This is a genomic window from Flavobacterium psychrotolerans (assembly GCF_003097635.1).
Classification (GTDB): Bacteria; Bacteroidota; Bacteroidia; order Flavobacteriales; family Flavobacteriaceae; genus Flavobacterium; species Flavobacterium psychrotolerans.
Genome location: NZ_QCZI01000011.1, coordinates 57,672 through 115,342 on the forward strand (window position 1 = coordinate 57,672; position 57,671 = coordinate 115,342).

Sequence of the window (57,671 nt, forward strand, 5' to 3'; positions counted from 1 at the left end):
ACTTACTCATAAAGCCCAATATCAAACATAAAAAAAGGAACCCAAATAAGTTCCTCTGTTATCAATCTATTAAACAGATTGATTTTTCTTTGCTTTTCTTTCTTTATACATTTCATAAAAAGCACCTCCAACCCAATACTGGACAAAAGCCACTAAAAAAAACATTAACCAAAATCCTATTGTAAGAACGGTCAAGAAGAGTAAAAAGCCTAAATACTGTGAAAAGTCAAACATGTTTCCCGGAGTTTTTTTGAATTACATGCAAATGTATGTTTATTATTTTTTCTTGGCAATAAAAACCAAATCATTTTTTTATAAAATGGTATTTTTTCGTATTTTTAGTGTAAATTTTCAAGAAACAATCCTGTTATTCTTTACAAATAAAACGCACTGAAACTCAATTAAAATTAGGAATAAACCAAGTAATCTAGGCTAAATATAAATGAATAACCATATCCACAAATAAACATAAAAAAATGGAGTATCGAATTGAGAAAGACACCATGGGTGAGGTTCAAGTTCCTGCCAACAAATATTGGGGAGCACAAACAGAACGATCTAGAAATAATTTCAAGATTGGCCCAGTAGCATCAATGCCAATTGAAATAATAAAAGGATTTGCCTATCTTAAAAAAGCAGCTGCATATGCCAATTATGATTTGGGCATTCTATCTGTTGAAAAAAGGGATGCTATTGCACAAGTTTGCGAAGAAATCCTCGAGGGTAAATTAGACGACCAATTCCCATTGGTCATTTGGCAAACCGGATCAGGGACACAAAGTAATATGAACGTAAATGAAGTTATAGCAAACAGAGCCCAAGTTTTAGCTGGTTTAAAAATTGGAGAGGGTGAACCCATACTAAAACCGAATGACGACGCCAATAAATCACAATCTTCTAACGATACTTTCCCAACAGCGATGCACATCGCAGCATATAAAACCGTTATTGAAAATACTATTCCTGGAGTTAAAAAATTAAGTGACACCCTTCACTCCAAAGCATTAGAATTTAAAAACGTAGTGAAAATTGGCCGGACGCACTTAATGGACGCTACTCCATTAACATTAGGGCAAGAAATTTCAGGTTATGCAGCGCAATTAGATTACGGAATAAAAGCATTAAAAAATACCCTATTACACCTTTCAGAAGTCGCCCTTGGTGGAACGGCTGTTGGAACTGGATTAAACACTCCCGAAGGTTATGATGTAAAAGTAGCCGAATATATTGCAAAATTCACAGGGTACCCTTTCGTTACGGCACCCAACAAATTTGAGGCTTTGGCTTCTCATGATGCCATTGTAGAAAGCCACGGAGCGTTAAAACAATTAGCCGTTTCTTTAAACAAAATCTCTAACGATATTCGTATGTTGGCTTCCGGACCGCGTTCTGGCATTGGGGAAATCCACATTCCGGAAAATGAACCTGGTTCCTCCATTATGCCAGGAAAAGTGAATCCCACACAGTGTGAAGCTTTGACCATGGTTTGCGCTCAGGTGATAGGTAATGATGTTGCCATTTCAATTGGGGGCATGCAGGGCCATTATGAATTGAACGTTTTTAAACCGCTTATGGCAGCTAACTTTTTGCATTCGGCGCATTTATTGGGTGATGCCTGTCTGTCTTTTGAAAAACATTGTGCCAGCGGCATTGAACCTAATTACAAGCGTATTCAAGAATTGGTAAACAACTCCTTGATGTTGGTTACAGCTTTAAACACTAAAATTGGATACTACAAATCGGCTGAAATTGCGCAAACAGCTCACAAAAACGGAACTACTTTAAAAGAAGAAGCAGTTCGCTTGGGCTATGTTTCCGCAGAAGATTTCGATGCTTGGGTAAAACCAGAAGAAATGGTAGGACGTTTGAAATAATGAAACTTTTTTAATTTTTATCTTCTAATAAAGGTACGAATCGAAACTCCCCAGACTCGTGTTTCTCAAATTGAGTTTCATTTTTTCTAATTAATAAGGTCATAATTTGCACCTCTTCGCCTAAAGGAATAACCAACCTTCCTCCTATTTTTAATTGTGCCATCAATGGTTCCGGAATAATTGGCGCGCCAGCAGTAACAATAATACTGTCAAAAGGCGCAAAATTGGGTAAGCCTTTATAGCCATCACCAAAAGACAAATATTTTGGTTTGGGATTAATAATATCTAACTTAGGCAATAAATTAAGCGTCTTTTTAAATAATTCTTTTTGACGTTCAACGCTATAAACAATTGCTCCCATAGCACATAGAACTGCCGTTTGGTAACCAGAACCAGTGCCGATTTCCAATACCTTATGTCCTTTCTTTACTTCCAATAATTGAGACTGGAAAGCCACCGTGTAAGGTTGGGAAATAGTTTGTTCCGCTCCAATAGGAAACGCTTTATCTTGGTAAGCATAATCGGCAAAACTGGAATCTAAGAATAGGTGTCTCGGAATTTTTTTTATCGCTTCCAACACATTCTTGTCGGTAATGCCTTTTTCTTTTAAAACAGTTACTAATTGATTACGAAGTCCTTCGTGTTTGGCGGTATCTTTCAAAACTTGGGTAAATTTATTTTGGTAAAAATAGAAAACAAATTACCAATTAACAATTATCAATTATCAATTAATTCCTATTTTTGTTCAAAATCATTTTTATGCTAAAAGTTGGCGTTTTAGGTGCTGGGCATCTTGGAAAAATACATTTACGTTTATTACAACAATCCGAAAAATACGAATTGGTCGGTTTTTATGATGAAAATCAGGAAAACGGAGCCAAGATTGCCGCTGAATTCGGCTACAAACAATTCCACACTATTGCTACTTTAATTCATGCCGTTGATGTGATTGATATTGTGACTCCTACCCTCTCTCATTACAAGTGTGCTAAAGTATCTATCAAATCTGGAAAACATGTTTTTATTGAAAAACCCATTTCTAATACCGTGGCCGAAGCCGAAGAAATCATTGCTTTAGCCAATGAATATAAGGTAAAAGGACAAGTTGGCCATGTAGAACGATTCAATCCCGCTTTCATTGCCACAAAAAATATGATTGAAAACCCGATGTTTATCGAAACGCATCGATTGGCGGAATTCAATCCGAGAGGAACCGATGTTCCTGTAGTTCTAGATTTGATGATTCACGATATTGATGCCATTTTGAGCGTCGTAAATTCAAAAGTTAAAAACATTAATGCAAGCGGAGTTTCCGTAATTAGTGATACTCCAGATATTGCCAATGCCCGAATTGAATTTGAAAATGGCTGTGTTGCTAATTTAACGGCAAGCCGAATTTCGATGAAAAACATGCGTAAATCTCGTTTTTTTCAAAAGGATGCTTACATCTCCGTTGATTTTCTGGATAAAGTATGTGAAGTGGTGAGAATGAAAGATGCCCCTGAAGTTCCAGGCGATTTTGATATGATTCTGCAAAATGCTGAAGGCGTAAAAAAACAAATCTATTTTGCCAATCCTGAAGTAGAACAGAACAATGCAATTCTGGATGAATTGGAATCGTTTGCCGATGCCATTAATAACAATACGACCCCAGTTGTAACATTGGAACAAGGTACAAATGCTTTGAGAGTGGCCTATCAAATTATTGATTGTTTTAAAAAATAAAGTTCAAATATGAAAACAATAGCCATAATCGGAGCAGGAACCATGGGTAACGGGATTGCGCATACCTTTGCGCAAAGCGGATTTACCGTAAAACTAATTGATGTTTCCGAAAAAGCGTTGGATAAAGGCATGGTAACTATTGCTGCCAACCTCGATAGAATGTTGGCCAAAGGAACCATTACTCAAGAAGATATTGTTAAAACTATTACCAATATAGTCACTTACACCGATATCAAAGACGGAGTTGTTGGCGTTGATTTAGTCATTGAAGCTGCTACAGAAAATGTAGAATTAAAGCTAAACATCTTCAAACAATTAAATGAAGCTTGTGCTCACAATACCATTTTGGCTACCAATACTTCTTCAATTTCCATTACTCAAATTGGAGCTGTCGTGTCGCATCCTGAACGTGTCATAGGAATGCACTTTATGAATCCAGTTCCCATAATGAAATTGGTAGAAATCATTCGTGGTTACAACACCAGTGACGAAGTGACGAAAATCATCATGGATTTATCCGAAAAACTAGGAAAAACTCCCGTTGAAGTCAACGATTATCCCGGTTTTGTTGCTAACAGAATTTTAATGCCCATGATTAATGAAGCTATTGAAAGCTTGTACAACAAAGTGGCAGGGGTTTATGAAATAGACACGGTTATGAAACTCGGAATGGGACATCCTATGGGGCCATTACAACTAGCTGATTTTATCGGTCTTGACGTATGCTTGGCGATATTAAACGTAATGTATGACGGTTTCAAAAACCCAAAATACGCACCCTGTCCTTTATTGGTAAATATGGTTCGAGCTAGTAAATTGGGCGTGAAATCCGGGGAAGGTTTTTACGATTATTTTGAAAGCAAAAAAGCAGAGAAAGTTTCGAAGCAGTTTTTAATAATTAAAAATTAAAAAATGTTTTTAAAAGAAAATTTAATTTCAATAAAATCCACTTTACCTGAACATGTAACCCTTTTAGCGGTATCCAAAACCAAACCCGTTTCTGATTTGATGGAAGCTTACGATGCTGGTCAACGTATTTTTGGAGAAAACAAAATCCAAGAAATGGTCGAGAAATGGGAACAAATGCCCAAAGACATTCAATGGCACATGATTGGTCACGTTCAAACAAATAAAGTCAAATTTATGGCACAATTTGTGAGCTTGATTCATGGGGTAGATAGTTTGAAATTATTGGAAGAAATCAACAAACAAGCGCAAAAAAACAATAGAATTATAAATTGTTTACTTCAGGTTCACATTGCCGAAGAGGAAACGAAATTTGGGTTGAATGAAGACGAATTGAACGATTTATTGCAATCTGAAAACTTCAAAAAACTTCAAAACATTAGAATTGTAGGATTAATGGGAATGGCTACTTTTACTGATAATCAAACCCAAATCAAAAAAGAATTCAGCCATTTAAAATCTATTTTTGACAATATAAAGGTATTACCAATTGTTAATTGTCAATTATCAATTCTTTCCATGGGAATGTCCGGCGATTACAAACTTGCAATTGAATGCGGAAGCACGATGGTTCGGATTGGAAGTAGTATCTTTGGAAATCGCTAATATAAAGTTTGAATGTGAATAACGAATTTTGAAGTTTCGCAACTTTAAACAAAAAATTTAAACAAAAAATTTGTACGCAATACTCGACATAGAAACCACTGGTGGACAATTTAACGAAGAAGGAATCACGGAGATTGCCATTTATAAATATGATGGTCACGAAATCGTAGATCAATTCATTAGTTTGGTCAATCCAGAAATCCCAATTCAGCCATTTGTAGTCAAACTGACTGGGATAAATAATGCTATGTTGCGTTCTGCTCCAAAGTTTTTTGAAGTAGCAAAGCGCATTATCGAAATCACCCAAGATTGTGTCATTGTTGCCCATAATTCCAGTTTTGATTTCCGAATTCTACGTACTGAGTTTCGTCGTTTGGGTTATGACTTTGAGGCCCAAACACTTTGCACAGTCGAATTGGCGAAAGTTTTAATTCCAGAACAACCTTCTTATAGCTTAGGAAAATTGGTTCGCGCTTTGGGAATTCCAATGGCCGACAGACATCGTGCCAGTGGCGACGCAATGGCCACGGTAAAATTATTCAAAATGCTTTTGGATAAAGATTTGGAAAAAGTGATTCTAAAGGAACTTATCAAAACCGAGGTGGTTAAGGGAATCGCTCCAAAATTATTGGACATCGTCGACAGTTTACCTTCAAAAACGGGAACCTATTACATTCACAATGAAAAAGGTGATCTGATTTACATTGGCAAAAGCCGAAACATCAAAAAGCGAATCAACCAGCATTTTACAGGAACCACAACGAAATGTAAAAAAATCCAATCCGAAGTTTTTAGGGTAACCTATGATGAAACCGGAAGCGAACTGATAGCCTTATTGAAAGAAAGCGAAGAAATAAAAATCAACAAACCCATACACAACCGTGCACAACGCAAAAGTATTTTTCAATGGGCTTTATATGTTGAAAAAGATAAAAACGGCTATCTGAATTTGAAATTACAAAAAGCAGACGGTAGGAAAAAGGAAATCACCTCATTCACTACGCTTCAAGAAGGAAAAAATACCTTATTCCGAATTGCTACAGATTATCATTTGTGCCAAAAACTAACTGGCCTGTACGAAACTAAAGCCGAATGTTTTCAATATAAGATAAAAGAATGTGATGGTGCTTGTATTGGCAAAATTTCGACAGTAGAATATAATGCAAGAGTTCAGGAGTTTATTAACAAAAACAGCTTCGAAAATCAGAATATGGTTTTGATAGACCGGGGACGAACTATCAATGAACGCAGTGCCATTTTAATTGAAAACGGAATCTATAAAGGATATGCTTTTTATGATTTGAACTATCAAATCAACAACATTGAAATCCTAAGAAACATCATCATTCCGATGCAAAACAATAGAGATACCAGAAATATTATTCAAAGTCATATTAGAAAAAGTAAGAGTTTGAAAATTAAAAAATTCTAGTCATGGCTAAATTTCTCATCACCATTGTTGGTCCTACCGCTATAGGAAAAACGGCTTTGAGTATTGCCTTGGCTCAACATTTTAAATGCGAAATTCTTTCTTGCGACAGTCGCCAGTTTTTTAAGGAAATGAGCATTGGCACTGCTGTTCCGAGTCTTGAAGAATTAGCATCGGCAAAACATCATTTTATTCAAAACAAATCCATTTTTGACAACTATACCGTTGGCGATTTTGAAAAAGAAGCCATCGCAAAACTTGATGAATTGTTTTTGGTCAATGATTATGTAATTCTCGTAGGTGGCTCTGGATTGTATGTTGATGCAATTTTAAAAGGGTTTGATGATTTTCCGGAAATTGATGCTGAAGTTCGTTCGGCAATAAATGCTGATTACGAAAAATTAGGAATTGAATATTTACAAGATAAATTGCAGGAATTAGACCGTGATTATTTTGATAAAATAACAGCCGAAAATCCGCAAACCTTACAAAACCCACAACGTATGATGCGTTTTGTTGAAGTTTGTATTGGTACAGCGAAACCTTATTCCTCTTTTATAAACCAAAAGAAAAATTCGAGAAGCTTCACTCCTATCCTCATTGGTTTAGAAGCCGAAAGAGCCATTATTTATGACCGAATCAATCAGCGTGTTGATAGCATGATGAACGAAGGTTTATTGGCCGAAGCCAAAGAATTATTTCAGAATAAAGAATTAAATGCTTTGCAAACAGTGGGTTACAGAGAATTATTTAGATTTTTTGATGGAGAATATACTCTTGATTTTGCCATTGAAGAAATAAAAAAAAATACCCGAAGATTCTCAAAACGGCAACTGACTTGGTTTAAAAGAGATCGAGACACCAAATGGTTTGATTACCTAGAAAAAAAAGAAAATATCATTAATTATATGCACCAATTTACAAACTCCAAATTATAATATCCGATTGCGTAAGTGCCTTGCTCTTACACACAAACCACAACTTTTATAACGGAATTGCAAAGTAATTTTAAATAAAACTAATACTGATACAAAATAACAGCACTTCTTGCCGGAATTGTTATGGATCCTGATGTTATGGATTGGATTCCTTTCTCGTCTATCAATTCTCCGTTGCAAATTAGGTTCCAAGTTCCTTCTATTTTTTGTGTAACAGCAGTTGCATCTCCGTTAAAATATACTCTGATGTTTTTCCATAGGTCTCCGTTTGCATGATTTTTAAGGGTGTAGCCCACCAACAACGGCGATTCCAAATTTAAAAACTCCAAATGATCCTGTATCATTTTTTCAGTTGGCATTTTAAAAGCGGGATGGTTTTTCCTGAGTTGAATTAGTTTTTCATAATAGTTGACCAATGTTACATTCTGATGTTTCCAGTTCCAATCTATTTTGTTGATGCTATCGGGTGCATTGTACGAATTCTCAACACCCATTTTGGTACGTTTCATTTCCTCTCCCATGTGTAAAAACGGAATACTTTGGGAAGTAAGAATAATTGTATTTGCCAAACGATCCATTTGTGTCAATTCTTGCTCGGTGGCTTTAGGGTTTGCAATTTTTAGTTTGTCATATAAGGTGTTGTTATCATGGCAGGAAACATAGCCTATCACTTTAGTCGGGCTGTCCGAATACGGAAACTGGGCATAACCGCGCTTCAAATCATATTTAATTTGCGGATGGTTTGTAGATGCCACAATCCCAAAATGAATCACCTCTTTTAAATCTGGGTTTCCGCTTACAAATCCTTTTTCAGTTACTTTAGACCAATGTCCCTTTACTCCATCCCGAATGTCATCTGAAAAAACAGCAACTTGATGTAATTTTTTGGCATTGTTTTTTAAGGCTCTTTTTTCCATTGGCAAAGGCGAATCTCCTGCTGTCCATCCCTCTCCGTATAAAAAGATGGTAGAGTCAATTTGTCTCAATTCTTTAGAAATCAAATTCATGGTTTCGATGTCATGAACCGCCATTAAGTCAAATCGAAATCCGTCCACGTGGTATTCCGTTGCCCAATATTTAAGCGTTTCCACCATGAATTGACGTCCCATAATCCTATCGGAAGCAAATTCGTTTCCGCAGGCAGTAGCATCAGAACGTTTCCCGTTGGGCCAAGTCCTGTAATAATATCCTGGAACCAATTGGTCAAAAACATCGGTAGAACTGGTATGGTTATACACCACGTCCATCACCAGTCGGATTCCCGATTCATGGAGGGATTGCACCATTTGTTTGTATTCCTTTATCCGTACCAAACCATCAAACGGATTGGTAGAATACGACCCTTCAGGCGCGTTGTAATTTTTTGGGTCATAGCCCCAGTTGTATTGGGGCTGATCGAGTTTTGTTTCGTCAATCGTCCTAAAATCAAAAATAGGAAGCAAATGCAAATGGGTGATTCCCATTTCTTTAAGATGGTCCAAACCTGTCGATTGTCCGAAATCATTTTTAGTATTAGTTTCTGTCAATCCTAAAAATTTGCCTTTGTTTTTTATTCCCGAAGAAGCATCAATGGATAGATCTCTAACATGGGCTTCATAAATAATAATGTCAGAAAAGGATTTTAATAGTGGCTTTTTATCTGAATGCCATTGCAGCGGATTGGTCTTGGTTGCATCAAAAATCAATCCTTTGTTGCCGTTTACCCCCACCCCTTTTGCGTAAGGATCCGGCATTTCCTTAGACCAGTTCCCGTTATTTTTAACCTGCAAAGTATAATAGGTATTGTGATAATCCCCGTTTAGTACGATTTGCCAAACGCCTGTTTTTGGGTCATATAAAAGATTTTCCGTTGTTGTGGGCACGCCTCCATCTCCTTTTTTATATAAGTTAATTTTTGTCTCTTCAACATTGGGACTCCATAATTTTACAATCGTTTTATTTGAGCAGTAGGTAACTCCCAAATCTCCTTTGAGATAGACCGGATAATCATCATAAGACTGAAATTTAACCATATTGATTTTGGAATGTTGCGCTAAAACGGCATTGGTAACCAGAAAAAAACAAATAAAAAGTACTTTTTTTAGGACTAAATTGGACATCTTTTTTTATTTAATTAAAAATATTGACTAACATTTCTTTCAACAAATCGGCTGTAGGCATGGCGTTAGCACCAACTCCTTTGCTTTTTACATCAATATCTCGAAGCGTGGCCACAATTTGGCTTACCTTTTTCATCGGATAGTTTTTTAAAGCGACATCATAATCTTTCAGAAAAAAGGGATTGACTCCCAAAACTGCAGCCACATTTTTAGAATTTCGATCTTTCAACCCGTGGTATTTGAGTAATTGAATAAAAAAACTAAAAACCAGACTGGTAGTAACCACCATCGGGTTGTCTTTCGGATTATCGGCAAAATACTGGGCTATTTGGTAGGCTTTAAGTTGGTTGCGCTCTCCAATGGCTTTTCGCAATTCAAACACATTAAAATCTTTGCTGAAACCAATATTTTCTTCAATATGTTTGGGCGTAATGGTGCTCTCTTTCGGCAAAATAATCTGTAATTTTTCCAGCTCATTATTGATTTTGCTCAAATCGGTTCCTAGAAACTCTACTAGCATGGCAGATGCTTTGGGTTCTATAGAATAATTTTTTCCTTGCAAAACCCGTTTTATCCAATCTCCTACTTGGTTTTCATACAGCTTTTTACTCTCGTAAACCAAGCCCGATTTAGCCAATTCTTTTACTAATTTCTTGCGTTTGTCCAACGTTTTATATTTGTAACATAGTACCAAAACCGTTGATGCCATTGGGTTTGCGGCATAATTTTCCAGTTTGTCAATCGTTTTGATTAAATCCTGTGCTTCCTTTACAATCACCACCTGACGTTCGGCCATCATCGGATAGCGTTTTGATGTCGAAACAATGTCTTCTATAGAAACATCCCGACCGTACAAAACCGTCTGATTGAAGCCTTTTTCCTCTTCAGAAAGCACGTTTTTCTCAATGTAATCTGACAATTTATCTATATAATACGGCTCCTCCCCCATCAAAAAATAAATGGGTTTGATGTTTCCGCTTTTTATGTCATTTACAATTTTTACAACCTCATCCATATTCTTTTGGTTTAAAGTTTAAGGTTTAAGGTTAATTGCCTCGGGTGAAACTTTAAACCTTAAACTTTAAACTTATTTTATACTTTTGCCCCATGCAAAAATTAAATTTTCCATCCTATAACTTTCGATTCAAAAATAGTGAAAATAAAGTGGCTATTTTTGATACAATCAGGAAAAAATTTATCATTCTCACGCCAGAAGAATGGGTACGTCAGCATGTGGTTCAGTACTTATTACAGGAAAAAAAATATCCAAAATCCCATATAAACGTAGAAAAGTTACTCAAAATCAACGATTTAAAAAAACGGTACGATGTGGTGGTTTTTAATCCTGACGGTTCTATTTTTATTTTGGTAGAATGTAAAGCCCCCGAAATTAAAATTTCGCAACATACTTTCGACCAAATTGCGCGCTACAATATGACGTTGAAAGCGCAGTTTTTGATGGTGACCAATGGACATAATCATTACTTTTGCCAAATGGATTTTGAGAATGAAAAGTATGAGTTTCTAAAAGAGCTTCCCAATTTTTAATCCAACTATTTTAAGATTTCAATCTAAGAATCAAACTATCTAATAATCTGAATGAAAATAGCGGTTGTCATACTCAATTGGAATGGACAAAAATTGTTAGAGCAGTTTTTGCCTTCGGTAATCCAATATTCCCCGGAAGCGGTGATTTACGTTGCCGACAATGCTTCGACAGACCATTCCATTGCATTTGTGAAAGCGAACTTTCCATCGGTACAAATTGTAAAAAACGATAGCAATTTTGGCTTTGCCCAAGGGTATAACGAAGCATTAAAACACATTGATGCCGAAATTTACGCTTTGGTCAATTCGGACATTGAAGTGACGGAACATTGGCTGCAGCCGATACTTGAAAATTTCGACAACGAACCGAAAACGGCCATAATCCAACCTAAAATAGTAGATTTCAAGAACAAGGAATACTTTGAATATGCTGGTGCCGCTGGAGGTTTTATAGATAAATTCGGTTATCCATTTTGCAGGGGCCGCATTTTTGAAACCATTGAAAAAGACCTTGGGCAATATGATGACAATTGCGAGATTTTTTGGGCTTCGGGTGCCTGTTTTTTCATCCGTAGTTCGGTTTACAAATCCTTAAATGGTTTTGATGAAGACTTTTTTGCCCATCAGGAAGAAATTGATTTGTGTTGGCGTGCTTTCAATAAAGGGTATCAAATAAAATACAATTCGAAATCGGTGGTGTTCCATGTTGGCGGCGCTACTTTGCAACAGGGAAATCCAAGAAAGACCTTTTTGAATTTCAGGAACTCGCTACTTATGTTAGTTAAAAACCTCCCGAAATCCTCTTTGTACAAAATACTGTTCCTGCGAATGCTTCTGGATGGACTGGCTGGAATTCAATTTTTATTAAAGGGGAAATTTTCACATTTCTTGGCTATTTTAGAAGCGCATTATTCCTTTTATTGTCTTTTTTCAAAGAATTACCGAAAACGAGATAGTTTTCAATCGGACCAATACTATAAGACAAAAAGTATCGTTTTTACCTATTTCATTAAACATGGCACCATTTTTGAAAAGCTATTTTAACAGTTCTTTAAGTACAATTTGAATTGGTATTAAATCATATAAACACTAACTTTGTAAAATAATCAAAAAACCCTTTATTTATGAGAAAAGTCATTTTAGCACTATCATTAGTTGCCTTGCTAACAACTTCCTGTGGTACGAAAAAGAAAATCGCAGCTTTAGAAAGCAAGAACAAAGAAATTCAGGATTTATTGAACACATGTACCGTGAAACTCAATACGTGTTTGACTGAAAAAGAATCGATGTCGAGCCAAATGGAATTTTTGAAGAAAAACAATTCTGATTTGATTAACAATATGGGTAACATGACTACTTTATCTACTAAAGGAGCCCAAAACATTGAAAAAGCTCTGGAAACCATTAAGGAAAAAGACTTGAAAATAACCAGAATGCAAGATGCGCTTACCAAAAAAGACAGTGTAACATTAGCTTTGGTAACCAGTCTTAAGAGTTCTGTGGGGATTTCTGATCCAGACATTGAAGTGAATGTAGAAAAAGGAGTGGTTTTTATCTCCATTGCCGATAAATTATTGTTTAAAAGCGGAAGTTACAACGTAAGCGACAGAGCTAAAGAAGTATTGGCTAAAGTGGCTAAAGTAATCAATGACAAACCAACATTTGAATGTATGGTTGAAGGTCATACTGATAATGTTCCTTATGTTGGAAATGGCGTTTTGATTGACAACTGGGATTTGAGCGTAAAACGTTCTACTGCCATCATTAGAGTTTTGACAAAGGATTTAGGTGTTAAGCCTTCGCAATTAATAGCTGCGGGAAGAGGAGAATACATTCCTTTAGTTGAAAATAATTCAGCAGAGAACAGAGGCAGAAATAGAAGAACACGAATTGTGGTTTTGCCAAAAATTGATGAATTCTATGATATGATTGAAAAAGAAATGAAAAAACCTGCTAAACAGTAATTTACGAATTAATAATACAAAAAACGTCTTGAGTAATCAGGACGTTTTTTTATATTCCTAATACCAACACATAATTACCCAAAAGTCTTGGTTTAAAAACTATTTTCTTAGCATAACTAACTTCAAATTAATATCCCTAACAATAAAAATGATGAAAAAAACTATCAAAAATACCTTAATAATAATCTTAATACTCTTGTCCCAATTCAAAACTGTGGCTCAAGCAAAAGAAAATGCCAACATAAGGACAAAAATTGAAATTGGAATCAAACCAACATCCACCGTAGAGGAACTGACTGAAAAAAGAAAAATTTTTAAAGATATGTTTGATGTATCATTTGATTTCTCAATTTTAAAAATAAATGAAAGTAAAAAAATTATTGCTTTAAAAATTATTTGCAATGATAATAAAGGAAATATAAAAACCTATGAAGTTGAAGGATTGAAACCTATAAAATCATTTTCAGTTTATGTTGAAAAAGATGAAATGGGGTATTTGGAAACTGGATTTAATACCAATCCTATAGAAAATGGTAAGAAAAACTAACTCTCCTTTTTAGTTTATTATAAAAATGCAAATTGTTTAAATGAGCAAAAAAAAAACACTTTTAAGTGTTTTTTTTTGCTATAAAACATCCAAACTCCCTTTGCCCTCCCTCACCACAATGGGTTCATTTCCAGACAAGTCAATAATTGTTGACCCCATATTATTACCATACCCCCCATCAATTACCATATCGACTAGATTTTGCCATTTCTCAAAAATGAGTTCCGGGTCAGTGGAATATTCCAGTACCTCATCTTCGTCCCTAATAGATGTGGAAACAATTGGATTACCTAACATTTTTACAATCTCTAATGCAATCGCATTATCCGGAATACGAATCCCAACGGTGGTTTTTTTCTTGAATTCCTTTGGGAGATTATTGTTTCCGGGTAAAATAAAGGTATAAGGTCCCGGTAATGCTCTTTTTAATAGTTTAAAAGTCGCCGTGTCGATTTGTTTTACATAATCAGACAAATTACTCAAATCATGGCAAATAAAGGAGAAATTGGCTTTCTCTAATTTCACCCCTTTAATTTTTGCAATGCGCTCTAATGCTTTGGAATTCGTAATATCGCAACCCAAACCATAAACGGTATCGGTGGGATAAATAACTAGTCCTCCATTTTTTAAAACCTCCACTACTTTTTTAATAGCAGCCTCATTTGGTTTATCTTCGTATATTTTTATGAATTGTGACATTTGTTTTTTTTATAGTTTGGGTGTAAGCTAACTTGAAATATTTTCTCAACCTATCACATCCAATTTCGCAAATCGCAACAACAACTTCTTGATTCCGCCAACTTCAAATTTGATTTCCGCTTTTTTGTCGGCTCCAACTCCTTCAAGATTAATGACTTCGCCTTTCCCAAAACGTTCGTGCATCACCACATTTCCTAAGGTGAGTTTGTTGTCAAATAAATTCGCCGTTCCCGAAGCCGCATTGCTGGAAACCGGTTTCAGTTTCCGAACATTAATATCCGATTTTGGTTCGTTATCAGTAATATATTTTGGAGGAGTCCCTCCTATTGGTTTTGCCAATCGCAGTTTCGATTTATCGACATCACCAAAAATATCATTATCGATCATGGGCTTATACCGATAATTTGTTTCCTCTGCCGTAAGATATTCCAGATATTCGCCATTAATTTCTTCAATAAAACGGGAAGGTTCACTATCCGTTAATTTTCCCCAGCGGTAACGCGATTGTGCATAGGTCAAATAGGCTTGCTTTTCGGCACGAGTCAAGGCAACATAAAACAATCGACGCTCTTCTTCCAGTTCGCTACGAGTGCTCATACTCATGGCGCTCGGAAACAAATCCTCTTCCATTCCCACCACAAAAACATACGGAAACTCCAACCCCTTGGCCAAATGTATCGTCATTAAAGCAACACGATCTTCATCAGAAGTATCTTTATCTAAATCGGTTGCTAAGGCTACATCTTCCATAAACTCAGACAAGGCTCCACGAGCGCCATCAATTTCTTTTTGGCCTTCGGTAAAATCTTTAATACCGTTTAGAAGCTCTTCAATATTCTGAATTTTAGCAATTCCTTCAGGTGTAGCATCTTTCTTTAATTCCTGAACCAATCCTGTTTTTTTAGAAACATGATCGGCCAAATAAAAAGCATCTTGATTCTCATTAATTACCTGAAAACTCTGAATCATCGTCACAAAATCCTGCAATCTTTGTTTTGTTCCCGAATTCAATTTCAAATCTATTTTATCGATGTTTTGCATCACTTCAAAAATAGACCGCTTATAATGATTGGCTGCAATAGTCAACTTCTCGACGGTAGTATCTCCAATTCCCCTTGCTGGATAATTGATTACGCGAATCAGTGCTTCTTCGTCTTTCGGGTTAATCACCAATCGCAAATAACATAAAACATCTTTAATTTCCTTACGTTGATAAAACGACAAACCACCGTAAATTCGATACGGAATGTCACGTTTTCTCAGCGCATCTTCCATCGCACGGGATTGGGCATTGGTACGATACAAAATAGCAAAATGACCATTCATCATTTGATTTTGCATTTTTTGTTCCCAAATCGTGCTGGCTACAAATCGCCCTTCTTCGCTATCGGTGACGCTTCGATGCACTTTTATTTTGTTTCCAAAATCATTTGCCGTCCAAACGACTTTATCTAATTTGGTTTTATTTTTGTCGATAATCGAATTCGCCGCTTCCACAATATTTTTAGTTGAACGGTAATTTTGTTCCAATCGATAAGTTTTTACTCCTTCGTAATCTTTCTGAAAATTCAAGATATTATTGATATTCGCCCCTCGAAAAGCATAAATACTTTGGGCATCATCACCAACGACACATATGTTTTGGAACCTGTCGGACAAGGCGCGAACAATCAAATATTGGGAATGGTTGGTATCTTGGTACTCATCAACCAAAATGTATCTGAAACGGTCCTGGTATTTCGCCAAAACATCAGGAAAACGATTCAACAACTCATTGGTTTTTAGCAACAAATCATCAAAATCCATAGCGCCTGCTTTGAAACAACGCTCTACATAATTTTGATAAATTTCTCCCATACGAGGTTTTTTAGCCATGGCGTCGGCTTCTTGCAATTCGGGATTATTGAAATAGGCTTTTACCGTTATCAGGCTGTTTTTATAAGAAGAAATTCGGCTTAAAATTTGTTTTGGTTTATAAATATCTTTGTCTAATTGCATTTCCTTTATGACAGCAGAAATCAATCGAACGCTATCCTGCGTATCATAAATTGTAAAATTAGAAGGGTACCCTAATTTGTCTGCTTCCGAACGAAGAATACGGGCAAAAACAGAGTGAAAAGTTCCCATCCAAAGGTTTTTAGCTTCACTGGCACCCACAATATCGGAGATACGCTTTTTCATTTCACGAGCCGCCTTGTTGGTAAATGTCAGTGCCAAAATACTGAACGCGTCCACACCTAAACTCATCAAATAGGCAATTCTAATGGTTAGTACCCGCGTTTTTCCCGAACCAGCGCCAGCTATAATAATCATGGGTCCGTCTTTTTGGAGTACGGGTTCCTGCTGTGCTTCGTTAAGTTGGCTAATGTATTTTTGCATTTTCAGTAGTATCAAATTTATATGCAAAAATAGGCATTTAATGGCAGAATATTTGACCCGAATTTATGTGAATTATTAACACCTAAAATGAAAATTTTGACCTTGCAGTACATTAGAAAATAGCCTACTTTTGACAAAATAATTTTTTAATTGACAACCATGGATACCACAAAATTGATTGAATTACTTGCCTATACTTTACCGTCTTTGATTACAGGAGCAGTTGCTTACTATTTTTTTGATTTACATACCAAAAATGAAGAAGGAAGACGCCGTTATTTATTGAATAAAGAAGCCCAGAAAAATGCCTTACCTTTGCGTTTGCAAGCTTTTGAACGCATGGCCTTATTTTTAGAACGCATTAGTCCTACTAAATTATTGACTCGTATTTCCCCAATTTCATCCAATAAAAACGATTATGAGAATTACATTATTGCCCAAATTGAACAGGAATTTGAACACAATTTAACCCAACAAATTTACATGTCTGATGAATGTTGGACCATTATTGTTACAGCAAAAAATGCCACAATTCAAATGATCCGAAAAGCCAACATGAGCGAGCGTGTGGAGGATGCAGATAAATTGCGCGAAGTTATTTTAAGTGATTTGATGGAAAAACAAACTCCTAGTAGTGCCGCTTTAAGCTATTTAAAAAATGAAGTTGGAATGCTATTTTAGAAATGCATGTATTTATTAAAAAATGGAAACGCGCCTTTATAAAAAAAATCAAACTCTTACCATAATTCCAAAATTAATATCAATTTCACTTTTATTCCCAACCATTCATGAAAAATACCAACATGAATTAAGACTATTTCCAGAATCGATTGCCTTGTTTATTCCTCTAATAACCTTTGCAGTTGCGTTTTCTCCCGAAGGGGCAATTCTGCACGGATTCTAATAAAAACATCCCTGTGCTTTTGCTCTTTCAAAAGCTTTCTAATGGTGTCTTTAGAAAATTTGACAAATTGCCAACGGTGACTTCCCATTCCATAAATCAGACTTCTAAACATGTCTTCATTATAGATTTTTAAACTCAGTAATTTTTCCAAGGCGCTTTGTTGTAAGCCAGAATCATAATTTGTTCCTGTGTATGCCAACAATTCATGATAGGCTTCCAGTTTTTCTTCCTTATCTCGAGTTGTCAAAAAAGCCAAAGAAAGATGTTGCAGTTTTAAATTTTTATCCTGAAAGCCCACCCAATCCTTTGATAACTCAACATATCTTTTTTGATGTTCCGGAAAGAGTTTCCACAAATTGAATAACGCAATTTCCTGTGTTTCATATGATTTGTCATTCAGCAACGATTCATATTCTAATCTAAAACTTTCTGGAATGGTTGTTAGACTTAAAGCCACCGCTCTCCTTACATTCCAATCTTTTGTATTCAAAGCCGCCCACAATATTGATTCTTTAGACTCAAAAGGAAATGATACCGTTTGGTAAACCAACAATTCCTTTATAGGATAATAGGCATCACTCTTCATGATGTTAATGATTTGTTCTTTATCTTTTACAATGTCTAAAGGCGTATCCCGAAGTACAATGTATTGCTTGATAAAATCATTTTTTTGTAAGATAGCATTTACTTCTGCTTCAGGGAATGCCGTTTGCTCTAACCATCTTTCACGAAAAGATTTAGTGTCATAATCGGAAACCAAACTGATTTCTAACAAGAAAGTATCGGTAGTTACATTTTGATAGGCATATTTTGTCAAATAATTTTTTATCGCCAAATTGAATTTTTCCTGCCCCAAAGCCTCATGCAAAACATGCAAAGCCCAAGCCCCCTTTTGGTAAAACGATAATGAACTCGCCTTTTCGTTTAATATTGGAATTAAATCTTTCTTAGAAGCTTCCTTGATTTGTTGCGAAGTGGTATATAATTTATTGTAAAAATAATCCTCCCCAAAAACTTCCCTTTCAGCCAATAATGCGTAGTATGTAGCAAACCCTTCCTGCAACCAATGTTCTTTCCCGGATTGAGCCGTAACCAAATTACCAAACCACTGATGCGCCAGTTCGTGGGCATTAATATTGAGATAATTGCGGTCGTTATACCCTACGCTATCCACCACAAAATCTCTGGTAAATAATGTAGAAGTCGTGTTTTCCATTCCTGCATACAGAAAATCCCGAACCGGAATTTGACGGTATATCCCCCAAGGATAAGGAACTCCGATTTCTTTTTCCAAAAAATCAAATATTTTTTTGCTATCTCTGTAAGTGGGTTCTACTTTGCTGGAATCCTCTTTTTCATAATAATCCTCCAGCACGATTGCAGAGACTGCCTTTTCCTGATATTTCTTAAAATGACCAATGGCTACCATCGCCAAATAACTGCTCATGGGCTTTGTCATCTGGTATTGCCAACATATTTCATCCCCTTTTTCGGTTTTCTTAATGAGATTCCCGTTAGACACCACCTCAAAACTTTTTTGGAACGTAATGCTCAAACTGAAAACCGCTTTTTCATTCACGTCGTCAAAACTCGGCAACCAATTGCTGGTATATTTACCCTGTCCTTGAGTCCAAATTTGACCTTGCACCTCTTCTGGTGTATCTATTTCCTTAGAGAAATCCCAGTTTACGAAATACATCGCTTGGGTTGGAAAAGCCTCATAATTGAATGTCAGGGTATTTTCGCCTTTTTTAAACCCTTTATATAGCAATAGCTGCTTTTTGTTCTCAGTAAATTTTACGCCCGTTCCGTTTATTTTCACATTGGAAAACACCATTTTTTGTGCATCAATCCGGATAGTATCAATTTTGTTTTTGACTTCAAAAGTATATTCGCATTTCCCAACTACATTCCGTTTTATGGGGTTAATTTCAAGGTTGGCATGGATGGTTTTAAAATCCACCGATTGGGTTTGTTGCGCAAAGGCGAACGAGGAGAGGAACATTACAAAGAAGTATTTCATATTTAAATAGCATTTATGGAATTTGTATTCCTATTTTTTAGCCGATTCTATTCAATTGTGTTCTTGTTTTTAAACAATGCCATATGTAAAACTAAGGAATTAATTTTAGTTCAAAAGCTGAATATCCGATAGAAACGCAAAATAGTTTACCGATTACCTTTCCCCATACATTTTCAACAATTGCATCACCGTGTTCCAATTGCGAATGGTGGCCGTCACGTTCAACTTTTTCTCGATATATTTTTGGTCAAACCTCGTTTTTCCTGCGCCAATGACATATTTAATGTAAATTCTGCTGGCGTCTATGCTGGCTTCATCGGGTTTGAATTGGCTTATTTTTAAATCGTTGATGCTGTCGCTCCGCAAGGCCGCGGAAACAAAAGCCACGTATAATTTCTTGGTGTCAATAGCCGCTTCCTTCAAAAAAGGATTGTTCCTGAAACAGGCTTCCAAATCTTCCCTGCCAATAACCACAACGGGGACTTCATGACCAAAAACCTTAAAAATTTCCTGCTTGATGAGAAACCCTACTTTGGCGGGATTAACCTCGTCGGAATCCACAAAAACATTTCCCGATTGGATGTAGGTATGCACGTTTTGAAAACCAATGGCTTCTAAAGTAGTTTTCAGCGCCTCCATTTTTATCATGTTGTGTCCAGAAACATTGATGCCCCGAAGGAGCGCGAGATGGGTTGTCATTTATTATTCTTTTTATTTTTTCAAAGATATTGCGTTTGGAGTATATTTTTGAATTAATTTTTCTGAGGGCTCCATTTTTCAAATTTTCCCATTTCCGAATTTCCCAATTAAAAACTATCTTCGCTCACGCAATAATTCAATCTTTAAAAGGTTGAATTTTGAACAACGAATTTTGAATGTTGAACTGCAACAAATGAGTAATCTCCTCCAAACTCCCATAGAATACCTCAAAGGCGTTGGTCCCAATCGGGGCGAATTGCTCCGCAAGGAATTGGGGATTCACAAGTACGGGGATTTGGTTAATTTTTTCCCCAATAGGTACATTGACCGAACGCGGTATTATAAGATTAACGAATTGCAGAACAATGCCGCCGAGGTGCAACTCATTGGCAAAATCATTAACATTAAAACCGTAGAACAAAAACGAGGCAAACGCTTGGTCGCCACTTTCGTGGATGATACGGGTCAAATGGAACTGGTTTGGTTTCAAGGCCACAAATGGATTCGGGAAAGTTTACAGTTGAATGTTCCCATTGTGATTTTCGGAAAATGCACGTCGTTCAACAGCGTTTTCAACATGGCGCATCCCGAAATAGAATTGCTAAGCGAACATGAACAAAGCTTGCGCTCTGCCCTGCAACCCGTTTATCCTTCGACGGAAATCCTGACGAATCGGGGCATTTCCAATAGGACAATTAATAAAATGATGCAGCAATTGTTTCTGGAAACCCAAGATCAGTTTACGGAAACCTTGCCCAATTATCTGATTGACGAACTGAAACTGATGCCCAAAAAATCAGCTTTATTCAATATTCATTTTCCTAAAAGTGCCGAAGCTTTGGCGAAAGCCCAATTTAGATTGAAGTTTGAAGAACTGTTCTTTATCCAACTGCAATTGATCACCAAAAACCTGATTCGGAAACATAAAATCAAGGGACATCCGTTTACCATTGTAGGCGAAAATTTCAATAATTTCTTCCAAAACCATTTGCCTTTCGACTTGACAAATGCGCAAAAACGAGTGCTCAAAGAAATTAGAAACGACATGGGAAATCCCGCCCAAATGAACCGACTGCTGCAAGGCGATGTAGGTTCGGGGAAAACCATCGTTGCTTTTATGAGCATGCTTTTGGCTTTGGACAATGGATTTCAATCCTGTTTGATGGCACCCACGGAAATTTTGGCGAACCAACATTTTATAGGATTGTCGGAACTGGCTCAGGCTTTGAATATCAACATCAAAATATTAACGGGTTCCACTAAAACAGCCCAACGTAAAATCATTCACGAGGAACTGGAAAACGGCAGTTTGCACATCATTATTGGCACGCATGCGCTACTGGAAGACAAGGTGAAATTCCAAAATTTAGGCTTGGCCATTATAGACGAACAACACCGTTTTGGCGTGGAGCAACGTTCTAAACTCTGGAAAAAAAACGATATTCCGCCCCATGTTTTGGTCATGACCGCCACCCCTATTCCGAGGACTTTAGCCATGAGTTTGTATGGCGATTTAGACATTTCCGTGATTGACGAATTGCCACCGGGACGAAAACCCATTCAAACGGTGCATCGATTTGACAGCAACCGACTGAAAGTGTGGAAATTTATTCGGGATGAAATTGCTTTGGGAAGGCAAATTTATATTGTTTATCCATTAATTCAGGAATCGGAAAAAATGGATTTCAAGGATTTGATGGATGGCTACGAAAGCATATCGCGTGATTTTCCGTTACCACAATATGCCATTTCTATCCTGCACGGCAAAATGAAACCTGCCGATAAGGATGCGGAAATGAAACGATTTTCAGAAGGAAAAACCAATATAATGGTGGCCACTACCGTGATTGAAGTGGGCGTGAATATTCCCAATGCCAGTGTGATGATTATAGAAAGTGCGGAACGTTTCGGCTTGTCCCAACTGCACCAATTGCGGGGTCGCGTGGGTCGTGGTGCCGAACAGAGTTATTGCATTTTGATGACTTCCCACAAATTGTCTAATGACAGTAAAACCCGAATGGAAACGATGGTTCGCACGAACGACGGTTTCGAAATTGCCGAAGTGGATTTGAAATTGCGTGGCCCCGGCGATTTAATGGGTACCCAACAAAGCGGCGTTTTGAATCTGCAGATTGCCGACATTGTTCGGGATCGGGATATTTTGCAACTGGCACGAAACTATGCCGTCAAAATTTTAAAGGACGATGCACCCTTAATAAAACCGGAACACGCCACTTTAAGAGCCGTTTTTATGGAGCTCTGTAAAAAGAAAAATATCTGGAATTACATTAGTTAAATTTCGTAGTAAAATCCCTTTTTGAACAAATTAGAGTTAAATAAAATTTAACTTACAAAACTTTCCCAAATCTATACACTAAATTTGTAAAACTTTAAAAAATAAGTAAAATTGCTCCATTCTGGCAAATCCATTTTACTTAAAAACAATAAAATCTAACAAATGAAAGTTAAGCACATCGTTTATATCTTACTATTTATAGGAATGGGTGGTTTTATCGCCTACCGAATTGTTCAAAACCAGAACAAAAACGACGATTCTAAAGACAAAGGTGGAAAAGGAAAAACCATGACTGTAAGCGGAATGGTAGTAAAACCGCAAACATTTGACAATATCCTTTCTCTATCGGGCTCTATTGAAGCTAACGAACAAGTGGAAATTCGTTCTGAAGTTTCCGGAATTGTCGAAAGCATCAATTTTCAAGAAGGAAGCAACGTAACCAAGGGGCAATTGCTTTTTAAAGTCAACGATATAGAATTGAGGGCGCAATTGGGGCAAGCCAAAACGAAAGAAGGATTGGCCTTTGAAAATGAAAGAAGAGCCAAACTTTTACTTCAAAAAGAAGCCATCAGCCAAGAAGAATATGATATTGCCCGTGCCGATTTAAAATCAGCGCAAGCGCAAAGTCAACTCATTAGCGCTCAAATAGGGAAAACTTCTGTAAGGGCGGCGTTTTCGGGAAAAATCGGATTGCGCTCCATTTCGCCGGGGACGTATATCACGCCAAGTATTTTAGTGTCCCAATTGGTAAACACCGACAAACTAAAAATTACCTTTTCTATTCCTGAAAAATATACCTTTCAAGTAAAAACGAATTCCAATTTAAGTTTTACGATATCGGGGTCAACCCAAAAATACCTTGCCACAATATATGCCATAGAACCTGCTGTAGCAACGGCAACCAGAACGTTACAGGTTCGTGCCATTGCGGAAAACAAAGACGGAAAACTCTTGCCCGGCACTTTTGCTAATGTAGAATTGCCTTTAGATATTATTAAGGATGCCCTTGTGGTTCCAACGGAGGCCATCATTCCTGTTCAGGGAGGCAAGAAAGTTTTTATAACTAATAAAGGGAAAGCAAAAGAAGTGATGGTGGAAACAGCAACCAGAACCGACGCTTCCATCTTAGTTTTATCGGGACTAAAACCGGGAGATACCGTGTTGACGAGTGGTGTTATGTCTCTAAAAGATGACGCCCCCGTAAAAGTAAAAGTTAACTAGATTGGATTGTGATTTCTCAAATCTAAAATCCCAATCTAAAATCAAAAATCTCTATGAGTTTATCCACTTTAAGCATAAGAAGGCCTGTATTTACCATTGTCATTAATTTGGCGATTGTTTTATTCGGAGGCTTAGGCTATACCTTTCTTGGCGTTCGGGAATTCCCTTCTATTGATCCGGCTCAGGTTTCCATTCGAACAAATTATGCTGGAGCTAATTCTGATATTATCGAGGCACAAATTACCGAACCCTTGGAAAAAGCCATTAATTCTATAGATGGAATTCGAAATGTCACGTCCTCCAGCATTCAAGGAAGTAGCAACATTACCATCGAATTTAATTTGGATAAAAATTTGGAGGAAGCGGCTAACGATGTTCGGGACAAAGTTTCGCAGGCCGTTCGGAGTTTACCAAAAGATATTGATGCGCCACCAGTGGTTTCCAAAGCGGACGCTAACGGTGAGGCTATCATTTCGATGACAGTACAAAGCGATACGAAAAGTGCCTTGGAACTCAGTGATTATGCCGAAAACGTCATTTCGCAACGCTTAGAAACCATTCCGGGTGTTAGTGGGGTCCAGATCTGGGGTCAAAAAAAATACGCCATGCGTTTGTGGATTGACCCCATAAAATTGGCGGCGTATGGCTGTACCGTTTCTGAAGTTCGGGATGCGTTGAACAAACAAAACGTTGAATTGCCTTCGGGAAAATTAACGGGAAACAATACCGAATTGACGGTAAAAACCGTTGGAAATCTATCCAAACCTGAAGAATTCAACGCAATCATCATTCGGACGGACGGTGAAAAAGTGGTTCGTTTTAGCGATGTTGGAAATGCGGCTCTTGGACCGGAAAATTTAGAAACCAAGATGACCCAATCGGGTTTACCCCTCGTTGGCGTTGCTATTGTACCTCTTCCCGGAGCAAATTATCTTGATATTTCTAAAGCGTTTTACAAAGAATTCGAATTGCTGAAAAAGGATTTACCAAAAGATATCCAACTCAACATCGCCATTGACAGTACGGTTTTTGTAAAAAAATCAGTGATTGAAGTTGCGGAAACATTGGGAATTTCATTGCTGCTGGTGATTTTGATTATTTATTTGTTTTTTAGGGATTGGGCAATAGCCTTCAGGCCATTAATTGACATCCCCGTTTCCTTGATTGCAACCTTTTTTATCATGTGGCTTTTTGGGTTCTCCATCAATGTATTGACTTTATTGGCCATCGTTTTAGCAACGGGATTGGTTGTTGACGACGGAATTGTAGTCACCGAAAATATTTTTAAGAAAGTAGAAGAAGGAATGTCACCCATTGAGGCAGCAATTAAAGGCTCTAACGAAATCTTTTTTGCAGTAATTTCCATTTCCATTACCTTGGCCGCGGTGTTCCTGCCTGTGATATTTCTGGAAGGTTTTGTTGGGCGATTGTTCCGGGAATTTGGGGTCGTCATTGGGGCCGCTGTATTAATTTCTGCCTTTGTATCACTGACTTTAACACCCATGTTGAACGCCTATTTAATGAAAGGGGGCCAACAAAAAAAATCAAATTTCTATATTAAAACGGAACCCTATTTTCAAAAACTGAATAGCGGTTATGCTGAAGCTTTACATCGTTTCATGAAAAAAAAATGGTTGAGTTTTCCCATTTTAATTGCTTGTTTCGGATTGATTTACCTGTTTTTTAATGTTTTGCAAAAAGAAACTGCGCCTTATGATGACCGAAGTGCTTTAACAATGAGCATCACGACACCCGAAGGTTCCTCCTATGATTATACAGACCGATTCATGCAGGAGATTTCAGCATTAATTGACGATTCCATTCCAGAAAAAAAAGTAGCATTAATTATAACTTCCCCTGGTTTTGGTGCGTCAACGGTAAATAGTGGCCGAATCCGAATTGCATTATCTGAACCTGATGAAAGAAATCGTTCCCAAAAAGAAATTGCCGAAAAACTGACCAAATGGACCAAGAAATATCCCGAAGCTAAAACATCTGTCGTAGAACAACCTACAATTGCCGTTAATAGAAGAGGCGGTTTACCCATACAATACATTATTCAGGCGCCGAATTTTAAAAAACTGCAAGAAAAAATTCCATTGTTTATGGAAGAAGCGGCTAGCAATCCCACTTTTGCCGTAACAGATGTGAATTTAAAATTCAATAAGCCGGAAATCAATGTAACCATTAACCGGGAAAAAGCCGAAAGTCTGGGCATTTCTGTCATTGATATTGCGCAAACCTTACAACTTTCACTGAGTGGGCAACGGTTTGGTTATTTCATCCGGAATGGAAAACAATACCAAGTTATAGGGCAATTTGACCAAAAAGACCGTTCCAAACCATTGGATTTGACTTCGATGTTTGTCAAAAATAATAAAGGCGAATTAATCCAAATGGATAATGTCGTGACGATAGAAGAACAAAGCAATCCCCCACAATTGTACCATAATAACCGGTATATGTCGGCCACCGTTTCTGCCGGATTGGCTCCCGGAAAAAGCATAAGCGACGGAATTAATGCCATGAATGAGATCAAAGCCAAAGTTTTAGATGATACCTTTACGACCGATTTGGGGGGTGAATCCCGAGATTTTGTCGAAAGCAGTTCCAATACCACTTTTGCCTTTGGCTTGGCTTTAGTCCTAATATTTTTAATTCTGGCGGCACAATTTGAAAGTTTTATCGACCCGTTAATTATCATCCTGACAGTGCCAATGGCCGTTGCCGGAGCCTTGTTTTCCTTGTGGTTGTTCGACCAAACATGGAATATTTTTAGCCAAATTGGAACCGTTATGCTGATTGGATTAGTAACTAAAAATGGAATTTTAATTGTAGAATTTGCCAACCAATTGCGGGAACAGGGCAAGCCAAAATTAGAGGCTATTTTAGAAGCTGCAGAAGCCCGACTTCGACCTATATTGATGACCAGTTTAGCGATTTCGCTTGGGGCATTACCAATTGCACTGTCGCTTGGAGCCGCTTCCACCAGCAGAATTGGGATGGGGGTTGTTATTGTAGGCGGAACGATTTTCTCTTTGGTCTTGACCTTATTCGTCATTCCGGCCATGTATTTAATGTGGTCGAAAGCCCGAAAACATTATCCCGAATTTGATCATATTGAAGAATATGAATCCAGCATAAAAAAAGGCGTTCCTATCGCTATTATAGAAAATGCAATTCCTGAAACCCTTGGAAAACAAACATTTTCCTCAGAAAAAAAAGAAAATAAGTAGCATGATGAATTCAAAAAATTTATTTAAAAGTCTGGTTATATTTTTCTGTTGCATTTTAAAAATAGATGCTCAAGAAATATTAACGCTTGAAGATGCCGTAAAAACTGCTTTAGAAAACAATTATGAAATCAAAATTGCATCGAACAATTTATTGATTGACAAAACCAATGTCACATCTGGAAATGCCGGAATGTTGCCTAAGCTTGCCGCCACGATTGTTGATAACAATGGCATCCAAAATCTCTCTCAAACCAGAGCTGACGGAACCGTTACAAAACTGGATAATGCTAAAAGCAGTACGTTGAATTACGGCGTGGGTTTAGATTGGACTGTTTTTGACGGATTCAAAATGTTTGCAAAAATGGATCAATTGAAACAGTTACAAAAATTAGGGGAAGCCCAGTTAAAACTGACTTTAATCACAAAAATATCCGATGTCAATGCCACCTATTTTGATTTGGTACAGCAACAACAGCAATTGGTGGCTTTGGATTCTACAATAGTCATTTCAAACCAACGATTGGCATTGGCACAAAATCGATTTACGATTGGGAAAGCCTCCAAACTGGAAGTTTTAAACGCACAAGTGGATTTAAATACTGACAAAGTAGCGTTGTTGAGACAGAAAGAAATGTTTGCCAATACTAAAATTTTATTGAATCAGGTACTTGCTAGGGATGCCAAAATTGATTTTAAAGTAGCTGATACTATTGAAGTTGACACTAAATTATTACTTCCGGAAATAAGCGCATTAGCAGAAAAGCAGAATCCACAATTAGAGACTCAAATCCTAAATAAAGACGTTGCCGAGTTGCAGCTAAAACAAATTAAAGCGGCGCGTTACCCGACGGTAAAAGTAAATACCGGTTATAATTTTTCTGAAAGTCATTCCGGTCTTGGTTTTACAACGCAATCTTCCGCCAGAGGGTTGAATTATGGCTTTAGTGCAACATTGAATTTGTTCGATGGATTTGCACAAAATCGAAACGAGAAAATTAGCCAAATTCAAATTGACAATTCAAAAATTGCAATTTATCAACAAAATCTTGCCCTACATTCCCAATTGGCGATTTCCTATCAAACGTATTTAACCAATTTAGAATTGATTGATCTGGAAGAAAAAAATGAGGCTATAGCCAAACAAAATCTAAATATTACCTTGGATAAATTCCGAATTGGAACCATCACTACTCTAGAATTTAGAACGGCACAATTGAATTATGTCAACGCAAAAGTACGCTACAGCAATGCCAAATTTCAAGCCAAATTATCGGAAATAGCATTGAAAGAATTGGCTGGAAATCTTAATTTTTAATTTAAATTTGCAGGAAAAATTTAGCCAAAATGATTTCATACAATACAAAGGACTGGTTTACTTTTATCTTTCGGTTCCATAAAGCCGATACCTTTAGAACCTTATTTCCAATCATGCTTGCCATTGGCGCTTATTCTGGAATTATTGGGTATATGGAAGTCGAATATTGGAAATTATCCGACGACAGTTATGTAAAAAACATCACGATCATGCACGGCATGTTGGGTTTTGTAATTTCGTTATTGCTCGTTTTCAGGACCAATACGGCTTATGATCGGTGGTGGGAAGGGCGCAAAATGTGGGGTGCATTAGTGAATAACAGTCGGAATTTTGCCATCAAATTATCCGTAATCCTACAGGATGAAAAAGATCGAAATTATTTCAGAAAAATGATTCCAAGTTACGCTTCGATTTTACACAAACATCTGAATGATACCGATACGAGCAAACAATTGTTTGAAGATGTAGATTTAGAAATTGACCATCACAAACACAAACCCAATCAGGCAGCTAAAATGTTGTTTCAAAAAATAAACGATTTATACGTTTCAAAGAAAATAACAGGGGATCAATTGATTATTTTGAATGCCGAAGCACAATCCTTTACCGAAATTTGTGGTGCTTGTGAGCGAATCAAAAACACTCCCATTCCCTATTCCTACAGTGCTTTCCTAAAAAAATTCATCTTCTTTTACGTGATGACTTTACCTTTTGGCTACTCTTTTAGTTTGGGCTATTATGTGGTTCCTGTTGTGGTTTTTATTTTTTATGTATTAGCCAGTTTAGAATTAATTGCAGAAGAAATTGAGGATCCTTTTGGAACTGATGAAAATGATTTACCTACCCATAAAATTGCGGAAAACATAAAAAAACATGTAGAGGAATTAATTTAAAAATTTCATAATCAATGTGCTACATGCCATAATTTTTATTAGATTTAAACTCTATTTTTTTTAAAGTTTAAAACTATGAATGGCAATCGTGCTTTTATTAATCCACCGCAATTATCGAACGAGAAATCGTTAAAAACATTGGTTGAAAACAGAACCGTTTACTCTCTAAACCATTGTGAACTCAATCTGTTCGAAACCTATGAATCTTCCGCATTAGTGCCCTTGAAATTCAATGATTTTGTGGTCACCAGCATGTTAAGAGGTAAAAAGATAATGCATCTTTTTGACGATCCAAGTTTTGATTATTTGCCTGGCGAAACGGTAGTTATTCCTTCAAATGTGGAAATGAAAATCGATTTCCCTGATGCTTCAAGAAACAATCCGACACAATGTTTGGCTTTGGCGATTGACAAAAAAAAAATTACCGATACCCTGCATTTTTTAAACGAACGCTATCCCAAAGAAGGAAATTCCCAATTTTGGCAATTGAATTACCAAAACTATTTTTTTTATAATAATGTGGAATTGGCATCAACCATTAACAAATTGATAAAAGAATGCATGAGCACTTCCATCACTAAAGATGCCTTAGCCGATTTGACTTTGCAGGAATTATTGATTCGAATTATTCAAACCCAAACCGCAAAAGCCATTGATGACGGTTTATTCACGGATCCCCAAAATCCTATTACGCAAGTGGTAGAATTCATACGATTGAACTTGAAGGAAAACATCAGTATGAAACATTTGAGCGAAAAAGCGTGTATGAGTACCACTTCATTCTACAGACTTTTCAGAAGAGAATTAGGCATGAGCCCGATAGAATTTGTCATTAGCGAAAAAATAAGGTGCGCCAAACAATTACTCAAAAATCCTACGATACAAATTAATGAAGTGTGCCATTTATCGGGATTTGAAGATTCTAATTATTTCATTCGATTGTTCAAAAAACACGAAGGAATTACTCCCAAACAGTACCAATTGCTGTATGTAATTCACTAGATCTATTCAATATATTTTAAAGGTTCAAGCGATTGCTCTTCTTTTGGTGTAAAAATGCGGTATTCGATTCGGAATGTTTTTTTCAATGGGGTTTCCAAAGAGAATCCTCCCACTCCAAAAGCATCTATTACATCCAAAGTAAAATGCGCATGTTTCCAATATTCGAATAAATCCTTGTCCACCCAAAATTCGGTGTTTTCGATTGTACCGATGCACACATCGCCAAACCGTTGATAGAACCCTCCTTTTTCAAAACATTGTGGCTGTGTCCCTTCGCAACATCCTCCCGCTTGATAAAACATCAAATCACCGTGTTTTTCTTGCAATATTTTAATTAATGCTACTGCTTTTTCTGTGGCAACAATTCTTTTTGTCATCTTTTTTAAATTTAAAATAAAACCTGACAAATTATACAATCTGTCAGGTTTACCATTAACCAAAATCAGCAATCTATTAAAAGAACCCTAATTTCTTTTTGTCGTAAGAAATCAACATATTTTTTGTTTGACGGTAATGTCCCAACATCATTTTGTGATTTTCACGACCAATCCCTGATTGTTTATACCCTCCAAAAGGAGCTCCAGCCGGATAGGAATGGTATTGATTAATCCAGACACGCCCCGCCTGAATAGCTCTTGGAACCTGATAAATTTCGTGTGCATCACGGGTCCATACTCCAGCTCCCAAACCATACATCGAATCGTTTGCAATAGCAATCGCCTCTTCAATAGTTTTGAAAGTAGTAACCGCCAAAACTGGCCCGAAAATTTCTTCTTGAAAAATACGCATTTTGTTATTGCCTTTGAAAAGAGTGGGTTTGATATAATATCCTCCTGAAATATCACCTTCCATATGGTTTTCTTCACCACCAATTAACACTTCGGCACCTTCTTCTTTTCCTAATTTGATATAAGAAAGAATTTTTTCTTTTTGAACCAAGGAAGTTTGTGCCCCCATCATGGTTGTTCTGTCCAATGGATTCCCTAATTTGATTGCCATAGTTCTTTCGATTACTTTGGCAATAAATTTTTCATAAATGTCCTCATGAACTAATAATCGGGAAGGACACGTACAAATTTCTCCTTGATTTAAGGCAAACATCACAGCCCCTTCAATGGCTTTGTCAAAAAATTCATCGTCAGCATCACCTACGGATTTCATGAAAATATTTGGAGATTTCCCACCCAATTCCAATGTCACTGGAATAATATTTTCGGTAGCATATTGCATTACCAAACGCCCCGTTGGTGTTGAACCCGTAAATGCGGCTTTTGACACTTTTTTATTGGTTACCAAAGCTCTTCCAAGTTCAGCACCAAAACCATTTACAATATTTACAACTCCCGGAGGAAGAATATCGCCTATCAATTCCATCAATACTAAAATAGAAATTGGCGTACTTTCAGCCGGTTTTAATACTACGGTATTTCCTGCAGCCAATGCTGGAGCCAGTTTCCAAACAGCCATTAAAATTGGGAAATTCCAAGGAATAATTTGGGCAATTACTCCCAAAGGTTCGCTTAAAGCAATCGAAACGGTTTGCGAATCCAGTTCTGCAATAGAACTTTCTTCGGCACGAATCACACCAGCAAAATATCGGAAATGGTCAATTGCCAAAGGGATATCGGCAGCTAAAGTTTCCCGTATCGCTTTCCCGTTATCTATGGTTTCAACCGTGGCAATGTATTCCAGATTGTCTTCTATAACTTGTGCAATTTTGTTCAATAATATACTCCGTTCCGTAACGGATGTTTTTCCCCAAGTTTGAAAAGCTTCATGCGCTTTATCAACAGCAAAATCGATGTCTACTTTGGTTGAATGTGCTGCCCTTGTAAACACTTTCCCATCTATTGGAGAAACTACATCAAAATATTGGCCACCAATGGGTGCAACAAATTTTCCTCCAATATAATTGTCATACGTTGCCTTAAATTCAGGTCTTTTTACTATGTTCTCCATGTTCTTATATATTTTGTTTTATCAAAAATAGGTCCCTATCCATCATTTGAATAGCACAATTCATTCAACAAGTAGCATTAAATTTTCATATGTGTTTTTTTAACGTTATTTTTTTATAATATTCACACAAATTTATATTTAATTATAATAAATCCTCATTTCAAGAACCTCTAAAATGGAATCAATCGTAATAAAAAACAAAAAAAATTGTTTCTTACTCCAACCTGCAATCCTTATATTTGCATTCTTATTAAATTCGACAAATGAAAATTTCTTACAATTGGTTAAAACAATTCATAAAAATAGACTGGAAATCCGATGAAACTGCCGCTTTACTTACCGACTTAGGTTTGGAAGTAGAAATCGTCGAAAAATACCAATCAATAAAAGGAGGTTTAGAAGGTATTATTGTGGGACATGTTCTGACTTGTGTACAGCATCCAAATGCCGATCGATTGAAAGTAACCACCGTTGATTTAGGCGATGGAATTCCGGTTCAAATCGTTTGTGGCGCCAGCAATGTAGCTATTGGACAAAAAGTTCCCGTTGCCACCATAGGAACCACATTGTATGACAAAGAGGGAAATTCTTTTCAAATAAAAAAAGGAAAAATTCGCGACCAAGAAAGCAACGGAATGATTTGTGCCGAAGACGAATTAGGTCTTGGAACCGGTCATGACGGAATCATGATTTTAGACAGCTCCTTAAAACCAGGCACAGCAGTTGCTAAGGTTTTTAAAATTGAGAATGACGAAATATTCGAAATCGGTTTAACACCAAATCGCGCCGATGCCATGAGTCATCTTGGTACGGCAAGAGATTTAAGAGCGGGTTTAATGCAAAGTGGAATCAATGTCGAATTAATTACGCCGTCAGTAAGTAATTTTAGGGTAGACAAAAGGACACTGAAAATTGATGTCGATATTAAGGAAGCAAAGTTAGCCCCGCGTTATTGTGGCGTCACTATTTCTGGAATTAAGGTAAAAGCTTCACCTGATTGGTTACAGAACCGCTTGAAATCTATTGGAATAAACCCTAAGAATAATATTGTTGATGTTACCAATTATGTTTTACATGAATTGGGACAACCGCTTCACGCTTTTGATGCCTCAAAAATAAATGGTAAAATCGTCGTGAAAAAACTCCCTGGGGGAACAAAATTCACCACACTTGATGATATCGAAAGAACCTTACATGAAGAGGATCTAATGATTTGTGATGACAATGGCCCTATGTGTATTGCAGGTGTTTTTGGCGGGAAAAATTCAGGAGTAACTGAAAATACCACGAATATCTTTTTGGAAAGTGCCTATTTCAACCCTGTAAGCATTAGAAAAACAGCTAAAAGACATACTTTGAGTACCGATGCGTCTTTCAGATTCGAAAGAGGAGTTGATCCATCCATCACAGAATACGCATTAAAACGTGCAGCCTTATTGATTCAGGAAGTTGCTGGCGGAGAAATTACATCTGATTTAATTGATCTTTATCCTAAAAAAATTGAGGATTTCCCCGTATTTTTAAATTTTGCCAAAACTGCCAAATTAATTGGACAAGAATTGCCTAAAGAAATCATCAAAAAGATTTTGGCCTCACTTGACATTAAAATAAATAGCGTTAGCGACGCAGGCCTTGGCCTTACCATCCCTTCGTATCGCGTTGACGTACAGAGAGAAATTGATGTAATAGAAGAAATTCTTCGGGTTTACGGCTATAACAACATCAATTTTACTAAAAAATTAAATGCAACGATTTCAAATTCATCCAGAACAGAAGACTACAAAGTACAAAATGTAATTGCCACTCAATTGAATTCCTTAGGATTTCATGAAATGATGGCCAATTCATTGACTTCACCCGAATATGTTTCCCTTTCGGAAATGCTGGATCCTGCCCATAACGTAATCATTCTAAATCCGTTAAGCAATGATTTATCCGTAATGAGACAGTCATTATTATTTTCTGGTCTGGAAGCGGTGTCGTATAATATCAATCGTAAAAATTCCGAGTTAAAGTTATTCGAATTCGGAAAATCCTACCACAATTTCACCGCCGGTTATGAAGAACAAAAGCATTTAACAGCATTTATTACCGGAAATCGCAACCAGGAAAGTTGGACTAATGCTCAGAAACCAACTGACTTCTTTTTGTTTAAAGGCTATATTGATGCCATACTCTCTCGATTAGGTATTGAAAAAACTAAATGTGAACCGGTAAAATCGGATGTTTTTGCCGAAGGAATGGCTATGGCCGTTGGCGATGAAACTTTGGTCGAATTTGGAACCGTCAAAAAATCAATCCTGAAAAATTTTGACATTAAACAAGAGGTGTTATTTGCTGATTTCAATTGGAGTTTAGCTTTAAAACTCATTTCAAATAAAATTAAGTTTACCGATATTCCTAAATATCCAGAAGTTCGAAGAGATTTAGCCTTACTGATTGATGAAAATATAACTTTCGATTCGATTTATAAAATTGCCCGAAAAACAGAAAAATCATTATTGAAAAACATCAATCTTTTTGATGTATATGAAGGGCAAAATTTGCCTGAAGGAAAAAAATCATATGCGTTAAGTTTCACTATTCAGGACAATTCAAAAACATTGACAGACGAGCAAATCGATGCTGTAATGAACAAATTACAGAAAAATTTCATTGCAGAACTTGGAGCGAGTTTGAGATAATAATCAATATGAAACCGTGAGCTGTTAATTCATAAACAGATCCATTTATTTTTAAAGGGGTGAATTTCAAAATAGAAATTCACCCCTTTAAACTTTTATACCAACTCTTTAAAATACTGCAACAAGATTTTATCGTTCTGTAATGTTGGAGTGAAAACTTCTAAAATACTTGGCTTTTCATTTTGGACATATAAGGCAGACAAAGCATTTGTCAAACTCGTTTCGTCGCTGGCAATGGTGTATTCCAAACCGTACATTTTTGCCAAATGTTCGGCAGTCAAACAATGAGCCGTTTCAAAAAAGGTATTGAACACTTTGGTTTCCATATGTCCTGGTAAAATCCTAAAAATACCACCGCCACCGTTATTGATAAGAATAATTTTAAAATTTTTGGGAAGATAAGCATTCCACAACGCATTACTGTCGTATAAAAATCCGATATCTCCTGTAATTAAAATCGTTGGTTTATTGCTTCCTACTGCAGCGCCAATGGCAGTAGACGTACTTCCGTCGATACCGCTTGTCCCTCGATTGCTGAAGACCGAAATAGTTGGATCAATATCAAATAATTGCCCGTAACGAATGGCCGAACTGTTGCTGAGTTGTAACATTGAATTTTTAGGCAAACTTGGCGAAATAATTTCAAAAGTCTTCAAATCGGAAAATGGGATTTTATCTAAGTACAATTTGTGTTTGGCTTCACGAAACTTTTTTATGGCCTGCCCCTTTTGGAAATAATTGCTTGCTACATTTTGGGTAAAAGGCAATATCCTATTGAAGAAATCATTTGGACTAGCTTCGAAGTGTTTTACAAAACAGGCATACGTATCATAAGCGCGCAAAGGATCAATGTGCCAATGGTATTTGGGTTTATGGCTTCTCAAAAAAGATTTGATGCGCTTTGAAACAATCATTCCTCCAAAAGTTATGAGTATTTCTGGCTGAAAGTCTTTAAAATCTTTTTCATTAAATGGAGTAATAATAGTGTCAATGTTATTGAGAAAAGTTGGATGATGTAAGTTGGATGTCGATTCAGTCATGACCACTATTGACGGGTCGTTGGCTAATCTATTTATGATTTCTTCATCTATTTCATTTGGTTCATTTACTCCTACAAGAATTAATTTCTTTTTTGCCGAATTCCACAAATTGGTATTCACAATAATATCATCTACAGAAATGGCTTTATGCACCTTGGAAAAAGCGGAGATCGTTGGATCGACCATCAATTTTAAAACTGTTTCATACAACGGTTCTTCAAAAGGAGCATTGATATGAGTAGGCCCTTTTTTGGTAAAAGCAATATTAATGGCTTCATTAATTTTAAAATCGTTATCTGTGGATTCTCCTTCTGCAAGATTTGCATTATATAAAGAGTGATTCTGGAACACATCCATTTGTCGAATCGTTTGTCCATCGCCGATATCAATTTTATCATAAGGTCGGTCTGCAGAAATAACAATCAGTGGAATCTGACTGTAAAAAGCTTCTGCAAATGCAGGATAATAATTCAACAAAGCGGATCCTGAAGTGCAAACTAAAGCTATAGGTTTATTCATCTGTTGTGCCATCCCCAATGCAAAAAATGCGGCGCAACGCTCATCAGCAATGCTATAGCATTCAAACCCGGGATTATTAACAAATCCTATAGTTAATGGAGCATTTCTGGAACCCGGAGAAATTACAATTTGGGTAACGCCTTTGGCCAAACAAATTTCAATAATACTTTGTGCTAAAGGAATTTTCGGGTAAATCATTATAAAATTATTGTTAATGGAATTTAAAAACTATTCTTAACAAATTTAATGTACTGTTGCTCTATTTTTACAAAAAAAGCAGAAACTTTTTCTACTTTTGATGAACAAATAAAAAACGACAATGAGCATTATAATCAGACCGGCAACCCAAAATGATTTACCTGCAATTTTAGACATCGTAAACTATTCCATACTACACACTACCGCCAATTATAGCTATGATGTTCAATCTCTTGAAATGCAACAAAAATGGTTTGAAGATAAAAAATCAAAGCACTTTCCTGTTGTCGTTGCCGAAATGAATGGAATCGTAATTGGTTTTGGATCCTATGGAACTTTTCGGGAAAAAATTGGATACCAATTCACTGTAGAACATTCCGTTTATGTTTCTTCAAACGCAACAGGAAAAGGAATTGGCAGATTACTTTTAACGGAATTAATCACATTGGCAAAAGCCCAAGGTTACCGTACCATGATTGGAGCAATTGACGCAGATAATTCCGGAAGCATTGCCTTTCACAAAAAGTTTGGTTTTGTTGAAAGTGGTGTAATCAAAGACGCGGGTTTCAAATTTGGAAAATGGTTGGATGTACTGTTTATGCAGCTTATTTTAAAATAAAAATGGAATTCCGTTTTAAGCTGAATTCCATTTTTATAGTTCTGAATTATCCTTTAATCCAATTCACAATTGACGCGTCGTTCGGCGAAACTTGAGGAGCAATCACTTTATCCAACTGTCCCTTTTCATTAATCAAATATTTCTGAAAGTTCCACTCCACTTCCGAATCCTGAACCCCGTTTTTAGATTTCTGCGTTAAGAATTGGTATACTTTATCCATATCTTTTCCTTTAACGGAAATCTTGCCCATCATAGGAAAGGTTACCCCATAATTTTTTTGGCAAAAAGAAGCGATTTCCGAATTGGTTCCCGGTTCTTGTGCTCCAAAATTATTAGCCGGAAAACCAACAATTACCAAGTTTTTAGATTTGTATTTCTCATACAACGTTTCTAAATCCTCGTATTGCGGCGTGTTTCCACATTTTGAAGCCGTATTTACAATCATCACTTTTTTTCCTTTCAAAGCCGTAAAATCAAATACTTTGCCCGACAAATCTTTGACTTTAAATTGATAAATCGTTTGTTTTTCCATTGTGTTCGATTTGTTTTGGTTTTTCTTGGTTTGACTTTGGCAATTCCAAAAAAGGAACAGGCTAAGACTGAGCATCAATATGTTTTTCATTTTGTTTATTTTTTTTTAAAATTACTTAAAATACATTTTAATGCTGGATATACAATTCTTAAAGTTTTATTAATGTTTATTACAAAAAAGTCCAACGATTACAGGATCATTGGACTTACAAACAAAACAACAAACAAATTAAAATTTATATCCCATTTTTACTTTCAAAAAAAATGGCGTTCCTGGGGTGAAATGAATTTCTTCAACACTTTTGGTCTCATTTTGCAATCTGGACTCCGTTGCAAATTGGGTTTCATTCCATTTTGTATTGAAAATATTATCTGCTGCAACTCCAAACACAAAATTGTTGTATTCATAATTCACATTCATGTCCGATACCAAATACCCTTTTGCCACAATAGAATTGTCTTCATTTGCGGGACGACTTTTTAAATACCGATAATGAATTCCTCCCGAAAATCCTTTTATTTTATTGACACTCAATCCTCCCGTTGATGTAAAATCGGGTGCTAAGGGTATGAAATTCTGCCCCATTGGCGCATCACTGCTTCTGGCATAGGTGTAGTTTAAATCCGTGTCCAGAAACAGCCAATTGGTAAGCTGATACCGCAATCCGAAATCAAAACCCATTCTTTTTGATTTTCCGCTGGGCTCCACAATTCCGGCATCGCCTACATACACAAACTCTTGCTGCAAATACAAATACCATAATGCGGCATTAATCACTAGTTTAGGAAAGGGTTTGAAAATAGTCCCCAAATCGGAACCGATTGCTGTTGGCAAAATTTCTTTTCCGGTTTGTGCTACCACAACTCTAGTATCATTGGAATGGAAGCCGAAGCCCGATTTTAAGTACCATTGCAAATTGTTGTTTTCAGAATAAATGAAGTTCAGTTTTGGCGAAAATTTCACTTTGTTTTCGTTTTGCGTCGTGTATTTGGGCATTAATTTATCCTGATAGTCGAACTTGAAATAATCCAATCGAAGGGCTGGATTGATTTTTAGTTTTCCAAAATCAAATTCTGCATTTACAAACGAAAAAAGGTTGGTTTCATCAATATCTCCCAATTTCAGGTTCTCCAATGTGGTGTATCGGCCAAGGGTATGGGACAACTCCGTATTTTTAGTGGCATCGGCTCTGAATCCACATCCGAATTGGAAATCCGAATTCGCATACTTTTTACGCAACTCGGAATTAAAACCATACACATCCCGATTCTCTTTCTGCCGAATTTGATCGCCGTGTATGGGGTCTTCCAAAAAGAATGTAAAATTGGAATACAACTCAAAATCATATTTAGAATAGAAAACATTGGCTTTCAAAACCGTATTTTCATTAATGGGCTTGGATAAAGCAACATTAATATTCGTTCTGGAAGTGTTGCCTCCCTCAGTATCGTCTACGGCACCAAACCTGGAAAGGGTTCCATTAGCTATTAAACGTTGCGGAATTTGTCCCGAAGCATTCCATTTGCTTGAAAAACGAGAAACTAATACTGATAGTTTGCTGTTATCGGCCATTATACTCGTGTATTTCCCAAACAAATTGATTCTTGAAAAATCTTGTGGGGAATCAAATGGACCGTCCGTCAAAATATATTCGGTTGCCAAATAGGCGTTTTGAGTTTTATTTTTATCCAAAAGATTGAAAATTCCAACCGTCCTTAAAGTATTAAATTGTCCCGCTTCCAGGCTAAGGCTGCTATTTTCTACCCTTTCTTTGGTTTGAAAAGCGACATACCCGGCAGTGGCAAAATCCCCTTTGTTGGCATAATAGGTTCCTTTTCCAAAATCTATTTTTTCGACCGTTTCAGGAATTACAAAATGCAAATCGGCATAGCCCTGACCGTGGGCGTGAGAAACCATATTTACGGGAATTCCGTCTACCGCAATCGCAATGTCCGTTCCGTGATCGATATCAAAACCGCGCAAAAAAAGTTGCTCTGCCTTGCCCCCACCTGCATGTTGGCCAATGAATAGGCCCGGTACTTTCCGTAAAATTTCCTGCGAAGAATTCACCGGGGTTGTTTGCAAATCTATTTTTGAAATGAGATTCATCGCATTCAATTTAGACTGAATAACCACTTGTTCCAGGTTATAAATAGCATCCTCCAAAATGATTGTGAAATCATTGGACTGAAGCGTAACATTTGTTTTTTTATATCCTAAAGCTGTAATTGTAAGCATATCGCCTTTGTTTGTTTTGTCCATACTAAAACTTCCAAATTCATTGGTATGGGCATGGCTTTGGGAATTTAGGTTAATGACATACGCATTTTCAATGGGACTTCCATTTGCGTCTTTTACAAACCCTCTTTGCACTTGGCTGTAACTGGACAAAACAAATAGTGAACAAAATAAAAGGGATAGTGTCTTCATTACAGAATAACAATTTTATTCTCAAAATTGGGTCCTAATTCAAAAATGCTTTTCAGCAATTCCTCTTTGATTGGAGCAATTTTAGCTTTCAAATGATTTGCTTTATAAATAGTCGCCAAGTGATAGTTTATTTTAGGTTCAAATGATTTTCCTGCCACATAGTGTTGTGCAATGGCTAATGCTTTTTTAGTATCACCCATATTATAGTAGGCCCATGCCAATAGGTCATAAGAATCTGGTGTGGGTCTGTGTTGGATTTCTATCATGGCAATTGCCAAAGCTTTAGAGGCTGTCTTTTTATCTTCCGCATAAATCAACGTATTGTATTTGTTATACATTGCGCCATAATTTATGGTGTTAAGCATCGCAAAATAGTGTTTCAAATTTTCATTTTTCAATGCCGTATTCTTTTGATAATCGGCAATCTGTGCTTTAAATAAATAAAAATCGGGAGTATGGTGCCTTTTTGAAATGGTATCAATGATCCGAATGGCCTCCTTGGTATCTTTTTCATACGAAAACGCAATCCAGGCAATTCCTTTAAGGGCATAACTATTATTGGGTTCAACGGCTAAGGTTTTCAAATAGTAATGGTAAGAAGTCTCAATATTTCCGGCATGTCCGTTCAAATCGCCCAAGTTAGAATAAGTCCATATTTTCAAGGATTTGTTTTCATTTGCAATGGCAATGTCTTTCGCTTTTTCCATAAATGAAATCGCCGTTTTTAAATCGCCCAAATGATCGTTCCATTTTGAAATACGAATCAAATAATCAAAATCGGTTTTGTCATTTATAAAGGTCAAATTTTGCTCGGCTTCTTTATAATTTCCTAATTCCATGTTGACATCAAAAAGTAATTTTTGAGTTTCCTTCATGCCTTCACCAATCGACAAGGCTTTGTTTGCTAACGCCAATGCTTCTCTAAAACGGTGTTGCGAAATGTAATTTCTGGCTAGGGAACGAATAGTTCCAACGTTGGAATACTTATAGGCTTCATTAGATTTCAATAACAATTCCTCTGTTTTATACAAATATTTAACGTCTCCGGTATTTTCAAAAAGTTTGGAATAATTGGACGCCAATAGACTCAAATAACTAATTTGGTTGGGTGCGGCATCGTATTTTTTTTGCCAAAAATAGATTTCATTTTGTGCGAAATCTTTCGATTTATTGTCCTTAATTTCCAAATACGGATTGTAATCTTTTTGCGCAATAATTAATCCTGATTTCCCATTGCAACTTAACATTAGAAATGCAGTAAACGCTAAAACTGAATTTGTTATTATTGATTTCATGCTGTTGTTTGTTTTTGTTTATTTGATTGTTGTTTAAAATCAGGGCGTAAAGTTACATGCGCCCTGATTAATGTTTTTACCAGGCAGAAGCCAAGTAAGGGAATGAGGTCAAAAAAGGTTTGTCATTTGCATTGACATGGTCGGATGTCAAACCTGAATTTGATGTTCCTGCTGGCCCACCAAAAATCAATAACAATTCAACATCAATAACGTCATCGGCCAAAGCCCTACCTGTTAATACATTAGTTCCGTCAAAAAATGTTGTGGTCCCTGTTTTTTTAACATTTAATACATCTGTTGCCAATAAACCCGTTAGTTGCGCAGCAGTTTGCCCCAACGCATTAGTTGTAAACGCTGGATTTAAAGCCATTAATCTGGATTGAAAAATGGATTGATAAGAAGCGCCCATTGCTGATGGAATTGCCGCATTAAAAGCGTCTTTTGGAGCGCCGGATGCGATAAATACAGTGTTTATTGCCGGTCGGGCCATTTGATCCAGTTGCACGTATGTGCCTGAGAAATCATTCCCCATAGGTTGTGTTGATGAATTGTCATCGTTGCTGCAACTTGTCATTAATGCTGAAGTACAAACTAAAGCTAATGCTACTATTTTAAATTTATTTGTTTTCATGTGTATGGATTTTTCCAATTAATAAAATTTTAATTATTGTTTTTTCTTAGTTTCTGCCCAAACATTTATAGTAGCAGAGGTTCCTAACATTGATTTTGGTACCTCAATAATCGTAGAAAGTACATTGGTTCCGGCAAAGGTGTCGGTCCCTGGATTGTTAAAACCACTAGCTGTTCCCATCAAAATAGATTTGAATTGACCTAAATCAAAAAAGAAGGGATCGTCTCTTGGACCTGCAAAAAATTTCATTCCGTTTTCATTGCTCACAACAGGCGCACTTCCGTATGGAGTGATGACCACACTTCCGGTAGCAGCAGCCGTTTTTATTGTGCTGGATGTTCCTGTCATACCCGGTGCAACGGGACCGAAGAAATACATTTTGCCACTTCTTTTAACAGCTTGGATAACCAAATCCTCAACATTGTCGCCGTTATTGTCAATGTTGATTTCTGTCATCACATTTTCATTGAAGGCCGCCACCGCAGTTGCACTTGGCGTTAACAATCCCTGCGTGTTGACTACAAATACCATATTATTGGCATCTTGTCCTTGAAAAGCATAGACATCTGTAATGTCACAAGCATTACCTGTTACTGCTGGAGCATCGGCATGATCTGCAGCAACTAAAATTAGACCCGAAATCGCAACCAGCGTTAGCCCTAATACCATTTTTGTTTTTTTCATTTTGTTTAAATTTTTAAGATTTATAAATGGATTTACGGAAAAAAAGGAATTATGGTTTTAAAAAAAACATAAAAAACATAAAAAAATTTTCAAATAACTGTATTACTGCATTTTAGATGTTAAAAAAAACTATTTTATTTTTGAATTAAAATGAGTCATCATAAAATATATAGCGTTTCAGCTAGCATAACAGAAAAGTTTACATAGTTTTGCATCACTAATTCTACCATTTCTATGACACAAGAGGAAATATTATCTTTAATACACCAAAAAGACGAAAAAGCATATACCCTATTATATGATATGTATGCTAAGAGCCTTTTTGCTATCATATCCAACTTAGTAAAAGAAAGAGAGGAAGCCGAAGATATTTTACAGGAAGTTTTTGTAAAAATCTGGAAAAACATAGATAGTTTCTCGGAATCAAAAGGACGGTTTTATACCTGGATGCTCAATATAGCGAGGAATTCGGCAATCGATAAACTCCGTTCAAAAGGGTTTAACAATGGCAAAAAAAACCTTTCCTCCGATAATTTCGTATATCTAATGGACGACAGTAACAAACTGAACCATAAGATTGACTCTATTGGCATTCAGGAATTTGTAAAAAAACTAAAACCAAAGTGCATCCAGATAATTGATTTGTTATTTTTTAAAGGATACACACAACAGGAAGCTTCGGAGGAATTGGAAATTCCACTTGGAACGGTAAAAACACAAAACAGAAATTGTATTAATGATCTAAGAAATTTTTTAAGAGTATAATGGACACAAAAGAATATATAGAATCTGGCATTTTGGAACTCTACGTTTATGGTTTACTCAGTGAAACCGAAAACGAAGAAGTGACCCAAATGGCCATGAAACATAAAGAGATAAATGACGAGATTGTTTCTATTGAAAAGGCAATCGTCAATCTTTCGACTAGTTTCTCCCCATTTTTATCGGCTGAAAATTTCGAAAAAATCAAAGCGCAATTAGAGCTAAAACACAATAACATTATTTCTATAAAACCAGAAAGAAGTCCATTGCAATATATGGGTTGGGCTGCGGCAGTCATTTTACTTTTAGGTATAGGATATCAATACAAAATATTGAATCAAAATCAATCTCAAATAGTAAGTATTGAAAATGAAAAATCAAAATTGCAGGAAGCCTTAGTAAGTTCTGAAATAAATTACAAACAGACTCAGGATGCCTTAACTATTGTGCGGGATGTAAAAAATACCATTGTTAATTTAGGTGGTCAAACGGTTTCTCCAAAATCGTATGCTAAAATCTATTATAACAAAGAAACACAAGTTGTTTATGTCGATGCTGCGGGATTGCCAGACCCACCGGAAGGAATGGTCTATCAGATTTGGGCATTAAAATTAAATCCGCTTACCCCAACAAGTATTGGTTTATTAGAAAATTTCACTGCTGACAATCAACGATTATTTGCTGTTGAAAAAGCCAATAACGCCGAAGCTTTTGGAATTACCCTTGAACCATCTGGAGGAAGCAAATCGCCTACAATGGAACAATTGTATACTTTGGGAAAAGTGTAAAACCAAATTTTATAAAAATACAAAAGGTTCAACTGCAAAGTTGAACCTTTTTAATATGGAGCAATTAGAAAATTACTTCTTCTTATAATATTTTCTGTATTTTGGATAGGTTATCGCTCCTATTACGGTTATGGCTAACAATGACATCCAAATCCAACTCAAAGAACTGGCTTCTCCGCTGGCGTAAGAATGCAAACCGACCAAGTGGAAATTTACTCCATAATAGGTAAATAAAATAGAAATAAAAGCATACATACTCATCAAATTAAAAACCCACTTACCTCTCAATGAAGGGACAAAACGCGCGTGAATCACAAAAGCATACACCATAATACTGATTAAAGCCCAAGTTTCTTTTGGGTCCCATCCCCAATAGCGTCCCCAACTTTCATTTGCCCATTGTCCGCCAAGGAAATTCCCTATGGTAAGCATGATCAGTCCAATTGTCAGTGCCATTTCATTGATATAGGTAATCTCCTGAATGTTCAATTCCATTTTGACCTTATTTTTATCGTTCGTAAAAAGAATAAGAATGAGCGAAACCAAACCTAAAATCATTCCTAAAGCAAATGGACCGTAACTGGCAACAATGACGGCAACGTGAATCATTAACCAATAGGAATTTAATACGGGCTGGAGATTAGCAATTTGTGGATCGACCCAATTCATATAAGCAGCCATCAAGATGATTGCAGTTACGAATGCCGAAGCTCCAACGGTCAATTTCGATTTGATATCAAAAGCTAACCCGAAGAACATCGTTGCCCAAGCCACATATATAATCGATTCATAGGCATTACTCCAAGGCGCATGACCGGAAATATACCAACGGGCAATTAATCCTAAGGTATGCATAGCAAATAGCAACCCAATAACAACATGCATCGAGTTGACCAAGAAGTTGATAATTTTACCTTCCTTGAAAATTTTGATAATGGTAAAAAAGATCATTAAAATACCAGCCACCATATACAAATAGAATAGTTTTTTGAAAACATCATATTTGTTGTATAAAATCTCAGACGAAATTTTTTCCTCGCTAGGCATCACTTTACAGCCATATTTTTTCTGGTATTTAATGATGCCATCCAAATAAAAATCAGGCTCTTTAAATTTGTTTTTTAAAGCGGCATTGGAAAGTGAGTTCAGATAAATAGGCAATATCTGTCTGGTAAATATCGAATCCATCCCTTTTAATTTTGCCTCACCCAACTCAGGATAGGAAACCCATTTATTATTTTCGTTATTAGGCAATGGGAATATTTTCAAAATACTTCCCGAAAGTGCCGAATTTAAAAGGTTTACTTTTTTGTCCGTTTCTACAAAATCTTTTTCAAATTGGTTGGGGTTTGCCGTTTTATAGGCTTCATCTAAATATTTAGACAATTTATAATTACCCGTTTCGTCGAAAAAATTAATAAATCTAGCATACTTTTGAGTTGCAGGAATTCCAATAATCTTTCGAATACTGTCATTACCGGAACTGATATAAATTAACGGAACTTCATACCAAACCGTTGGGAATTGGGTCATGGACAAAAACACTTGATCTGCATTCATGTTTTTATAGGTATCTTTATGGCTCACTTTTCGCAACAATTCCGATGAAAAAGTATTCACGGGCTTCATTCTTCCTCCATTGTCCTGAATGATTAATCGTGCGAATTTTTCAGCATGTTTTTCACTTACTTTATAAACATTAAGTAAAGAATCTATTTGCTTTTCTGTAGGCATTTTACCTTCATGATTTTGTGCGAAACCACTCAAAGAAAATAATAAAATAAAAATAGTTGCCAGATTGGCTTTTTTGGTTTTCACTACTTCCAACTTTCTTTTTATATCCGCAAAACGGGAATGTTTGGTAAACATAATAGACATCATGGAGAAAAACAACATAAAATACCCGATATACGTTATCCATGTTCCCCAGAAATCGTGGTTTACAGAAAGTACGGTTCCTTTTTCATCCGGATCAAATGAAGCCTGAAAAAAGCGAAACCCTTTGTGATCCAACACATGATTCATAAATATTTTGGTATCGAAATTTTTGGGTGCGTCCTGAACGGTAACTTGACTTTCAAAAGCAGAGAAGCTTTTTTCCGTACCCGGATATTTTTGGGCTACAAAATCATTCAGCTTGATACTAAACGGCAACGTGTAGACCTTGCTTCCGTAAAACAAGGTGAATTCTAAACCTCCAATTTTGACAATTTTAGGTTCTCCCATTTTTCCTTTAGATCCAACAAGGGTTATTTCTCGTTCTTGTCCGTTAGATTTTAAGGAAAGAATAACAGCATCGTCCTGATTCTTGGCTTTAAAATTATCACTGGATTCATAGCCAATTGTGCCTTTTTTAGCAGGTTCCGGAAATACAAATTGGATTCCGCCCACATTATAAAGGGAACGCATCATTAACGGTTGTAAGGAATCTTTGATGACTCTTCCTTGCATTTTGTCTGCCATTCTCATGAAACTTCCTTCAAAAGGAGTACTTATGGAATAAGCGCCTAGGGTTGTATTGATGTTGACTGCTCCTTTTACATATTTATTTAAAGAAAAAAGAATGTTGTTGATGTTTTCTGTCTCGCCCTCTTTCAAGAAATGTTCGTGACGGGTTCCTCCACCCGATTCGACCATTTTGAAATACAAACTCCCATTTTTATCCTCTACAATAGTTTCTTTGGCGCCCATGATAAATCTTTTCAGTTTTATTTCGAATGGGGTTTTGTCAAATTTATCATTTATAGAAAAACTGTTGCTGGTTGCCGCCGAAAACAAAACAGGTTTCTCAAAAACGCGCCGTTTCAATTCCCCTTGATATTGCCCGTCAACATTAACAGTAATAAATGTTTTATCTGAAAAAAAACGGTTTTCGGTAGCTCCTTCCCGGATGGGCATCATCCCTTCATAGCTGATGTAACGGGTAATAAAAGCACCAGATATGATAAAAATGAAGGACAAATGGAGCATTAATGTTGCCCATTTCTCTTTTTTTAACAATTGATATCTTTTGATATTGCCAATGAAATTGATGACGAAAAACAACATGATTCCTTCAAACCACCAAGAGTTATAAATCCAAATTCTAGCGGTATCGGTATTGTATTTACTTTCAATAAAGGTTCCTGAAGCCATTGCTATCGCAAAACCCAAAAATAAGAATGCCATTAATCGTGTGGAGAACAAAAGGGAGAATATTTTTTTTTCCATTATGTAGGAATATTTGATTAAAAAAGTCTGGCAAAAATAGCGAAAATTGTTGATTGGTTGGCTGTTTCCAGAAGATTTAAGTGTAATTTAAGAAATGTGAAATAGCTGTAAAAACGGACTAACACATTAATTTGCCCTACGAAAAATTTCTTTATTTTTTCAAAAACATTAATTTCTGAAAACTAAACTTTTTTCAATAATTTAGCCGAATGATTAGAGTAAGTATTATTGGTTCCGGAAATGTTGCCCAGCATTTAATTGCCGCTTTCTTAAAAGCTCAAAATGTTGGTACCGAAATAGAATTGGTTCAGGTATATTCCCGCCAAATAGAAAGTGTGTCCCATTTACTGGATTTGGATAAAATTACCAATAATTTCGATGCTTTAAAAGAAGTAGATTTATACATAATATTGGTTTCTGATGATGCCATTGCCACCGTTTCTTCCCAATTGCCTTTTAAAAATCGTCTCGTAGCGCACACATCTGGCAGTATTGCTATAGATGTATTGAATTCTGATAATCGAAAAGGCGTATTTTATCCGTTGCAAACCTTTTCAAAAAATAAGCCCATAGATTTTAGTTCGATTCCCATTTGTTTGGAAAGCCAGAATGCCACCGATTTTCAATTGTTGGAAAAAGTAGCCAAAACGATTTCAAACCAGCTATTCGCCATTAATTCTGAACAAAGGAAAGCCTTACATGTTGCCGCGGTTTTTGTCAATAATTTTGTGAATCATCTGTACCAAATAGGACAGGAAATTTGCCAAGAAAATCAAGTGCCATTTGAAATACTGAAACCATTGATTAAGGAAACTGCCGAAAAAGTGATGACGCTTTCGCCAAAGGAAGCTCAAACCGGTCCGGCAAAAAGGCAAGATTTGGAAACTATAAATGCCCATTTGGAATTCATATCGGATGAAAATCATAAAAAAATATACGAAATACTAACACAATCCATACGTACTGATGGCAAAAAGCTATAAAGAAATAATGAATGACATTACCACGTTTATATTTGACGTAGATGGCGTTCTCACTGACGGTTCCGTTCATATAACACCTACCGGAGAAATGTTGCGGACCATGAATATCCGTGATGGATATGCCATGAAAGCGGCTTTAGAAAGTGGCTACAATGTGTGTATCATTTCTGGAGGAAGTAATGAAGGGGTTCGAATCCGTTTGAGAAATTTGGGAATTATCGATATTCATTTGGCAGCTCCGAATAAAGTGGAAACCTTCAAAGAATACACTGAATTGTATAGTATAAATCCTGATAGCGTGTTGTATATGGGCGATGATATTCCGGATTACCACGTGATGCAATTGGTGGGTTTGCCAACCTGCCCTCAAGATTCGAGCCCTGAAATAAAGGCAATTTCGACGTATATTTCCCATAAAAACGGTGGAAAAGGAGCAGTTAGGGATGTCATTGAGCAAGTCATGAAAGTGCAAGGAAAATGGCATTTGTATTATAATGGCAAGCACGATTAGATTTTAGAAATACGATTAAACAATTTAACGAATTACCAATTAGAACCCCATGAAGTACCTAAAACTCATTCGATACCAAAACCTACTCATGCTAGCTTTCATGCAGTTGATTTTCCGTTTTGGATTTTTGAAACAACAGCATATTTATTTGTCATTGGCCAATTGGCAGTATGTCCTTTTTGTTTTATCAACAGTTTGTATTGCTGCTGGTGGCTACATCATTAACAACATCTATGATGTGGATACTGACACTGACAACAATCCTGGAAAAGTGATTATTGGCAAAACCATTTCAGATACTTTGGCTTATAATTTATATGTGGGTTTTACCATTATTGGTGTTGCAATTGGCTTTTATTTATCGAATGTCATTCAAAAACCAAGCTTCGCATCCCTATTTATTCTTATTGCCGCAACATTATATCTTTATGCGACGAGTTTAAAACAAAGTTTGCTTATTGGTAATATTATTATTGCTGTATTGCTTTCTATGAGCGTCATAATCATTGGTCTTTTTGATTTGTATCCAGCTACTTACGAAGGAAATCAGGAAATAATGGGTTTGATTTTTGGAATACTCTTAGATTATGCCATTTTTACATTTATTATCAATTTCATTCGTGAAATCGTGAAAGATTTGGAAGATGTAAACGGGGATCATAACCAAGGAATGAGAACTTTGCCCGTTGTTTTAGGAGTGGCAAGAACCACTAAACTGGTTTTTATATTGAGTTTTATTCCAATAATTTGTATCGTCTATTACCTTAATTTTTACGTTTTTGGAGGCGGATTATTATTGAGTACCGTTTACGGACTTATTTTTATTCTTGCTCCACTCATCTATTTTACAATTAAAATAGGGTCGGCCAAGAAACAAAGCGACTTTCATCATTTGAGTTTGGTTCTGAAGTGGATTCTTTTCTTTGGCATACTTTCCATTGCCATAATTTCTTACAATATGAAACACAACTAAAAAAGTATTTCAAATCCTATTAAGGAACATCCGGATTCTATATTCCATAAAAAAACACTCCTTTATATAAAACATCATGCTAAAAGAAAAATTGAAAAACATCAAGATAATTCTTGCTTCGGGATCGCCAAGAAGGCAACAGTTTTTCAAAGATCTGGATTTAGATTTTGAAATTCGATTGAAAGAAATTGAGGAAATCTATCCGCCAAATCTCATTGAAGAAGATATTACTGATTATTTGGCAGTTTTAAAAGGAGATGCTTTTGAAGGGGAATTGCAGGAAAATGAGATCTTGATTACTAGTGACACCATTGTTTGGCATGAAAAAAAGGCATTGGGCAAGCCTAAAGATTATGAGGATGCTTTTTTGATGTTGCAATCCTTATCGAACAAAACCCATAAAGTGATTACATCCGTTTGCTTTAAAACCAAATACAAAACCGAAGTGATTTCAGAAACCACCAAAGTAACTTTTCATCCGCTTACCGACTCCCAAATAAAATATTATCTGGACCATTACCAACCCTTTGATAAAGCAGGAAGTTATGGAATTCAGGAATGGATTGGTTTTGTAGGGGTAGCCAAAATAGAAGGCTCCTACCCTAATGTCATGGGCTTACCGGTGGATAAAGTATATCAATATCTTTCTGATTTTAAGAATTAAAAATAATTCACCCTATAATAACCGTTAATTATGCAACTTATAACAGAAATGATATAAGAGATAATTAATGATTAAGCCGCAAATTTGTTTGTTGCATGTTTAGCTATTTATTAAGATTATTTAATACTAGTTCAATGGCAACATCCATTTATGAATGACATCGCTAAATTGCCCTTTTACGTCAAACTTTGCTTTACGCTATTGAGTTTAATTGGACTTACCTTTATTGTTTATATTGGTAAAGACATATTGACTCCTATCATGATGGCCTTTTTATTTGCCATATTATTAAGACCCGTTGCGCTTTTTTTTAAAACCAAATTGCGTTTTCCACACGTTATTGCAGTAATGGTTTCCGTAATATTATTTGTTATCCTTATCGTAGGGATTTTTATGTTTATTTCGTTTCAAATCAGTGACATCGCTAGTGATTTTGATAAAATTGAAAGGAACATCAACATTCACGTCGTTAATATTGAACAATTCATAAAGGAAAATTTCAATTTAAGCACCCGTGAGCAAAGGAGATACCTTAATGATGCCACTGACAATTCGATGCAAACAGGTAAAGCAATGATTGGAAGTACCATTGTCTCCTTTACGGATATGATTTTAAACCTCACGCTAATTCCAATTTATACATTCCTTATCCTATTGTACAGAACGCATTTCATTTTATTTCTGTCCAAATTATTTAAAGAAAAACAGCAACACGTTCTACAAGATATTTTATACCAAATAAAAGTTGCCGTAAATAGTTATATCATAGGCCTAATTATAGAAATGATTGCGGTTTCCGTTTTAACCACTATTGGGCTTACGTTTATAGGCGTTCAGTATGCTATTTTATTAGGGATTATCACTGGAATTCTGAATTTGATTCCGTACATCGGGATACTTTTTGCGGGATTTCTGACCATAGTTGCCTCATTGAGCGGCACTCCGGATCTTTCCATAATTATTGGGGTTATTGTAGTAAATGTAGTGGTACAACTCATAGACAACAATGTTCTTGTCCCGTTAATTGTGAATTCAAAAGTCGAAATAAATGCTTTTGTTTCTATTGTTGGAATTATCATTGGCGGATCAATTGCAGGGATATCGGGGATGTTTTTGGCAATTCCGATAATTGCTGTCCTTAAAGTCATCTTTGACAGAATAAATGGGTTAGAGCCATGGGGATATCTGATGGGTGATGATTTACCCAAAACCTATAAATGGCATAAAATAAAATTCCCGCTTTATGATTTCGAAAATTCAAGTCATTCCACAACCGTGACAGCAAATATTCCAACACCTGTTTTTACGGAAACCCAGAGTAGCAAAGCAGAGACAGATTCCTTTACAGGCAACTAGTAATTTAATTAACAGGCTATAAAAATGGAAAAAACAGTACCAATAAAGACGTTAAAAGAATATGCACGAAACAAAACCATTGACTTGAGTGATCAAACTATTCAAAAAAAGAATAAACTCACCGTCTTTTTTAATAATGTTGCCGATGTTGTAATATTTATCGTTGATATCATAAAAAATACTTTCAGGAGAGGATTTGAATTTAAGGAATTTCTTAAACAATGTTTTTTGACAGGAAATAAATCACTTGCATTAATATCTATCACAGGAATTGTGATTGGATTGGTATTAACAATTCAATCTCGGCCCATATTAATCAAATTTGGAGCTGTAACCATGTTACCCGGAATGGTGGCCGTATCTCTAATTAGAGAAATGGGACCGGTAATAACCGCATTAATTTGTGCCGGTAAAATTGGCTCTAGCATTGGAGCAGAATTAGGTTCCATGCGTGTTACCGAACAAATTGATGCTATGGAAGTTTCATCGACCAATCCCATAAAATTTTTAGTGGTGCCCAGAGTTTTAGCCACCACGCTAATGATTCCATTGTTAATCCTTTATGCCGATGCTTTAGGGATTTTAGGAAGTTGGATTGGAGCAAATATTAAGGGAGATGTGAGTTTTGTGCTGTTCATTGCTCAAGCTTTCGGAAAAGTGGAATTTATAGATTACATCCCTGCAATCATCAAATCCTTCTTTTTTGGAGCTGTCATAGGACTAGTGGGCTGTTACAAGGGATTTAATGCCGGAAGAGGGACTGAAAGTGTGGGAATTGCAGCGAACTCATCGGTGGTGATGGCTTCCCTACTCGTGATTATTGTAGATTTAATTGCGGTTCAAATAACAGATATGCTATGATAAAATCAGACAAAAAAAATAGTGAAACCGTTATAAACATTGATAACCTGAATAAAAAATTCGGAACCCTTGAAGTGTTAAAGGATGTTTCTTTGCAACTCTTTAAAGGAGAAAACCTAGTGGTACTAGGGAAATCCGGCACTGGAAAATCGGTGTTAATAAAATGTATTGTGCGCTTATTGGATTCAAATTCCGGGAAAATAAATGTCCTGGGAGAAGAGGTCAACAGCCTTAAAAAACACCAAATACACGAACTCCGAAAAAAAATTGGGTTTCTATTTCAAGGAGGCGCTTTGTATGACTCCATGACTGTAAGACAAAATCTGGAATTTCCGCTGCGCAGGATTAGAGCCGATTTATCTGAAAAAGAAATTGACGACAAGGTAAAGGAAGTATTGGAAAATGTGGGTTTGCCGGATGCAATAAATAAAATACCCTCAGAACTTTCAGGCGGAATGAGAAAGAGAATTAGCTTGGCCAGAACCATAATTGTTGATCCATCAATCATGCTTTATGACGAACCCACAACCGGTTTAGATCCTATTACTTCGCATGAAATTAGTATGCTTATTAATGAAATACAAAAAAAATACAAAACGTCATCCATCATCATCACGCACGATATTGAATGTGTCAGAACGGTGGCTAACAGAATCGTGATGCTTAAAGAAGGGCTAATATACAAAGAGGGAAATCTTCATGATTTCGAAAATTCATCCGACGAGTTGATACACTCCTTTTTTAAAAATCAAAATAGTAAAACCACAAAAAACATATAATATGGAAACACATACCCCACAATTTAAATTTCGTCTCGGATTATTCATTATAATAGGAATTGGTTTATTTGTTTTAGGAATTTTCATCATTGGAAAACAAAAAAACCTTTTCAATCCTGTTTTTAAACTGAGAGCCAATTTTCATAATATAAGCGGACTACAAGTTGGTAATGCCGTACGCTTTTCGGGTATTAATATTGGAACGGTTGACAACATCCGAATAATAAATGATTCAACTGTAAAAGTGTCTATGCTCATCAAAAAAGAGGTACAACAATTTATAAAATCCGATAGCGAGGCCGGAATTGGTTCTGAAGGAATCATAGGAGACAAGATGGTGATAATCTCACAAGGAAACCTAGCATCAGCGACTGTAACAGACAATCAGAAAATCGATTCGACAGAGCCAATAGAAACGGATGCTATCATGAAAAGTCTACAGATTACCGCCAACAATGCCGCAATTGCAACCGATGAAATTGTATCGATTGTAGCTAAAATTAATAAAGGAGAAGGAACATTAGGAAGATTGATTCAGGATAAAAAGATGGCTGAAAATATTGACCAAACCATTAACAACTTAAAAAAGAGCAGCAAAGGCTTGAATGAAAATATGGAAGCCGCCAAGCATAATTTCCTTTTTAGAGGGTATTTTAAAAAGAAAGAAAAGGAAAAAGAAGCTGAGAAAGAGGCTCAAAAAAACAAAAAATAAATTCTGAAATCGAATTCTGTTCTTGCTTAAATCGTAAATTTATAGTGCCAACCACTAAATACAAAAACTCATGCAAAGCGAAAAAGATATAAACTCAAAAATTCTTGAAATCACGATGTTAATTCAAAACAAATATCCTGAATTATCCAAATATTTAATTGAAATGCCTGTGACCATTCCTATAGATAAAAATCCCAAAATAAACTCCGAGTATCTTCAAAAATACTACGATTCATTAGATCAACTTTTGAAAAAATACATCTTGGAACATCCCAACACGCATCCTTTATTGTAAATCAATCGATTAAGAATCAAACTGTGATTTTAAACCTGATTTACTCATTGCCATTGTGTAAATCAGGTTTTCGCTTTTAATAAAACGGGTGTGAATGTTGCAACTATTACAAGAAAAAGTGTAACAAATTAGCTCTTATTCTATCGCATCTTTGTAATGTGAAACAGAACTCACACTTATAACCCAAATAAAAATGAAAAAAACAATTGTAACTTTTAGCTTTCTCGCTTTTACAACTTTTACTTTTTTGACAAGTTGCAAGAACAATGAAACTAAAATCGAAGATGCTCAAGAAAATGTGTTAGATGCCAAAAAGGATTTGGTAGAAGCAAAACAAGATTCTTTATCCGATTATGAATCTTTTAAAACTAAAATTAATGAGAAAATCGCGGCCAACGAAGTTAAAATTACAGATCTAAAAATAAAAGCAATTGACGGAAGTAAAGCGGCTAAGGCCAAGTATAACGAAGCCGTAGTTGCACTTGAAGAAAAAAACATTGAATTAAAAACAAAAATCAATACCTATTCTGAATCCAGCAAAGAAGCATGGGAAGTGTTTAAAAAAGACATGAACAAAACCGCTGATGATTTAGAAAAAGAATTTGACGAATTTAAAAGTAAAAATAAATAACACTAATTAAGTTAAAAACAATAAATTATGAAAACGATATTAAGATCAATTGCCGTACTGTTTACAATTTTTGCTACTACAAGTGGATTTTCACAAACAGCAGGTACAACTAGCGATGATACTAGATATGACTTCAAAATTGGGGTAAAAGCCGGTCTAAACGTCTCAAATGTTTATGATGAGCAAAATAATGATTATGTTGCAGAAAACAAAGTAGGTTTTGTAGGAGGTGGATTTTTGTCAATTCCTATTACTAAATTTGTAGGATTTCAACCTGAAATTTTATATTCTGAAAAAGGGTTTAAAGCGACTAAAAGTACTATTTTAGGCAACTATGAATTTACAAGGACTTCCACCTATTTGGATATTCCATTGCAACTTCAAATAAAACCAATTCCGTTTGTTACTATTCTTGCGGGTCCTCAATTTTCTTATTTGCTGAAAACTAAAAATGACTTCAACGGGAATATTACATCTACTGAAGAAGAGAATATTAACAGCGAAAATTACAAGAAAAATATTTTTGGTTTTGTAGTAGGTGCCGACGTCAATGTGAATAATTTCATCATCTCAGGTAGAGCCGGTTGGGATATCAGTAAAACCGATACCAATGGAGATTCATCTAAACCAAGATATAAAAACCAGGTATTACAAGTTACTTTAGGGTATGCTTTCTAACAATTAGAAAGATTTCTATCAAATAAAATTTAAATTTAAATAATAATTATTATGGACACAGGAAAAGTAGTTTTAGGAGCATTAGCAGGATTGGCAACAGGTGCAATTTTAGGAATTTTATTCGCACCGGATAAAGGAACCAATACCCGAAAAAAAATTGCCGACAAAGGCAGAGACGCATCAGATAGTTTGGTTGACAAGTATAATGAAGTCATTAATTCTCTGTCTTCTAAGCTGGAAAAAGCAAAAAATGAGGGATTGAATTATTTTGAGGATGGAGAAGAGTTAGTGAAAAATGCTAAAAGCAATATTTCAAACCACCTAAAATAATCTAAAATCATGAAAAATAAAGTGATATTAATAGAAATGCTTATTGAAAAGGCAGAGCAATATGGTAAAACCAGTATTGAACTCTATAAATTGAAAGCCATTGACAAATCTACCGACGTTTTTGCCTCATTAGCGTCACGTATTGTCATTGTTGTTATTATTGCTTTATTTTTCATTTTATTTACTATAGGAATTGCTTTATATCTAGGTGATTTACTAGGAAAATCGTATTATGGTTTCTTTGCAGTTTCAGGCTTTTATGGGCTTGTTGCAATCGTGTTGTATGCCATTAGGAAACAGGTTTTGGAAGAAACTTTCAACAATTACATCATCAATCAAATTTTTAAAGAAAAGGGAAATGCAAGTAATTAACAATAATAAATCTTTAGCGGAAGCCATTGCTTTGTTGGAGAATGTTCAGCAATCTGAAGGGAATTTATTGGTGCAACATTTTAAATTTACAATTCATAGTTTAAATCCTTTAAACATGATTAAGGAAAAATTCAATGAAACTATTTCGTCCCCAAATTTAAAAAACAAAATTATACAGGAAACAATTGGATTGGCTACTGGCTTACTCACAAATAAATTAATTCTTGGATCCTCTAATAACATCGTAAAAAAAGTTTTGGCAACTGTTGTGCAAACTGGCATTGCCCGAATGTCGGAAATAGATCCAAAATCAGTTAAAAAAAATGGGATAACTTTTTTACAAAATGTTTTATCTAAAATGAAGATAAACGGATAAAATAGCATCCTTACCCCTATTTTGTCATCTACAATTCATTTTAATCTGTTTTTATTGTAACTTTATGTGTTTACGTTCAAATGCCCTGAATCCAATACTATATCAATAGAAAAAACCAAACCGTTAGTATCCTAAAATCACTAATGAATTATCTCTTTTTATAATGATTCAAAAACTAAAATTCATTTTTTTTATTTTGGTCATCTGTAGTTGTCAGTTTTCTTTTTCGCAAGTAAATGAAGTGAAAAAAGATACTACTAAAATGTACAGGGATATCCAAACCTATTCTAAGAAAAATAAATTTACCAAATTCATGTATGGTTTAATTTTTGAACCTGTTATTATAAAAAAGAAAAGAGTAAAAAAAATAATTGTCCGAAAAAGATTTCGTGCTTTTGAAGGCAAAATTATTAGAAACATCAATATTGTTACACTT

Annotated in this window: 51 protein-coding genes and 1 pseudogene (1 of these 52 only partly in view); 36 read left to right on the plus strand and 16 right to left on the minus strand. The window is 36.0% G+C overall.

Features of this window, described 5'->3' with window-relative positions; genetic code table 11:
* Window positions 1-69: 69 nt before the first annotated feature.
* Window positions 70-234, minus strand: coding sequence for a hypothetical protein (locus DB895_RS14290; RefSeq protein WP_166426960.1), 165 nt, complete (start codon window positions 232-234; stop codon window positions 70-72).
* Window positions 235-476: 242 nt separating this feature from the next.
* Here DB895_RS14290 and fumC point away from each other — a divergent pair, with 242 nt between their 5' ends.
* Window positions 477-1,874 (plus strand): class II fumarate hydratase, encoded by a 1,398-nt coding sequence (gene fumC / locus DB895_RS09660; RefSeq protein ID WP_116725158.1) that lies wholly within the window; start codon window positions 477-479, stop codon window positions 1,872-1,874.
* 10 nt (window positions 1,875-1,884) lie between these two features.
* On the opposite strand, the gene DB895_RS09665 is transcribed toward fumC, so the two are convergent.
* Entirely contained in the window at window positions 1,885-2,535 is a 651-nt protein-coding gene (locus DB895_RS09665) for a protein-L-isoaspartate(D-aspartate) O-methyltransferase (protein WP_116725159.1), read from the minus strand.
* Between the two features lie 98 nt (window positions 2,536-2,633).
* Here DB895_RS09665 and DB895_RS09670 point away from each other — a divergent pair, with 98 nt between their 5' ends.
* The 5 genes from DB895_RS09670 (at window position 2,634) to miaA (ending at window position 7,538) form a co-directional block, all read left to right on the plus strand.
* A complete protein-coding gene (locus DB895_RS09670; RefSeq protein ID WP_116725160.1) occupies window positions 2,634-3,599 on the plus strand; it encodes a Gfo/Idh/MocA family protein in 966 nt (321 codons plus the stop codon).
* Window positions 3,600-3,608: 9 nt separating this feature from the next.
* Window positions 3,609-4,508 carry a 3-hydroxyacyl-CoA dehydrogenase family protein gene (locus tag DB895_RS09675; RefSeq protein ID WP_116725161.1) on the plus strand — a complete coding sequence of 300 codons (900 nt, stop codon included), beginning with the start codon at window positions 3,609-3,611 and terminating at the stop codon, window positions 4,506-4,508.
* Between the two features lie 3 nt (window positions 4,509-4,511).
* Entirely contained in the window at window positions 4,512-5,171 is a 660-nt protein-coding gene (locus tag DB895_RS09680; RefSeq protein WP_116725162.1) for a YggS family pyridoxal phosphate-dependent enzyme, read from the plus strand.
* 70 nt (window positions 5,172-5,241) lie between these two features.
* Window positions 5,242-6,603, plus strand: coding sequence for an exonuclease domain-containing protein (locus tag DB895_RS09685; RefSeq protein WP_116725163.1), 1,362 nt, complete (start codon window positions 5,242-5,244; stop codon window positions 6,601-6,603).
* 2 nt (window positions 6,604-6,605) lie between these two features.
* Window positions 6,606-7,538, plus strand: a complete 933-nt coding sequence (gene miaA, locus DB895_RS09690) for a tRNA (adenosine(37)-N6)-dimethylallyltransferase MiaA (RefSeq protein ID WP_116725164.1) — start codon at window positions 6,606-6,608, stop codon at window positions 7,536-7,538.
* An 80-nt stretch (window positions 7,539-7,618) separates the two neighbouring features.
* On the opposite strand, the gene pulA is transcribed toward miaA, so the two are convergent.
* Window positions 7,619-9,637, minus strand: coding sequence for a type I pullulanase (gene pulA / locus DB895_RS09695; RefSeq protein WP_116725165.1), 2,019 nt, complete (start codon window positions 9,635-9,637; stop codon window positions 7,619-7,621).
* 10 nt (window positions 9,638-9,647) lie between these two features.
* Window positions 9,648-10,652, minus strand: a complete 1,005-nt coding sequence (gene holA / locus DB895_RS09700) for a DNA polymerase III subunit delta (protein WP_116725166.1) — start codon at window positions 10,650-10,652, stop codon at window positions 9,648-9,650.
* A 92-nt stretch (window positions 10,653-10,744) separates the two neighbouring features.
* Here holA and DB895_RS09705 point away from each other — a divergent pair, with 92 nt between their 5' ends.
* From DB895_RS09705 to DB895_RS09720, 4 genes are all read left to right on the plus strand, one after another.
* Entirely contained in the window at window positions 10,745-11,185 is a 441-nt protein-coding gene (locus DB895_RS09705) for a type I restriction enzyme HsdR N-terminal domain-containing protein (protein ID WP_116725167.1), read from the plus strand.
* A 51-nt stretch (window positions 11,186-11,236) separates the two neighbouring features.
* Window positions 11,237-12,229: a glycosyltransferase family 2 protein gene (locus DB895_RS09710; RefSeq protein ID WP_116725168.1), complete on the plus strand. Its 993-nt coding sequence runs from the start codon at window positions 11,237-11,239 to the stop codon at window positions 12,227-12,229.
* A gap of 80 nt (window positions 12,230-12,309) precedes the next feature.
* Window positions 12,310-13,149, plus strand: a complete 840-nt coding sequence (locus DB895_RS09715) for an OmpA/MotB family protein (RefSeq protein WP_116725169.1) — start codon at window positions 12,310-12,312, stop codon at window positions 13,147-13,149.
* Between the two features lie 148 nt (window positions 13,150-13,297).
* Window positions 13,298-13,696, plus strand: coding sequence for a hypothetical protein (locus DB895_RS09720; RefSeq protein ID WP_133242664.1), 399 nt, complete (start codon window positions 13,298-13,300; stop codon window positions 13,694-13,696).
* Between the two features lie 78 nt (window positions 13,697-13,774).
* Here DB895_RS09720 and DB895_RS09725 read toward each other — a convergent pair whose 3' ends face one another.
* Window positions 13,775-14,395 carry an L-threonylcarbamoyladenylate synthase gene (locus DB895_RS09725; RefSeq protein ID WP_116725171.1) on the minus strand — a complete coding sequence of 207 codons (621 nt, stop codon included), beginning with the start codon at window positions 14,393-14,395 and terminating at the stop codon, window positions 13,775-13,777.
* Between the two features lie 45 nt (window positions 14,396-14,440).
* Window positions 14,441-16,774, minus strand: coding sequence for an ATP-dependent helicase (locus tag DB895_RS09730; protein ID WP_116725172.1), 2,334 nt, complete (start codon window positions 16,772-16,774; stop codon window positions 14,441-14,443).
* 159 nt (window positions 16,775-16,933) lie between these two features.
* Here DB895_RS09730 and DB895_RS09735 point away from each other — a divergent pair, with 159 nt between their 5' ends.
* Window positions 16,934-17,455 (plus strand): DUF7935 family protein, encoded by a 522-nt coding sequence (locus tag DB895_RS09735; RefSeq protein WP_116725173.1) that lies wholly within the window; start codon window positions 16,934-16,936, stop codon window positions 17,453-17,455.
* 158 nt (window positions 17,456-17,613) lie between these two features.
* Here DB895_RS09735 and DB895_RS09740 read toward each other — a convergent pair whose 3' ends face one another.
* Entirely contained in the window at window positions 17,614-19,701 is a 2,088-nt protein-coding gene (locus DB895_RS09740) for a M1 family metallopeptidase (RefSeq protein WP_116725174.1), read from the minus strand.
* A gap of 153 nt (window positions 19,702-19,854) precedes the next feature.
* Window positions 19,855-20,400, minus strand: a complete 546-nt coding sequence (locus tag DB895_RS09745; RefSeq protein ID WP_116725175.1) for a DUF1697 domain-containing protein — start codon at window positions 20,398-20,400, stop codon at window positions 19,855-19,857.
* 193 nt (window positions 20,401-20,593) lie between these two features.
* On the opposite strand from DB895_RS09745, the gene recG reads away from it, so the two are divergent.
* From recG to DB895_RS09775, 6 genes are all read left to right on the plus strand, one after another.
* Window positions 20,594-22,696, plus strand: a complete 2,103-nt coding sequence (gene recG, locus DB895_RS09750; protein WP_116725223.1) for an ATP-dependent DNA helicase RecG — start codon at window positions 20,594-20,596, stop codon at window positions 22,694-22,696.
* A 162-nt stretch (window positions 22,697-22,858) separates the two neighbouring features.
* Entirely contained in the window at window positions 22,859-23,917 is a 1,059-nt protein-coding gene (locus tag DB895_RS09755; RefSeq protein WP_116725176.1) for an efflux RND transporter periplasmic adaptor subunit, read from the plus strand.
* Window positions 23,918-23,970: 53 nt separating this feature from the next.
* Complete coding sequence (locus tag DB895_RS09760) at window positions 23,971-27,153, plus strand: efflux RND transporter permease subunit (RefSeq protein WP_116725177.1); 3,183 nt, start codon at window positions 23,971-23,973, stop codon at window positions 27,151-27,153.
* 4 nt (window positions 27,154-27,157) lie between these two features.
* Window positions 27,158-28,468: a TolC family protein gene (locus DB895_RS09765; RefSeq protein WP_116725224.1), complete on the plus strand. Its 1,311-nt coding sequence runs from the start codon at window positions 27,158-27,160 to the stop codon at window positions 28,466-28,468.
* Window positions 28,469-28,497: 29 nt separating this feature from the next.
* A complete protein-coding gene (locus DB895_RS09770) occupies window positions 28,498-29,361 on the plus strand; it encodes a bestrophin family protein (protein ID WP_116725178.1) in 864 nt (287 codons plus the stop codon).
* Window positions 29,362-29,436: 75 nt separating this feature from the next.
* On the plus strand, window positions 29,437-30,363 hold the full coding sequence (locus DB895_RS09775) for an AraC family transcriptional regulator (protein ID WP_116725179.1): 927 nt from the start codon (window positions 29,437-29,439) through the stop codon (window positions 30,361-30,363).
* A gap of 2 nt (window positions 30,364-30,365) precedes the next feature.
* On the opposite strand, the gene DB895_RS09780 is transcribed toward DB895_RS09775, so the two are convergent.
* Window positions 30,366-30,740, minus strand: a complete 375-nt coding sequence (locus tag DB895_RS09780) for a DUF779 domain-containing protein (RefSeq protein ID WP_116725180.1) — start codon at window positions 30,738-30,740, stop codon at window positions 30,366-30,368.
* Between the two features lie 76 nt (window positions 30,741-30,816).
* The gene (locus tag DB895_RS09785) at window positions 30,817-32,322 is read right to left on the minus strand and encodes an aldehyde dehydrogenase family protein (protein WP_116725181.1); all 1,506 of its coding nucleotides are present in this window, start codon (window positions 32,320-32,322) and stop codon (window positions 30,817-30,819) included.
* 263 nt (window positions 32,323-32,585) lie between these two features.
* Here DB895_RS09785 and pheT point away from each other — a divergent pair, with 263 nt between their 5' ends.
* On the plus strand, window positions 32,586-35,006 hold the full coding sequence (gene pheT / locus DB895_RS09790) for a phenylalanine--tRNA ligase subunit beta (protein WP_116725182.1): 2,421 nt from the start codon (window positions 32,586-32,588) through the stop codon (window positions 35,004-35,006).
* A gap of 95 nt (window positions 35,007-35,101) precedes the next feature.
* On the opposite strand, the gene menD is transcribed toward pheT, so the two are convergent.
* Window positions 35,102-36,763: a 2-succinyl-5-enolpyruvyl-6-hydroxy-3-cyclohexene-1-carboxylic-acid synthase gene (menD, locus tag DB895_RS09795; RefSeq protein WP_116725183.1), complete on the minus strand. Its 1,662-nt coding sequence runs from the start codon at window positions 36,761-36,763 to the stop codon at window positions 35,102-35,104.
* 121 nt (window positions 36,764-36,884) lie between these two features.
* Here menD and DB895_RS09800 point away from each other — a divergent pair, with 121 nt between their 5' ends.
* A complete protein-coding gene (locus tag DB895_RS09800) occupies window positions 36,885-37,382 on the plus strand; it encodes a GNAT family N-acetyltransferase (protein WP_116725184.1) in 498 nt (165 codons plus the stop codon).
* A gap of 46 nt (window positions 37,383-37,428) precedes the next feature.
* Here DB895_RS09800 and DB895_RS09805 read toward each other — a convergent pair whose 3' ends face one another.
* The 4 genes and pseudogenes from DB895_RS09805 to DB895_RS14525 all read right to left on the minus strand — a co-directional run bounded on the left by DB895_RS09805 (window position 37,429) and on the right by DB895_RS14525 (window position 42,954).
* Window positions 37,429-38,004, minus strand: a complete 576-nt coding sequence (locus DB895_RS09805) for a glutathione peroxidase (protein WP_116725185.1) — start codon at window positions 38,002-38,004, stop codon at window positions 37,429-37,431.
* 138 nt (window positions 38,005-38,142) lie between these two features.
* Window positions 38,143-40,344, minus strand: coding sequence for a TonB-dependent receptor (locus DB895_RS09810; RefSeq protein ID WP_116725186.1), 2,202 nt, complete (start codon window positions 40,342-40,344; stop codon window positions 38,143-38,145).
* Window positions 40,344-41,639 (minus strand): tetratricopeptide repeat protein, encoded by a 1,296-nt coding sequence (locus DB895_RS09815; RefSeq protein WP_133242665.1) that lies wholly within the window; start codon window positions 41,637-41,639, stop codon window positions 40,344-40,346. The genes DB895_RS09810 and DB895_RS09815 overlap by 1 nt, the downstream gene beginning before the upstream one ends.
* Window positions 41,640-41,715: 76 nt before the next feature.
* Window positions 41,716-42,954 (minus strand): annotated as a pseudogene (locus DB895_RS14525) (DUF4331 family protein).
* Window positions 42,955-43,188: 234 nt separating this feature from the next.
* Here DB895_RS14525 and DB895_RS09830 point away from each other — a divergent pair.
* Together DB895_RS09830 and DB895_RS09835 are read left to right on the plus strand one after the other, a co-directional pair.
* A complete protein-coding gene (locus DB895_RS09830; RefSeq protein WP_116725190.1) occupies window positions 43,189-43,719 on the plus strand; it encodes an RNA polymerase sigma factor in 531 nt (176 codons plus the stop codon).
* Window positions 43,719-44,504 carry an anti-sigma factor gene (locus DB895_RS09835; RefSeq protein ID WP_116725191.1) on the plus strand — a complete coding sequence of 262 codons (786 nt, stop codon included), beginning with the start codon at window positions 43,719-43,721 and terminating at the stop codon, window positions 44,502-44,504. The genes DB895_RS09830 and DB895_RS09835 overlap by 1 nt, the downstream gene beginning before the upstream one ends.
* Before the next feature lie 72 nt (window positions 44,505-44,576).
* On the opposite strand, the gene ccsA is transcribed toward DB895_RS09835, so the two are convergent.
* The gene (gene ccsA / locus DB895_RS09840) at window positions 44,577-47,714 is read right to left on the minus strand and encodes a cytochrome c biogenesis protein CcsA (protein WP_116725192.1); all 3,138 of its coding nucleotides are present in this window, start codon (window positions 47,712-47,714) and stop codon (window positions 44,577-44,579) included.
* Between the two features lie 209 nt (window positions 47,715-47,923).
* On the opposite strand from ccsA, the gene DB895_RS09845 reads away from it, so the two are divergent.
* The 15 genes from DB895_RS09845 to DB895_RS09915 all read left to right on the plus strand — a co-directional run.
* The gene (locus DB895_RS09845) at window positions 47,924-48,697 is read left to right on the plus strand and encodes a Rossmann-like and DUF2520 domain-containing protein (RefSeq protein WP_116725193.1); all 774 of its coding nucleotides are present in this window, start codon (window positions 47,924-47,926) and stop codon (window positions 48,695-48,697) included.
* Window positions 48,681-49,208, plus strand: coding sequence for a KdsC family phosphatase (locus DB895_RS09850; RefSeq protein WP_116725194.1), 528 nt, complete (start codon window positions 48,681-48,683; stop codon window positions 49,206-49,208). The genes DB895_RS09845 and DB895_RS09850 overlap by 17 nt, the downstream gene beginning before the upstream one ends.
* 49 nt (window positions 49,209-49,257) lie before the next feature.
* On the plus strand, window positions 49,258-50,181 hold the full coding sequence (locus tag DB895_RS09855; protein WP_116725195.1) for a geranylgeranylglycerol-phosphate geranylgeranyltransferase: 924 nt from the start codon (window positions 49,258-49,260) through the stop codon (window positions 50,179-50,181).
* 76 nt (window positions 50,182-50,257) lie between these two features.
* On the plus strand, window positions 50,258-50,845 hold the full coding sequence (locus DB895_RS09860; RefSeq protein WP_116725196.1) for a Maf-like protein: 588 nt from the start codon (window positions 50,258-50,260) through the stop codon (window positions 50,843-50,845).
* 150 nt (window positions 50,846-50,995) lie between these two features.
* Window positions 50,996-52,201, plus strand: a complete 1,206-nt coding sequence (locus tag DB895_RS09865) for an AI-2E family transporter (RefSeq protein ID WP_116725197.1) — start codon at window positions 50,996-50,998, stop codon at window positions 52,199-52,201.
* A 24-nt stretch (window positions 52,202-52,225) separates the two neighbouring features.
* Complete coding sequence (locus tag DB895_RS09870) at window positions 52,226-53,062, plus strand: MlaE family ABC transporter permease (RefSeq protein WP_116725198.1); 837 nt, start codon at window positions 52,226-52,228, stop codon at window positions 53,060-53,062.
* A complete protein-coding gene (locus DB895_RS09875; RefSeq protein ID WP_116725199.1) occupies window positions 53,059-53,841 on the plus strand; it encodes an ABC transporter ATP-binding protein in 783 nt (260 codons plus the stop codon). Before DB895_RS09870 ends, DB895_RS09875 begins: the two co-directional genes overlap by 4 nt.
* A 1-nt stretch (window position 53,842) precedes the next feature.
* Window positions 53,843-54,553, plus strand: coding sequence for an MlaD family protein (locus DB895_RS09880; RefSeq protein WP_116725200.1), 711 nt, complete (start codon window positions 53,843-53,845; stop codon window positions 54,551-54,553).
* Window positions 54,554-54,623: 70 nt separating this feature from the next.
* Window positions 54,624-54,848 carry a hypothetical protein gene (locus DB895_RS09885; RefSeq protein ID WP_116725201.1) on the plus strand — a complete coding sequence of 75 codons (225 nt, stop codon included), beginning with the start codon at window positions 54,624-54,626 and terminating at the stop codon, window positions 54,846-54,848.
* 193 nt (window positions 54,849-55,041) lie between these two features.
* The gene (locus DB895_RS09890; protein ID WP_116725202.1) at window positions 55,042-55,479 is read left to right on the plus strand and encodes a sll1863 family stress response protein; all 438 of its coding nucleotides are present in this window, start codon (window positions 55,042-55,044) and stop codon (window positions 55,477-55,479) included.
* Between the two features lie 27 nt (window positions 55,480-55,506).
* The gene (locus tag DB895_RS09895; protein ID WP_116725203.1) at window positions 55,507-56,157 is read left to right on the plus strand and encodes a porin family protein; all 651 of its coding nucleotides are present in this window, start codon (window positions 55,507-55,509) and stop codon (window positions 56,155-56,157) included.
* A 51-nt stretch (window positions 56,158-56,208) separates the two neighbouring features.
* Window positions 56,209-56,487: a YtxH domain-containing protein gene (locus DB895_RS09900; RefSeq protein ID WP_116725204.1), complete on the plus strand. Its 279-nt coding sequence runs from the start codon at window positions 56,209-56,211 to the stop codon at window positions 56,485-56,487.
* A 9-nt stretch (window positions 56,488-56,496) separates the two neighbouring features.
* The gene (locus DB895_RS09905; protein WP_116725205.1) at window positions 56,497-56,859 is read left to right on the plus strand and encodes a hypothetical protein; all 363 of its coding nucleotides are present in this window, start codon (window positions 56,497-56,499) and stop codon (window positions 56,857-56,859) included.
* On the plus strand, window positions 56,846-57,235 hold the full coding sequence (locus tag DB895_RS09910; protein WP_116725206.1) for a hypothetical protein: 390 nt from the start codon (window positions 56,846-56,848) through the stop codon (window positions 57,233-57,235). Before DB895_RS09905 ends, DB895_RS09910 begins: the two co-directional genes overlap by 14 nt.
* A 163-nt stretch (window positions 57,236-57,398) precedes the next feature.
* On the plus strand, window positions 57,399-57,671 hold the 5' end (the start) of the coding sequence (locus tag DB895_RS09915; protein WP_243694655.1) for a BamA/TamA family outer membrane protein. The gene runs 1,557 nt beyond the window's last position; the window shows 273 of its 1,830 coding nt (coding positions 1-273); it begins with the start codon at window positions 57,399-57,401; its stop codon lies off the right edge, out of view.

What these genes read in the sequence shown, in the direction of transcription:
- DB895_RS14290 (WP_166426960.1), bottom strand. Translation starts at nt 234, where the DNA reads ATGTTTGACTTTTCACAGTATTTAGGCTTTTTACTCTTCTTGACCGTT.
- fumC (WP_116725158.1), top strand. Translation starts at nt 477, where the DNA reads ATGGAGTATCGAATTGAGAAAGACACCATGGGTGAGGTTCAAGTTCCT.
- DB895_RS09670 (WP_116725160.1), top strand. Translation starts at nt 2,634, where the DNA reads ATGCTAAAAGTTGGCGTTTTAGGTGCTGGGCATCTTGGAAAAATACAT.
- DB895_RS09675 (WP_116725161.1), top strand. Translation starts at nt 3,609, where the DNA reads ATGAAAACAATAGCCATAATCGGAGCAGGAACCATGGGTAACGGGATT.
- DB895_RS09680 (WP_116725162.1), top strand. Translation starts at nt 4,512, where the DNA reads ATGTTTTTAAAAGAAAATTTAATTTCAATAAAATCCACTTTACCTGAA.
- miaA (WP_116725164.1), top strand. Translation starts at nt 6,606, where the DNA reads ATGGCTAAATTTCTCATCACCATTGTTGGTCCTACCGCTATAGGAAAA.
- pulA (WP_116725165.1), bottom strand. Translation starts at nt 9,637, where the DNA reads ATGTCCAATTTAGTCCTAAAAAAAGTACTTTTTATTTGTTTTTTTCTG.
- holA (WP_116725166.1), bottom strand. Translation starts at nt 10,652, where the DNA reads ATGGATGAGGTTGTAAAAATTGTAAATGACATAAAAAGCGGAAACATC.
- DB895_RS09705 (WP_116725167.1), top strand. Translation starts at nt 10,745, where the DNA reads ATGCAAAAATTAAATTTTCCATCCTATAACTTTCGATTCAAAAATAGT.
- DB895_RS09710 (WP_116725168.1), top strand. Translation starts at nt 11,237, where the DNA reads ATGAAAATAGCGGTTGTCATACTCAATTGGAATGGACAAAAATTGTTA.
- DB895_RS09715 (WP_116725169.1), top strand. Translation starts at nt 12,310, where the DNA reads ATGAGAAAAGTCATTTTAGCACTATCATTAGTTGCCTTGCTAACAACT.
- DB895_RS09720 (WP_133242664.1), top strand. Translation starts at nt 13,298, where the DNA reads ATGATGAAAAAAACTATCAAAAATACCTTAATAATAATCTTAATACTC.
- DB895_RS09725 (WP_116725171.1), bottom strand. Translation starts at nt 14,395, where the DNA reads ATGTCACAATTCATAAAAATATACGAAGATAAACCAAATGAGGCTGCT.
- DB895_RS09730 (WP_116725172.1), bottom strand. Translation starts at nt 16,774, where the DNA reads ATGCAAAAATACATTAGCCAACTTAACGAAGCACAGCAGGAACCCGTA.
- DB895_RS09735 (WP_116725173.1), top strand. Translation starts at nt 16,934, where the DNA reads ATGGATACCACAAAATTGATTGAATTACTTGCCTATACTTTACCGTCT.
- DB895_RS09740 (WP_116725174.1), bottom strand. Translation starts at nt 19,701, where the DNA reads ATGAAATACTTCTTTGTAATGTTCCTCTCCTCGTTCGCCTTTGCGCAA.
- DB895_RS09745 (WP_116725175.1), bottom strand. Translation starts at nt 20,400, where the DNA reads ATGACAACCCATCTCGCGCTCCTTCGGGGCATCAATGTTTCTGGACAC.
- recG (WP_116725223.1), top strand. Translation starts at nt 20,594, where the DNA reads ATGAGTAATCTCCTCCAAACTCCCATAGAATACCTCAAAGGCGTTGGT.
- DB895_RS09755 (WP_116725176.1), top strand. Translation starts at nt 22,859, where the DNA reads ATGAAAGTTAAGCACATCGTTTATATCTTACTATTTATAGGAATGGGT.
- DB895_RS09760 (WP_116725177.1), top strand. Translation starts at nt 23,971, where the DNA reads ATGAGTTTATCCACTTTAAGCATAAGAAGGCCTGTATTTACCATTGTC.
- DB895_RS09765 (WP_116725224.1), top strand. Translation starts at nt 27,158, where the DNA reads ATGAATTCAAAAAATTTATTTAAAAGTCTGGTTATATTTTTCTGTTGC.
- DB895_RS09770 (WP_116725178.1), top strand. Translation starts at nt 28,498, where the DNA reads ATGATTTCATACAATACAAAGGACTGGTTTACTTTTATCTTTCGGTTC.
- DB895_RS09775 (WP_116725179.1), top strand. Translation starts at nt 29,437, where the DNA reads ATGAATGGCAATCGTGCTTTTATTAATCCACCGCAATTATCGAACGAG.
- DB895_RS09780 (WP_116725180.1), bottom strand. Translation starts at nt 30,740, where the DNA reads ATGACAAAAAGAATTGTTGCCACAGAAAAAGCAGTAGCATTAATTAAA.
- DB895_RS09785 (WP_116725181.1), bottom strand. Translation starts at nt 32,322, where the DNA reads ATGGAGAACATAGTAAAAAGACCTGAATTTAAGGCAACGTATGACAAT.
- pheT (WP_116725182.1), top strand. Translation starts at nt 32,586, where the DNA reads ATGAAAATTTCTTACAATTGGTTAAAACAATTCATAAAAATAGACTGG.
- menD (WP_116725183.1), bottom strand. Translation starts at nt 36,763, where the DNA reads ATGATTTACCCGAAAATTCCTTTAGCACAAAGTATTATTGAAATTTGT.
- DB895_RS09800 (WP_116725184.1), top strand. Translation starts at nt 36,885, where the DNA reads ATGAGCATTATAATCAGACCGGCAACCCAAAATGATTTACCTGCAATT.
- DB895_RS09805 (WP_116725185.1), bottom strand. Translation starts at nt 38,004, where the DNA reads ATGAAAAACATATTGATGCTCAGTCTTAGCCTGTTCCTTTTTTGGAAT.
- DB895_RS09810 (WP_116725186.1), bottom strand. Translation starts at nt 40,344, where the DNA reads ATGAAGACACTATCCCTTTTATTTTGTTCACTATTTGTTTTGTCCAGT.
- DB895_RS09815 (WP_133242665.1), bottom strand. Translation starts at nt 41,639, where the DNA reads ATGAAATCAATAATAACAAATTCAGTTTTAGCGTTTACTGCATTTCTA.
- DB895_RS09830 (WP_116725190.1), top strand. Translation starts at nt 43,189, where the DNA reads ATGACACAAGAGGAAATATTATCTTTAATACACCAAAAAGACGAAAAA.
- DB895_RS09835 (WP_116725191.1), top strand. Translation starts at nt 43,719, where the DNA reads ATGGACACAAAAGAATATATAGAATCTGGCATTTTGGAACTCTACGTT.
- ccsA (WP_116725192.1), bottom strand. Translation starts at nt 47,714, where the DNA reads ATGGAAAAAAAAATATTCTCCCTTTTGTTCTCCACACGATTAATGGCA.
- DB895_RS09845 (WP_116725193.1), top strand. Translation starts at nt 47,924, where the DNA reads ATGATTAGAGTAAGTATTATTGGTTCCGGAAATGTTGCCCAGCATTTA.
- DB895_RS09850 (WP_116725194.1), top strand. Translation starts at nt 48,681, where the DNA reads ATGGCAAAAAGCTATAAAGAAATAATGAATGACATTACCACGTTTATA.
- DB895_RS09855 (WP_116725195.1), top strand. Translation starts at nt 49,258, where the DNA reads ATGAAGTACCTAAAACTCATTCGATACCAAAACCTACTCATGCTAGCT.
- DB895_RS09860 (WP_116725196.1), top strand. Translation starts at nt 50,258, where the DNA reads ATGCTAAAAGAAAAATTGAAAAACATCAAGATAATTCTTGCTTCGGGA.
- DB895_RS09865 (WP_116725197.1), top strand. Translation starts at nt 50,996, where the DNA reads ATGAATGACATCGCTAAATTGCCCTTTTACGTCAAACTTTGCTTTACG.
- DB895_RS09870 (WP_116725198.1), top strand. Translation starts at nt 52,226, where the DNA reads ATGGAAAAAACAGTACCAATAAAGACGTTAAAAGAATATGCACGAAAC.
- DB895_RS09875 (WP_116725199.1), top strand. Translation starts at nt 53,059, where the DNA reads ATGATAAAATCAGACAAAAAAAATAGTGAAACCGTTATAAACATTGAT.
- DB895_RS09880 (WP_116725200.1), top strand. Translation starts at nt 53,843, where the DNA reads ATGGAAACACATACCCCACAATTTAAATTTCGTCTCGGATTATTCATT.
- DB895_RS09885 (WP_116725201.1), top strand. Translation starts at nt 54,624, where the DNA reads ATGCAAAGCGAAAAAGATATAAACTCAAAAATTCTTGAAATCACGATG.
- DB895_RS09890 (WP_116725202.1), top strand. Translation starts at nt 55,042, where the DNA reads ATGAAAAAAACAATTGTAACTTTTAGCTTTCTCGCTTTTACAACTTTT.
- DB895_RS09895 (WP_116725203.1), top strand. Translation starts at nt 55,507, where the DNA reads ATGAAAACGATATTAAGATCAATTGCCGTACTGTTTACAATTTTTGCT.
- DB895_RS09900 (WP_116725204.1), top strand. Translation starts at nt 56,209, where the DNA reads ATGGACACAGGAAAAGTAGTTTTAGGAGCATTAGCAGGATTGGCAACA.
- DB895_RS09905 (WP_116725205.1), top strand. Translation starts at nt 56,497, where the DNA reads ATGAAAAATAAAGTGATATTAATAGAAATGCTTATTGAAAAGGCAGAG.
- DB895_RS09910 (WP_116725206.1), top strand. Translation starts at nt 56,846, where the DNA reads ATGCAAGTAATTAACAATAATAAATCTTTAGCGGAAGCCATTGCTTTG.